57 protein-coding genes and 1 pseudogene (1 of these 58 cut by a window edge) are annotated in these 55,459 nt (G+C 58.4%); 28 read left to right on the forward strand and 30 right to left on the reverse strand.

Going from position 1 to position 55,459, the window contains the following annotated elements:
- Positions 1–157: 157 nt before the first annotated feature.
- Both ABFT80_RS22385 and ABFT80_RS22390 read right to left on the reverse strand, forming a co-directional pair.
- On the reverse strand, positions 158–904 hold the full coding sequence (locus ABFT80_RS22385; protein WP_347974174.1) for a class I SAM-dependent methyltransferase: 747 nt from the start codon (positions 902–904) through the stop codon (positions 158–160).
- Between the two features lie 12 nt (positions 905–916).
- The gene (locus ABFT80_RS22390; protein WP_347974175.1) at positions 917–1,777 is read right to left on the reverse strand and encodes a LysR family transcriptional regulator; all 861 of its coding nucleotides are present in this window, start codon (positions 1,775–1,777) and stop codon (positions 917–919) included.
- On the opposite strand from ABFT80_RS22390, the gene ABFT80_RS22395 reads away from it, so the two are divergent.
- The 7 genes from ABFT80_RS22395 (at position 1,776) to ABFT80_RS22425 (ending at position 6,534) form a co-directional block, all read left to right on the forward strand.
- A complete protein-coding gene (locus tag ABFT80_RS22395) occupies positions 1,776–2,099 on the forward strand; it encodes a hypothetical protein (protein WP_347974176.1) in 324 nt (107 codons plus the stop codon). The two genes, ABFT80_RS22390 and ABFT80_RS22395, sit on opposite strands and share 2 nt — an antisense overlap.
- 278 nt (positions 2,100–2,377) lie before the next feature.
- Positions 2,378–3,037, forward strand: a complete 660-nt coding sequence (locus ABFT80_RS22400) for a 50S ribosomal protein L25/general stress protein Ctc (protein ID WP_347974177.1) — start codon at positions 2,378–2,380, stop codon at positions 3,035–3,037.
- Positions 3,038–3,063: 26 nt separating this feature from the next.
- Entirely contained in the window at positions 3,064–3,777 is a 714-nt protein-coding gene (gene pth, locus ABFT80_RS22405; protein ID WP_347974178.1) for an aminoacyl-tRNA hydrolase, read from the forward strand.
- Positions 3,778–3,782: 5 nt separating this feature from the next.
- Positions 3,783–4,328, forward strand: coding sequence for a dihydrofolate reductase family protein (locus ABFT80_RS22410; RefSeq protein WP_347974179.1), 546 nt, complete (start codon positions 3,783–3,785; stop codon positions 4,326–4,328).
- Between the two features lie 76 nt (positions 4,329–4,404).
- Positions 4,405–5,508, forward strand: a complete 1,104-nt coding sequence (gene ychF / locus ABFT80_RS22415) for a redox-regulated ATPase YchF (RefSeq protein WP_347974180.1) — start codon at positions 4,405–4,407, stop codon at positions 5,506–5,508.
- A gap of 100 nt (positions 5,509–5,608) precedes the next feature.
- On the forward strand, positions 5,609–6,076 hold the full coding sequence (locus ABFT80_RS22420; RefSeq protein WP_347974181.1) for a MaoC family dehydratase: 468 nt from the start codon (positions 5,609–5,611) through the stop codon (positions 6,074–6,076).
- Positions 6,073–6,534: a MaoC family dehydratase gene (locus ABFT80_RS22425; protein WP_347974182.1), complete on the forward strand. Its 462-nt coding sequence runs from the start codon at positions 6,073–6,075 to the stop codon at positions 6,532–6,534. The genes ABFT80_RS22420 and ABFT80_RS22425 overlap by 4 nt, the downstream gene beginning before the upstream one ends.
- Before the next feature lie 257 nt (positions 6,535–6,791).
- Here ABFT80_RS22425 and ABFT80_RS22430 read toward each other — a convergent pair whose 3' ends face one another.
- From ABFT80_RS22430 to ABFT80_RS22465, 8 genes are all read right to left on the reverse strand, one after another.
- Entirely contained in the window at positions 6,792–7,337 is a 546-nt protein-coding gene (locus ABFT80_RS22430) for an adenine phosphoribosyltransferase (RefSeq protein ID WP_347974183.1), read from the reverse strand.
- Between the two features lie 97 nt (positions 7,338–7,434).
- Positions 7,435–8,295 carry a cytochrome c1 gene (locus tag ABFT80_RS22435; protein WP_347974184.1) on the reverse strand — a complete coding sequence of 287 codons (861 nt, stop codon included), beginning with the start codon at positions 8,293–8,295 and terminating at the stop codon, positions 7,435–7,437.
- A 27-nt stretch (positions 8,296–8,322) separates the two neighbouring features.
- A complete protein-coding gene (locus tag ABFT80_RS22440; RefSeq protein WP_347974185.1) occupies positions 8,323–9,627 on the reverse strand; it encodes a cytochrome b in 1,305 nt (434 codons plus the stop codon).
- Positions 9,628–9,648: 21 nt separating this feature from the next.
- Positions 9,649–10,212 (reverse strand): ubiquinol-cytochrome c reductase iron-sulfur subunit, encoded by a 564-nt coding sequence (petA, locus tag ABFT80_RS22445; RefSeq protein ID WP_347974186.1) that lies wholly within the window; start codon positions 10,210–10,212, stop codon positions 9,649–9,651.
- Between the two features lie 215 nt (positions 10,213–10,427).
- Entirely contained in the window at positions 10,428–10,721 is a 294-nt protein-coding gene (locus ABFT80_RS22450) for a DUF6665 family protein (protein ID WP_347974187.1), read from the reverse strand.
- A 4-nt stretch (positions 10,722–10,725) separates the two neighbouring features.
- Positions 10,726–12,597, reverse strand: a complete 1,872-nt coding sequence (locus tag ABFT80_RS22455) for an ABC transporter ATP-binding protein (RefSeq protein WP_347974188.1) — start codon at positions 12,595–12,597, stop codon at positions 10,726–10,728.
- On the reverse strand, positions 12,594–14,453 hold the full coding sequence (locus tag ABFT80_RS22460; protein ID WP_347974189.1) for an ABC transporter ATP-binding protein: 1,860 nt from the start codon (positions 14,451–14,453) through the stop codon (positions 12,594–12,596). Before ABFT80_RS22460 ends, ABFT80_RS22455 begins: the two co-directional genes overlap by 4 nt.
- A gap of 30 nt (positions 14,454–14,483) precedes the next feature.
- Complete coding sequence (locus tag ABFT80_RS22465; protein WP_347974190.1) at positions 14,484–14,912, reverse strand: hypothetical protein; 429 nt, start codon at positions 14,910–14,912, stop codon at positions 14,484–14,486.
- Positions 14,913–15,211: 299 nt separating this feature from the next.
- Between ABFT80_RS22465 and ABFT80_RS22470 the strand changes: the two genes are divergently transcribed.
- Positions 15,212–15,661, forward strand: coding sequence for a tRNA (cytidine(34)-2'-O)-methyltransferase (locus ABFT80_RS22470; protein WP_455189984.1), 450 nt, complete (start codon positions 15,212–15,214; stop codon positions 15,659–15,661).
- 240 nt (positions 15,662–15,901) lie between these two features.
- Here the strand turns inward: ABFT80_RS22470 and ABFT80_RS22475 are convergent, their stop codons facing one another.
- Positions 15,902–16,159, reverse strand: a complete 258-nt coding sequence (locus ABFT80_RS22475; protein ID WP_347974192.1) for a hypothetical protein — start codon at positions 16,157–16,159, stop codon at positions 15,902–15,904.
- Between the two features lie 116 nt (positions 16,160–16,275).
- Here ABFT80_RS22475 and hemF point away from each other — a divergent pair, with 116 nt between their 5' ends.
- Both hemF and ABFT80_RS22485 read left to right on the forward strand, forming a co-directional pair.
- Positions 16,276–17,190, forward strand: coding sequence for an oxygen-dependent coproporphyrinogen oxidase (hemF, locus tag ABFT80_RS22480; protein WP_347974193.1), 915 nt, complete (start codon positions 16,276–16,278; stop codon positions 17,188–17,190).
- A gap of 70 nt (positions 17,191–17,260) precedes the next feature.
- A complete protein-coding gene (locus tag ABFT80_RS22485; RefSeq protein ID WP_347974194.1) occupies positions 17,261–17,452 on the forward strand; it encodes a DUF1059 domain-containing protein in 192 nt (63 codons plus the stop codon).
- Here ABFT80_RS22485 and ABFT80_RS22490 read toward each other — a convergent pair.
- From ABFT80_RS22490 to ABFT80_RS22500, 3 genes are read right to left on the reverse strand one after another with little or no spacing between them, the layout of a single operon-like run.
- Positions 17,449–18,714: a CCA tRNA nucleotidyltransferase gene (locus ABFT80_RS22490; protein WP_347974195.1), complete on the reverse strand. Its 1,266-nt coding sequence runs from the start codon at positions 18,712–18,714 to the stop codon at positions 17,449–17,451. The genes ABFT80_RS22485 and ABFT80_RS22490 overlap by 4 nt on opposite strands.
- The gene (locus ABFT80_RS22495; protein WP_347974196.1) at positions 18,711–19,343 is read right to left on the reverse strand and encodes a CoA pyrophosphatase; all 633 of its coding nucleotides are present in this window, start codon (positions 19,341–19,343) and stop codon (positions 18,711–18,713) included. The genes ABFT80_RS22490 and ABFT80_RS22495 overlap by 4 nt, the downstream gene beginning before the upstream one ends.
- Before the next feature lies 1 nt (position 19,344).
- Positions 19,345–19,989, reverse strand: coding sequence for a DUF1285 domain-containing protein (locus ABFT80_RS22500; RefSeq protein ID WP_347974197.1), 645 nt, complete (start codon positions 19,987–19,989; stop codon positions 19,345–19,347).
- A gap of 122 nt (positions 19,990–20,111) precedes the next feature.
- Between ABFT80_RS22500 and ABFT80_RS22505 the strand changes: the two genes are divergently transcribed.
- From ABFT80_RS22505 to ABFT80_RS22520, 4 genes are read left to right on the forward strand one after another with little or no spacing between them, the layout of a single operon-like run.
- The gene (locus tag ABFT80_RS22505) at positions 20,112–21,116 is read left to right on the forward strand and encodes an AAA family ATPase (protein ID WP_347974198.1); all 1,005 of its coding nucleotides are present in this window, start codon (positions 20,112–20,114) and stop codon (positions 21,114–21,116) included.
- On the forward strand, positions 21,116–22,030 hold the full coding sequence (locus tag ABFT80_RS22510) for a DUF58 domain-containing protein (RefSeq protein ID WP_347974199.1): 915 nt from the start codon (positions 21,116–21,118) through the stop codon (positions 22,028–22,030). Before ABFT80_RS22505 ends, ABFT80_RS22510 begins: the two co-directional genes overlap by 1 nt.
- Complete coding sequence (locus tag ABFT80_RS22515; RefSeq protein ID WP_347974200.1) at positions 22,027–24,855, forward strand: DUF4159 domain-containing protein; 2,829 nt, start codon at positions 22,027–22,029, stop codon at positions 24,853–24,855. The genes ABFT80_RS22510 and ABFT80_RS22515 overlap by 4 nt, the downstream gene beginning before the upstream one ends.
- A gap of 1 nt (position 24,856) precedes the next feature.
- Complete coding sequence (locus ABFT80_RS22520; protein ID WP_347974201.1) at positions 24,857–26,920, forward strand: hypothetical protein; 2,064 nt, start codon at positions 24,857–24,859, stop codon at positions 26,918–26,920.
- A 107-nt stretch (positions 26,921–27,027) separates the two neighbouring features.
- On the opposite strand, the gene ABFT80_RS22525 is transcribed toward ABFT80_RS22520, so the two are convergent.
- From ABFT80_RS22525 to ABFT80_RS22545, 5 genes are all read right to left on the reverse strand, one after another.
- Complete coding sequence (locus ABFT80_RS22525) at positions 27,028–27,513, reverse strand: hypothetical protein (protein ID WP_347974202.1); 486 nt, start codon at positions 27,511–27,513, stop codon at positions 27,028–27,030.
- 59 nt (positions 27,514–27,572) lie between these two features.
- On the reverse strand, positions 27,573–27,878 hold the full coding sequence (gene clpS / locus ABFT80_RS22530) for an ATP-dependent Clp protease adapter ClpS (RefSeq protein ID WP_347974203.1): 306 nt from the start codon (positions 27,876–27,878) through the stop codon (positions 27,573–27,575).
- Between the two features lie 147 nt (positions 27,879–28,025).
- Complete coding sequence (choV, locus tag ABFT80_RS22535; protein ID WP_347974204.1) at positions 28,026–29,207, reverse strand: choline ABC transporter ATP-binding protein; 1,182 nt, start codon at positions 29,205–29,207, stop codon at positions 28,026–28,028.
- A complete protein-coding gene (gene choW, locus ABFT80_RS22540; RefSeq protein WP_347974205.1) occupies positions 29,204–30,061 on the reverse strand; it encodes a choline ABC transporter permease subunit in 858 nt (285 codons plus the stop codon). Before choW ends, choV begins: the two co-directional genes overlap by 4 nt.
- Positions 30,062–30,139: 78 nt before the next feature.
- Positions 30,140–31,087 (reverse strand): choline ABC transporter substrate-binding protein, encoded by a 948-nt coding sequence (locus tag ABFT80_RS22545; protein ID WP_347974206.1) that lies wholly within the window; start codon positions 31,085–31,087, stop codon positions 30,140–30,142.
- 215 nt (positions 31,088–31,302) lie between these two features.
- Here ABFT80_RS22545 and ABFT80_RS22550 point away from each other — a divergent pair, with 215 nt between their 5' ends.
- From ABFT80_RS22550 to ABFT80_RS22590, 9 genes are all read left to right on the forward strand, one after another.
- Positions 31,303–31,914: a thymidine kinase gene (locus tag ABFT80_RS22550; RefSeq protein WP_347974207.1), complete on the forward strand. Its 612-nt coding sequence runs from the start codon at positions 31,303–31,305 to the stop codon at positions 31,912–31,914.
- A 117-nt stretch (positions 31,915–32,031) separates the two neighbouring features.
- The gene (locus ABFT80_RS22555; RefSeq protein ID WP_347974208.1) at positions 32,032–33,120 is read left to right on the forward strand and encodes a hypothetical protein; all 1,089 of its coding nucleotides are present in this window, start codon (positions 32,032–32,034) and stop codon (positions 33,118–33,120) included.
- Between the two features lie 22 nt (positions 33,121–33,142).
- Positions 33,143–34,291, forward strand: coding sequence for a hypothetical protein (locus ABFT80_RS22560; RefSeq protein ID WP_347974209.1), 1,149 nt, complete (start codon positions 33,143–33,145; stop codon positions 34,289–34,291).
- On the forward strand, positions 34,284–34,742 hold the full coding sequence (locus ABFT80_RS22565) for a hypothetical protein (RefSeq protein WP_347974210.1): 459 nt from the start codon (positions 34,284–34,286) through the stop codon (positions 34,740–34,742). Before ABFT80_RS22560 ends, ABFT80_RS22565 begins: the two co-directional genes overlap by 8 nt.
- 3 nt (positions 34,743–34,745) lie before the next feature.
- On the forward strand, positions 34,746–36,656 hold the full coding sequence (locus tag ABFT80_RS22570; protein WP_347974211.1) for an AAA family ATPase: 1,911 nt from the start codon (positions 34,746–34,748) through the stop codon (positions 36,654–36,656).
- Positions 36,657–36,795: 139 nt separating this feature from the next.
- A complete protein-coding gene (locus ABFT80_RS22575) occupies positions 36,796–37,212 on the forward strand; it encodes an endonuclease domain-containing protein (RefSeq protein ID WP_347974212.1) in 417 nt (138 codons plus the stop codon).
- A gap of 127 nt (positions 37,213–37,339) precedes the next feature.
- Entirely contained in the window at positions 37,340–38,626 is a 1,287-nt protein-coding gene (locus tag ABFT80_RS22580) for a DUF6638 family protein (RefSeq protein ID WP_347974213.1), read from the forward strand.
- Between the two features lie 13 nt (positions 38,627–38,639).
- On the forward strand, positions 38,640–39,773 hold the full coding sequence (locus tag ABFT80_RS22585; protein ID WP_347974214.1) for a DUF2333 family protein: 1,134 nt from the start codon (positions 38,640–38,642) through the stop codon (positions 39,771–39,773).
- A gap of 144 nt (positions 39,774–39,917) precedes the next feature.
- Positions 39,918–41,597, forward strand: a complete 1,680-nt coding sequence (locus tag ABFT80_RS22590) for a formate--tetrahydrofolate ligase (protein WP_347974215.1) — start codon at positions 39,918–39,920, stop codon at positions 41,595–41,597.
- A 298-nt stretch (positions 41,598–41,895) separates the two neighbouring features.
- Here ABFT80_RS22590 and ABFT80_RS22595 read toward each other — a convergent pair whose 3' ends face one another.
- The 5 genes from ABFT80_RS22595 to ABFT80_RS22615 all read right to left on the reverse strand — a co-directional run bounded on the left by ABFT80_RS22595 (position 41,896) and on the right by ABFT80_RS22615 (position 47,967).
- Positions 41,896–42,660 (reverse strand): L,D-transpeptidase, encoded by a 765-nt coding sequence (locus tag ABFT80_RS22595; RefSeq protein ID WP_347974216.1) that lies wholly within the window; start codon positions 42,658–42,660, stop codon positions 41,896–41,898.
- A 209-nt stretch (positions 42,661–42,869) separates the two neighbouring features.
- Positions 42,870–43,280 carry a VOC family protein gene (locus ABFT80_RS22600; RefSeq protein ID WP_347974277.1) on the reverse strand — a complete coding sequence of 137 codons (411 nt, stop codon included), beginning with the start codon at positions 43,278–43,280 and terminating at the stop codon, positions 42,870–42,872.
- A gap of 55 nt (positions 43,281–43,335) precedes the next feature.
- A complete protein-coding gene (locus ABFT80_RS22605; protein ID WP_347974217.1) occupies positions 43,336–44,244 on the reverse strand; it encodes a cation diffusion facilitator family transporter in 909 nt (302 codons plus the stop codon).
- Positions 44,245–44,382: 138 nt separating this feature from the next.
- Entirely contained in the window at positions 44,383–46,572 is a 2,190-nt protein-coding gene (locus ABFT80_RS22610; protein WP_347974218.1) for an anthranilate synthase, read from the reverse strand.
- 222 nt (positions 46,573–46,794) lie between these two features.
- The gene (locus tag ABFT80_RS22615; protein WP_347974219.1) at positions 46,795–47,967 is read right to left on the reverse strand and encodes an MFS transporter; all 1,173 of its coding nucleotides are present in this window, start codon (positions 47,965–47,967) and stop codon (positions 46,795–46,797) included.
- 154 nt (positions 47,968–48,121) lie between these two features.
- Between ABFT80_RS22615 and ABFT80_RS22620 the strand changes: the two genes are divergently transcribed.
- From ABFT80_RS22620 to ABFT80_RS22630, 3 genes are all read left to right on the forward strand, one after another.
- Positions 48,122–49,210 carry an AbrB family transcriptional regulator gene (locus ABFT80_RS22620; RefSeq protein ID WP_347974220.1) on the forward strand — a complete coding sequence of 363 codons (1,089 nt, stop codon included), beginning with the start codon at positions 48,122–48,124 and terminating at the stop codon, positions 49,208–49,210.
- Positions 49,211–49,361: 151 nt separating this feature from the next.
- Positions 49,362–49,658 (forward strand): ArsR/SmtB family transcription factor, encoded by a 297-nt coding sequence (locus tag ABFT80_RS22625; protein WP_347974221.1) that lies wholly within the window; start codon positions 49,362–49,364, stop codon positions 49,656–49,658.
- 60 nt (positions 49,659–49,718) lie between these two features.
- A complete protein-coding gene (locus tag ABFT80_RS22630; protein WP_347974222.1) occupies positions 49,719–50,513 on the forward strand; it encodes a TrmH family RNA methyltransferase in 795 nt (264 codons plus the stop codon).
- 89 nt (positions 50,514–50,602) lie between these two features.
- Here ABFT80_RS22630 and ABFT80_RS22635 read toward each other — a convergent pair whose 3' ends face one another.
- From ABFT80_RS22635 to ABFT80_RS22650, 5 genes and pseudogenes are all read right to left on the reverse strand, one after another.
- Positions 50,603–50,962 (reverse strand): IS1 family transposase, encoded by a 360-nt coding sequence (locus tag ABFT80_RS22635; protein ID WP_347973226.1) that lies wholly within the window; start codon positions 50,960–50,962, stop codon positions 50,603–50,605.
- A complete protein-coding gene (locus ABFT80_RS22640) occupies positions 50,959–51,162 on the reverse strand; it encodes a hypothetical protein (RefSeq protein ID WP_347974223.1) in 204 nt (67 codons plus the stop codon). The genes ABFT80_RS22635 and ABFT80_RS22640 overlap by 4 nt, the downstream gene beginning before the upstream one ends.
- Before the next feature lie 57 nt (positions 51,163–51,219).
- Positions 51,220–51,309, reverse strand: a pseudogene (locus ABFT80_RS28130) (transposase-like zinc-binding domain-containing protein); the annotation flags it as partial.
- Between the two features lie 230 nt (positions 51,310–51,539).
- Entirely contained in the window at positions 51,540–52,631 is a 1,092-nt protein-coding gene (locus ABFT80_RS22645) for a coiled-coil domain-containing protein (protein WP_347974224.1), read from the reverse strand.
- 136 nt (positions 52,632–52,767) lie between these two features.
- Positions 52,768–53,274: a DUF1134 domain-containing protein gene (locus ABFT80_RS22650; protein WP_455189987.1), complete on the reverse strand. Its 507-nt coding sequence runs from the start codon at positions 53,272–53,274 to the stop codon at positions 52,768–52,770.
- Between the two features lie 396 nt (positions 53,275–53,670).
- Here ABFT80_RS22650 and chpT point away from each other — a divergent pair, with 396 nt between their 5' ends.
- Together chpT and ABFT80_RS22660 are read left to right on the forward strand one after the other, a co-directional pair.
- A complete protein-coding gene (chpT, locus tag ABFT80_RS22655) occupies positions 53,671–54,312 on the forward strand; it encodes a histidine phosphotransferase ChpT (RefSeq protein ID WP_347974226.1) in 642 nt (213 codons plus the stop codon).
- Between the two features lie 137 nt (positions 54,313–54,449).
- Complete coding sequence (locus ABFT80_RS22660) at positions 54,450–54,818, forward strand: response regulator (protein ID WP_347974278.1); 369 nt, start codon at positions 54,450–54,452, stop codon at positions 54,816–54,818.
- Between the two features lie 159 nt (positions 54,819–54,977).
- Here the strand turns inward: ABFT80_RS22660 and ctrA are convergent, their stop codons facing one another.
- Positions 54,978–55,459: the 3' portion of a response regulator transcription factor CtrA gene (gene ctrA, locus ABFT80_RS22665; protein WP_347974227.1), read on the reverse strand. 214 nt of this gene lie beyond the right edge of the window; only the last 482 of its 696 coding nucleotides appear in the window; the start codon falls outside the window, past its right edge; the stop codon is at positions 54,978–54,980.

Here is a 55,459-nt window from a genome sequence, read left to right on the forward strand (position 1 = left end):
ACAGGTGGGGAGATTACCTTTTCATTAAACGCAGTATCAATTGCAGCGTTGCAGAATGAAGGCCGAGAGTTGTGTCAGCCAATCTCCCCACCCGTGGGGGAGATGTCCGGCAGGACAGAGGGGGGCGCCTCGTGATTCCATCAAAGTAGGAACCGCTCTAGCTCAATCGGCCTATCGGGATCATTTCCGGCGAAGTCGCCTCACAGGCACCGCCTTGCCAATCACCCAGCCATTTATCGACCGTCAGCCCTGACGCGGACAACATCCGCTCGATGTCTGCTTTGGCTGGAAACGCTATGCGCGAACTGGCGGACCATACTTTTCCGTCGGCCAAACTCTCGTAATGCGTTTCATATGTCGCGATGTGAGTTTCGAAATCATACGCGATATCATTCCAGGATTTCACTTTGCCAAGCTCTGGATGATCCAGAAAGTGAAGCGAATGCTCCGGCGTCCATTCGCGCCATTCCTCGACAAGAGGATTGCGGGAATCGAAGATAAACCTGCCGCCCGGTGTCAGATGACGCGCAACAGTGTTGAGGGCCTGCCTGCGATCTTCATCGGTCAGAAAGACCTGAAAAGCGTGGCCGGTTAAAATCACGAGGTCGAATGTCTGCTCCAACCGAAGTGATCTTGCATCGCCCTCGACCCATTTGACCTTGCCGCCTCCCGGTCTTTTTTTGCCGGCATTAAGCATCGCCGATGCAGGATCGACGCCCACCACGAGCCTGTCGCCAGCCAAAGCAGCCGCCAATTGTCCGGTCCCGCAGCCGAGATCGAGAACGGACTGCGCATCCTTGGCCAGGCCGATGCAATATTCGAAATCGTCGCGCCACCCATTGTCCAGATCGTAGAATTGGACAATTTGCGGATCGCAATAAAGCTGGTCGGTGTCATCCGGCATGAATGAGCCTCCTCACGACACCGCGGAGAATGCATCGCGGATCGCGCGGGCCATTCCGTCGCTGACGTCGCCTTGAGACCGGGCATTGCGATGCATGACGACATTCGATGCGTCGATGTTGCCGAACCCTTCGTCTGCGGTCAGTTCACGGCATCCTTCCGGGATATTGCTTCGCGAAATCGGCGCGATGGCAAGACCCGAGGCGACGGCGATCTTCAGCCCGCCGCTCGTATCGCTGCGATAAGCCACACGATAAGGCAGCTCGCGGGTGTCGAGCGACTTCAAAGCGAAATCCATGCACCAGCCGGAATTTTCATAAAGCGCAATCGGCAGCGGGCGCTGCTCGTGCAGCACATGCGCATCGGACGTTACCCATACTGTCGGGTCTGTCATCAGGATTTCGCCATCCGAAAAATCCTGCCATTCGAAGACGACCGCAATGTCCAGATCGTCCGCCCGCAACTCGTTCATATGCTGGGTGGAGCATCCATAACGCGCCGAGATTTCGACATCGGGATGCGCTTTCGCAAACGTGCCAAGCGCGCGCGACAGCATCGCATATCCCCACTCCTCGGGAATGCCGATGCGCACTCGACCGGTTAGCGGCGGCGAAGACATGGACGCGGCAGTTTCATCCAGCAGGGAAACGATGCGCCGTGCATTGTCCAGGAGCTGCTCGCCCTTGCGCGTCAGTTCCACGCCGCGCGACCCGCGCATGAACAAGGCAGCGCCGATCCCTTCCTCGAGACGTTTGATCTGCATGCTGACGGCAGACTGCGTGCGATAGACCGACGTCGCCGCCTTGGTGAAATTACCGGTTTCCGCGACCGCCAGAAAGGTCCGCAAAAGCTCGCTGTCGAGTGGAGTGTTCATGAGCAATGCCATCAGATTTACGAATGGCTATCATGATTACAATTCGATGGTCGAATGTCAAACCTGTGCGTTAGGATTATCCAAGAGGCAACATCAACGCGTGACCGCCATGACATACACATCCAGCCCGGCGATCGGACTTTCGTTCTCGCCGCAGAAAAAAGCTCCGCAGCAAAGCGTCCCGCATGATTATGCGGATATTTTGCGCAAACATGACGATCGTCTGATTACCGATATCGGCATGACGCGCGAGGATATTGCGGGGCCGGAAGAGCATTTCTGGAGTGAATGGCAGAAGATCAAACAGCCGTGGCAGCTTTGATCATACGTGCCCGCTTGCCAAACCAAGTTTGGACGAGGCATTTCCTTCTCAACCGCTTGCAAAACTTGCACTGCGGCCAACCTTCCGCTATAGAGCCGCCACCCGCGTAGACACCCTTGGAGGCAACGCGGCTGATGGCGGCTTCCGCCGTATGATCCCGAAGAGTGGCTTGCCGGTTTTTGGAAACGATCATGCGTCATGGATTGCCGCTTTCGACGTTTACGGTCGAGGCTTGGTCTTCTCCGTAGGCGGCTCCATACAACTCGAAAGGAAATGCCATGAGCCACGATACTTATGAGCTCACGGCCGAAGCGCGCGAAAAGGTCGGTAAGGGGTCCGCCCGTGAAATTCGCCGCAACGGTAAAGTGCCTGCAGTCATTTATGGCGACAAGCAAACCCCAATTGCTATCACCTTGTCCTACAAGGACATTTACTACAAGATTCATGGCGGCGGTTTCAAAACCACCATTGCCACGATCATCCTTGACGGCAAGAAGATTCAGGTCCTCCCGAAGGACTATCAGCTTGACCCGATCCGCGACTTCCCGATGCATGTCGACTTCCTGCGCGTCAGCAAGAATTCGGTCGTCACCGTGAACGTGCCTGTCCACTTCCTGAACGACGAACTCGCTCCCGGCATCAAGCGCGGCGGCGTGCTCAACATCGTTCGCCACGACATCGAAGTCAGCTCGCCTGCCAATGCGATTCCAGAAGCGATCGAAGTCGATCTGACCGGTCTCGAAATCGGCGATTCGGTGCACATCTCGGCCATCACCCTGCCAAAGGGCGTGACGCCGACGATCACCGACCGTGACTTCACTATCGCAACCGTTGCAGCGCCCGCAAGCCTCAAGAGCGAGGAAAGCGAAGCCGCCGCTGACGGCGAAGAGACCGCGGCTGAAGAAGCAGCGGAAGAGACTGAAGAAAAGGAAGGCTGAGCCTTTCTGCCAGGAGAACCGTTTCCATGCTGATCATCGCAGGGCTCGGCAATCCAGGCGCAAAATATGCGAACAACCGGCACAATGTCGGTTTCATGGCGGCGGACGCGATAGCCCGCCGCCATTCGTTTTCGGGCTGGTCGAAGAAATTCCACGCCGAGATCGCCACCGGCACGCTGGATGGCGAAAAGATCCTGCTCATCAAGCCGCAGACCTTCATGAACCTTTCCGGTCAGTCGATCGGCGAGGCGATGCGCTTTCACAAGCTGACGCCTGCCGATCTGATCGTGCTGTACGACGAACTCGATCTGGCGCCCGGCAAGGTGCGCATCAAGACCGGCGGCGGCCATGGCGGGCACAATGGCATCAAATCGCTCGACGCCCATTGCGGCAAGGAATATCGCCGCGTGCGCATCGGCATCGGGCATCCCGGCGCGAAAGAACTGGTCCACAATTACGTGCTGGGTGATTTCGCGAAATCCGAGCACAACTGGCTGGAACCGCTTCTGGATGCCATCGGCGAGAATGCCGGTCTGCTGGCCAAGGGCGACGACAACAGCTTCATGAACAAGACGAGCCTTGCCATATCCGGCGGCAAGGCAGAGCCGGAGCAAAGCCGCGCGCAGCCCAAGCCACAGAGCCATATCAGGCAGGCGCGCCAGCAAAAACCGGCGATAAACGCTCCTGACACAGGTCCGATGGCCGCCATGTTACGAAAGCTCTTTGGCAACAAGGAGTGATTCCGATGGCGGACAAAGACGTAATCTACATGTTCGCGATGAGCCTCGACGGTTTCATCGCGAGACCGGACGGCCGGGTTGACTGGCTCGACAACTACCCCGCGGACGCAGACTACGACTTCGACACCTTTCTGAATTCGTTGAGCGGGATCGTTATGGGCCGAGGTTCATACGAAGCCGCCCGCCGGGCCAGCGATTGGCATTATGGCCGATGGCCCTGCACGGTCGCGACCCGCAGGCCCATCGCCGATGCACCGCAAGGGGTCGAGACGGTCGCGGGTGGGCCGCGCGAACTGCTCGACAATCTGCGCAGCCGGGGTGCGACGGGCCGGATATGGATGTTCGGCGGCGGCGACCTCGCCCGCCAGTTCATCGACGCAGGCGTGCTCGACGCGGTCGAGATCGGCACGATACCCGTCATCCTGGGAGAAGGCATTCCCGCCTTCGGCCGCAATGGCGAGGACGCATGGCTCAAGCTGGAATTCGCGAAACCGCTGGCGAACGGCGTGATCCATTCAAGATACAGCGTTGGCGCAGCCGAGCGAAGATAGCCCGAGGGCTTGACGATGGTCTGCCCTATCGCCCATAGCCCTCTCTAATAATCGAATTCACGACAGGATCGGACATATGGGTTTCAAATGCGGCATCGTTGGGCTGCCAAACGTCGGCAAGTCCACGCTCTTCAACGCCCTGACCAGAACGGCGGCGGCGCAGGCGGCGAACTATCCCTTCTGCACGATCGAGCCGAACACAGGCGAAGTGGCCGTGCCGGACCCGCGCCTGCGCAAGATCGCCGACATCGCAAAGTCCAAGGAAATCATCCCCACCCGCATTTCCTTCGTGGACATTGCAGGCCTCGTGCGTGGGGCTTCCAAGGGCGAAGGCCTGGGCAACCAGTTCCTCGCCAATATCCGTGAAGTTGACGCGATCGTGCATGTGCTGCGTTGCTTCGAAGATGACGACATCACCCATGTCGAAGGCCGCATCGATCCTGTGGCCGACGCCGAGACTGTCGAAACCGAATTGATGCTCTCCGATCTGGAAAGCCTCGAGCGTCGCATCGTGCAGTTCCGCAAGCGTGCCTCCAGCAAGGACAAGGAAGCGACGACCGTTCTTCCGATGATGGAAAGCTCGCTGGAGCTTTTGCAGGCCGGCAAGCCGGTGCGCCTGCTTCTGGACGGCATCGCCGCTGAAGACCTCGTAATCCTTCAGGAACTGAACCTGCTGACCTCGAAGCCCGTTCTTTACGTTTGCAACGTAGCCGAGGCGGATGCTGCCAAGGGCAACGAGCACACGCAGGCCGTCGAGAAGATGGCAAAGGCCCAGGGTGCGCGTACTGTCGTCATCTCGGCCGCCATCGAAGCCGAAGTCGCGCAGCTTCCCGATGAAGAAGCGACCGAATTTCTGGCCGATCTCGGCCTCGAAGAACCCGGCCTCGACCGTCTCATTCGCGAGGGCTACGAGCTGCTCGACCTGATCACCTATTTCACTGCAGGACCGAAGGAAACACGCGCCTGGACCGTGGAAAAGGGTTCCAAGGCACCGCAGGCGGCTGGCGTCATCCACACGGATTTCGAGCGCGGCTTCATTCGCGCGCAGACTATCGCCTTCAACGATTTTGTGACGCTGGGCGGCGAAGTCGCGGCCAAGGAAGCGGGCAAGGCACGCGACGAAGGCAAGGAATATGTGGTGCAGGACGGCGACGTCATGCTCTTCAAATTCAATACATAGGACCAACCGGCATTCATCGATCGGTCCTGGCCTCACTTCGCCTTGCGACATCTCGCAAGGCGCTCCATCCTAGCCCGCAAGGAATGGACAGGATTCAGGCATGAACGATTTGACGTGGGCTTACGAGGATTTTGCCGAAGGCGGAACGATCGACCTCGGTTCGAAAGTCGTGACCGCAGCAGAAATCATCGATTTCGCGGGACAATTCGACCCGCAGCCCATGCATCTCGACGAAGAAGCCGGAAAGGCCAGCATCCTCGGCGGGCTTTCCGCCTCGGGCTGGCACACAAGCGCGATGTTCATGCGGATGCTCTGTGACAGCCTGCTGCTCGATTCCACCTCGCAAGGCTCACCGGGCATCGACTACGTGAAATGGAAAAAGCCGGTGCTTGCCGGCGACGAATTGCGTGCGGAGGCCGTGATACTTTCCAAACGCGTCTCGAAATCCCGGCCCAATCTGGGCTTCGTGACGATGCGCTCGGAACTGTTCAACCAGAATGGCGACAGCGTATTCGAGCTTCAGAACACAGGCATGTTCCTGACCCGCGAAATGGCAGGTGCAAAATGACGCTCGACGAATTTTTCGGGATTGGCGAGACGGTTACGCTCGGATCGCACCTTTTCACGCCGGAAGAGATCGTGGCTTTCGCGACGAAATATGACCCGCAACCGTTCCACATAGATGCGGAAAAGGCGAAGAACAGCGTGTTCGGCAGCCTCTGTGCTTCCGGTTGGCATACCGCCGCGATGTGGATGCGCTACAATCTTCAAAAGCCCAGCCCGAATGGCTGGCAAAGCGAAACGCCGGAACCCGAATTCGGCCCCTCGCCCGGCTTCAAGAACCTCAAATGGCTGAAGCCTGTCTATGCGGGCGAAACGATCACCTTCAAGCGCACTGGCCTTGCCCATCGCCCGATTGCCAGCCGACCCGGCTGGCGGCTTTTGAGCATCATCGCGGAAGCCTTCGATTCGACGGGTGATAAGGTGCTGGAATTCGAGAGCGCGGTGTTGGTTAAGGCTGGTTGAGAGCGGTCCATTCTGGCTACTAACGCCCTTCATTTTTTAATAAAATCGCTGGCGGGACAGCACCCCCCTCTGCCCTGCCGGGCATCTCCCCCTCAAGGGGGGAGATTGGCTGACATCGATATCCGCCTTCATTCTACAACGTCGGCAATTGATGCTCCGCGCTGATGACAAGATAATCTCCCCCCTTGAGGGGGAGATGCCCGGCAGGGCAGAGGGGGGAGATGTCCCGCCTGCGTTTTATTAAAAAATGAAGGGCGTTAGTGCCCGTCGAAACCAATCAGCGTCCGCACCGGCACGTCCAGCGCCTCCAGCTTGGCACGACCGCCGAGGTCCGGCAGATCGATCACAAAGCAGGCCGCGACGATCTCCGCTCCCATCTGACGCAGAAGCTTCACAGCGCCCTCTGCGGTGCCGCCAGTGGCAATCAGATCGTCGATCAGGATCACCTTCTCGCCGGGGCTGACCGCGTCCTTGTGCATCTCCATCTCGTCCAGACCATATTCCAGACTGTAGGCAACGCGCACTGTCTCGTGCGGCAGCTTGCCCTTCTTGCGGATAGGCACGAAGCCGGCCGAAAGCTGATGCGCTATCGCGCCGCCGAGGATGAAGCCGCGGGCTTCGATGCCCGCGATCTTGTCGATCTTCGCACCGGCGTATGGGTGGACGAGTTCGTCTATGGCGCGGCGAAAGGCACGCGCATTGCCGAGCAAGGTCGTGATGTCCCGGAACAGGATGCCGGGTTTCGGATAATCGGGAATGGTACGGATCGCCGCGAGCAGCGTTTCTTCCACCGATTGATTCATGGTTCAGCCGATCCTGTTGCAATCTATTGATGACGCGCATGCGCAAAAAAGAAAAGGGCGCATGATGCGCCCTTTTTATGGAGTTTAGCTTTGCCGCTTAGTGAGCGACGTTCGCCCAGACCTTGCGCTTGGTCGCATAAACGAGGCCGATGAAGAGCAGCAGGAAGACGATAACCCGGAAGCCGGTCTGCTTGCGCGCTTCAAGATGCGGCTCTGCAGCCCACATCAGGAATGCCGAAACGTCGCGCGAATACTGATCGACGGTTTCGGGCGTGCCGTCTTCGTAGGTCACCTGACCATCGTTGATCGGCTTGGCCATCGCCAGCGACTTGCCCGCGATGAAGTACGGGTTGTAGTGCGTGCCTTCCGCAACTTCCATGCCTTCCGGCGGCGTCTCGTCATAGCCGGTCAGAAGTGCGTGGATGTAGTCCGGGCCATTTTCCGCATACTGCGTGAAGATGTCGAACACGAAGGTCGGGAAACCACGCTCGACGCCCCGCGCCTTTGCAATGAGCGAGAAGTCCGGGGGTGCAGCACCGTTGTTGGATGCCGCAGCCGCTTCATGGTTCGCATATGGCGACGGGAAGTGATCCGAAGGAAGTGCGGGGCGCTGGAACATTTCGCCATCCGCATCCGGCCCGTCCGTCACTTCATACTCAGCCGCAAGCGCCTTGATCTGCGCTTCCGAGTAGCCGAGATCGGAAAGTGTGCGGAACGCCACCAGATTCATGGAGTGGCAAGCCGAGCAGACTTCCTTGTAGATCTTCAGGCCGCGCTGGAGCTGGCCCTTGTCATAGGTGCCGAAAGGACCTGCGAAGGACCATTTCATCTCTTCGGGCTTGTGGATCGGATAGTGCGTCGGCTCCGCCTCGCTGTGCTCCTCCTGCGCGAACGCGCTTCCGGATGCACCGACGATGAGAAGGCCGATAACCGCCAATCCGCTGAGAATCTTTTTCATGTGAATTCCTTCCAGATTCCCTGCAACTCAGCCTTTGGTTTCGGGCGATGCGGCAGCGCCTGCCGGTTGCACCGAAGCCTTGCCTTTGTTCTTTTCCAACACTGCTTCCGTAATCGAATTCGGAAGGCGTCGCGGCGTCTCTATCAGGCCCAGAACAGGCATGATGACGATGAAGAAGCCGAAATAGTAGAGCGTGCCGATCTGCGAAAGGATGACGTAGACACCTTCCGCCGGGCGCGAGCCAAGCCAGCCCAGGAAGATCGCGTTGATCACGAACAGCCAGAAGAACAGCTTGTACCAGGGACGGTAGACCGCCGAGCGAACCTTCGACGTGTCGAGCCACGGCACGAAGAACAGCACTGCGATTGCGCCGAACATTGCAAGCACGCCGCCGAGCTTCGAGTCGATCGGGCCGATGTTGAAGGTGATGGCGCGCAGGATCGCGTAGAATGGCAGATAGTACCATTCAGGAACGATGTGCGCAGGCGTCTTCAACGCGTCCGCTTCGATGTAGTTGTCGGGGTGGCCGAGGAAGTTCGGCAGATAGAACACGAAGTAGGCGAACAGCAGCAGGAACACCAGCATGCCGAGCGCGTCCTTGACGGTAGCGTAAGGCGTGAAGGCGACCGTATCCGTCTTCGACTTGACTTCGATGCCGGTCGGGTTCGACTGGCCAGTCACATGCAGCGCCCAGACGTGCAGAACGACGACGCCTGCAATCATGAACGGCAACAGATAGTGAAGGGCGAAGAAGCGGTTCAGCGTCGGATTGTCGACCGCGAAGCCGCCGAGCAGAAGCTGCTGCACCCAATCGCCGACAAGCGGGATAGCCGTGAAGAAGCCGGTGATGACGGTCGCACCCCAGAAGCTCATCTGGCCCCAAGGCAGAACGTAACCCATGAAACCCGTGGCCATCATGAGGAGATAGATGATGCAGCCAAGGATCCACAAAAGCTCGCGTGGAGCCTTGTACGAGCCGTAATAAAGGCCGCGCATGATGTGAACGTATACGGCGATGAAGAACATCGACGCACCGTTCGAGTGCATATAGCGCAGAAGCCAGCCCGAATTCACGTCGCGCATGATCTTCTCGACGGACTTGAAGGCAAGCCCGGTATCGGCCGCATAATGCATGGCCAGCACGACGCCGGTCAGGATCTGGGCGACCAGCATGATCGAGAGAATGCCGCCGAACGTGTAGGCGTAATTCAGATTGCGCGGAACCGGGTAGGACACGAATGAATCGTGCACCAGACGCGGCAATGGCAAGCGCGCGTCGAACCAGCGTTCAATGCCCGTCTTGGGCGTATAGGTAGAGTGTCCACCGCTCATGGAAAAATTCCCCCTCTGACCTTAGCCGATCCGGATTTTAGTGTCGGAAATGAATTCAAATGCTGGAATGTGCAGGTTTTCCGGTGCCGGACCTTTACGGATACGGCCTGCCGTATCGTAATGCGAACCGTGGCACGGGCAGAACCAGCCACCGAAATCGCCCTGCTGACCGAGTGGCACGCAACCAAGATGCGTGCACGAGCCGATCATGACGATCCAGTTTTCCTTGCCCTCGCCTGCCGTACGATCAATGTCGGTGGCGGGAGCAGCAGCGTCGAGATTTGCATTGCGCGCCACAGGGTCCTTGAGATCGGCCAGCGCAACAGCGTTGGCTTCCTCGATTTCCTTGGGCGTGCGGTTGCGAATGAAAATAGGCTTGCCGCGCCATTTGGCAGTCAGGGACATGCCGGCCTGCAGCGAAGAAACATCGACCTCGATCGTGGCCATAGCCAGCGTCGACGCGTCTGGACGCATCTGGTCGATGAACGGCCAGGCAACGCCTGCCGCACCAACAACGCCTGCCATACCTGTGGCGACGTAGAGAAAATCGCGGCGCGTAGGCTCGCTTGTATCGGTTGCGCTCACGGGACTCTGATCCTTTCGTCACATGATCGCCGAAGGTAGAGCCATCCCCGCTCTTGCACGCCGCCCGACAGCGCATGGCAACAGGCTAGCGAATTCCTTCGGCATTTGGGGTTTGGTTTATGCGCGAAGCAGGCTCTTGTCCAGACGCCACAAGAGCCAAGGGCAGATTGTCGCGGGGGTATTCCAGAGCCTTTTTCACAGGCCCGCGAAAAGATTCAGCGCGCTCCGAGACGCGCAAGCACCTGCCGCGGAATATCGTATTCGCGAATGATGTCGTCGTGCCGGCGCATCCCGCAAAGCTCACGCTGTATGAAATAGGCGTAAACAGCGTCGGCCGCATCCTTCAAAAGCCTGGCCTGCCTGCCTTCCCGCGTGTTTTCGCGCAGCACTTTCAGCGCATCGCGCATCCGATGTTCAGTCCTGCCGAGCGACGACGCCTTTTCGGCGAGCATTTCATATTCGAGAACGTCGAAACCATTATCGGGCAGGCCGGGCAGGCGAAACGACATCGTATTACTCCGCAGCCAGCCTGTCCGGCAGGAAGCCGCCGGACTGACGTTTCCACAGATGCGCGTAGAGGCCGTCGCTGGCGATGAGATCGTCATGCGTGCCCTCCTCTACGATTCTGCCCGCATCCACGACGATCAGCCGGTCGAGTGCCGCGATGGTCGAGAGCCGGTGCGCGATGGCAATCACCGTCTTGCCTTCCATGAGGCGGTAGAGATTGTCCTGGATCGCGGCTTCGACTTCCGAATCGAGCGCCGATGTCGCCTCGTCCAGAATGAGGATCGGCGCGTCCTTCAGCATCATGCGCGCGATTGCCAGACGCTGGCGTTGACCGCCAGAAAGCTTGACGCCGCGCTCGCCGACAAACGCGTCATAAGCCTTGCGGCCGCGCGAATCTTCCACATCCATAATGAAGTCGTGCGCCGAAGCACGCTTGGCCGCAGCGATGATCTCGTCTTCTGTCGCGCCCGGCTTCGCATAGGCGATGTTGTCGCGAATGGAGCGATGCATGAGCATCGGGTCCTGGCTGACGACACCGAACTGCGCGCGCAAAGATGCCTGCGTGACTTTACTTATATCCTGTCCGTCGAGCCGGATCGTACCTCCCTGAACGTCGAAAAGGCGCAGTGCGAGATTGACGATCGTCGTCTTACCGGCACCCGAAGGGCCGATGATGGCAACCCGCTCGCCCGGCTTTATATGCAGGTTCAGATTGTCGATGATGCCGCCTTCCCTGCCATAGTGGAAGGTGACGTTTTCAAAGCGCAGATCGCCCTTCACCCGCGGCAGCAAAACGGCGTTCGGCGCGTCTTTCAGATTGGGCTCGACGGAAACCGTTCCGGTTGCATCCTGCACGGTCGCATAGGAGCGGATCAGGCCGTTGATGTTGAACATCACATAGCCGGACATCTGGTTGAGACGGAATACCAGGCCGATAGCCGCGGCGATCTCACCGGTCGTGGCAATTCCGTTCATCCAGCTCTTGATGGCGAGCATGACGACCGCCGCCATCATGAAGCCATTGAGAATGGCGACGGCCGCCCGAACGCTGGTGACGGCGCGCGTCATCTTGGTCAGCGCTTCGAGGAAGCGCTCCATGCCTTCGCGCACATAGGCATGCTCGCGCCGCCCGCTGTCGAACAGTTTGACGGCGAGAATATTGGTGAAGGCATCGACCATACGCCCGTTGAGAACGGAGCGCTCGTCGGCAGTGCGGCGCCCGGCTGCGCGCAAGGGTGGCAGGAGGAACCACGCCGCCGCGAAATAGCTCGCCAGCCAGATGATAAGTACCAGGCCAAGCATTGGGTCGAGCGTGGAAAGAATCGTTCCCGCCAGAATGACGAAGGTCAAAAAGCTCCACATGGTCTGGAGCGTCGAGGTCACGAAATCGCCGGTCGCCTCACCGCCCTGCAGGATTTTCGTCGCGATACGTCCGGCGAAATCGTTCTGATAGAAGTCGTAGGGCTGCTCCATAACGCGGCGAAACGCCTGCCAGCGTACGAGTTGATAGAAATGCGGAGTGACCATCTGCTGCTCGACCACCGCATTGGCGATCATGACCAGGGCGCGTATGACGAGGATCAGCAGCAAAAACACCGTCAGATGCGGCCAGTAATCCTGCAAAAGCGTTGTTGGCGAAGATTTGTCGAGAATGTCGATCAGCCAGCCGACCGACCAATAGAGCGCGGCCTCGACTGCGCCCGAAAGGCCGCCGACAATCAACAGAAGAAAGAATGGCCATTTGGCCTGCCGCGCGAAGAACAGGATGAATTCGAGAGCGTCTTTGGGCAGCACCTCGCGTTCCGTATCCGCGAACGGATCGATTACGCCTTCGGCGCGACGCCAAAGGCGCTCGCGAATTCCTGTTTCTTCACTCATTCCGCGGCAATTTCCTCCGGGTTTGGCTCATCATGCAGGAGGAAGCCGCCGGACTGACGATTCCAGAGCTGCGCATAGAGCCCGCCACGCGCGACGAGTTCGTCATGCGTGCCTTCCTCTATGATATTGCCCTTGTCCATGACGACCAGCCTGTCCATCGCCGCGATGGTCGAAAGCCTGTGCGCGATTGCAATCACGGTCTTTCCTTCCATCAACTGATAGAGGTTCTCCTGAATTGCCGCCTCGACTTCCGAATCGAGTGCCGACGTGGCCTCGTCCAGAATGAGAATCGGTGCATCCTTCAGCATAACGCGCGCAATCGCGATGCGCTGCCTCTGCCCGCCGGAAAGCTTTACGCCACGCTCGCCGACATGCGCATCGAACCCTTTGCGGCCCTTCGGATCGGACAGGGAGCCGATGAAATCATGCGTTCTGGCGCGCTGCGCAGAATCGATCATCATCTCCTCGCCCGCATCCGGACGACCGTAAAGAATGTTCTCGCGGACCGACCGGTGCAGCAGGGACGTGTCCTGCGTAACCACACCGATCTGCGCGCGCAGACTGTCCTGCGTGACATCGGCGACATTCTGTCCGTCGATGAGCAAACGACCCTGCTCCAGATCGTAAAAACGAAGCAGGAGATTGACCAGCGTCGACTTGCCCGCACCTGAGCGCCCGACTACGCCGACCTTTTCACCCGCACGGATGGTCAGCGACAGATCGTTGATAACGCCTTTGCCCTTGCCATAGTGGAAGCCCACCTTGTCGAAGCGGATTTCGCCCTTGTCGATTACGATGTCTTTTGCATCTGGCTTATCCTCGACCAGATGCGGCAGCGAAATCGACTTGATGCCGTCCTGAACCGTTCCGATGTTTTCGAACAGGGCCGAGACTTCCCACATGATCCACTGCGACATGCCCCAGAGACGAAGCACCAGGCCGAGCACCACAGCCACCGCGCCGATGGAAACGGTCGCGCCGAGCCACAAATAAATCGAGAGTGCGCCGACCGAGAACAGAAGCAGCGAGTTCAACACATAGAGCGCGCCGTAAAGTTCGGTCACAAGCCGCATCGAACGGTAAACCGTATCCAGAAAGCTGCTCATGCCTTCACGCGCAAAAGACGCTTCGCGACGTGCATGCGAGAACATTTTCACGGTCTGAATGTTGGCGTAGCTGTCGACCACGCGGCCCGTCATCAATGAGCGCGCATCCGCCTGCTGCTCGGCCACCCGTCCAAGACGCGGAATGAAGTAGCGAAGCAGGCCGATATAGCAGATGATCCAGACGACGAGCGGCATGGCCAGCCGCCAATCGGCAGAGCCGACAAGAAACAGCACGCCCAGAAAATAGACGATGACGTAATTCAGGACGTCGATCAGCTTGATCACGCATTCGCGCACGGCAAGTGCGGTCTGCATCAGCTTGGTGGCGATGCGGCCCGCGAACTCGTCCTGATAGAATGTCATCGACTGTTTGAGCAGATAGCGATGCACCTGCCAGCGGATGCGCATGGGGTAATTCCCCATCAGCGTTTGCTGGGATAGCAAGGAATGGACAAATACCATTGCCGGAAGCGCAACCAGCACGATGAACGCCATTCCGGCCAGTTTCCAGCCTTCATTCTGAAGAAAGGTCTCGCGGTTCTGCGCCGAAAGCCAATCGACAATGTTGCCGAGGAACGAGAACATCCAGACTTCGGCAATCGCGATGGCCGACATCAGGATCGCGGCCATAATAATGTACGGCCACGATCCCCGCGTATAATGGAGACAGAAGGCGACGAGCGTGCGTGGCGGCTCCACGGGCTCGGCGGCCGGAAATGGGTTCAGTCTGTTTTCAAACCAGCGAAACATCGTTTTTCTCAATTCATTATCAAAGTTCGGTCACGCCACGCGCTTCACTGGGCGCGCGGCGGTGCGTTTTTGCTTGTCGACGCTCGCTGAACCTTGGCCGGAATCTCCGGTCGAAACAGGTTCTATATAGGAACGAGGCGGCGTTTCAGCCAACTCATGCCCGAGCGCTCCTGACACGGCTCTGTCAGGATTTGTCTTCATTTGCCTCCCGATCCACTGAAAGACGTCTCGGAACAGCGATTTCCGACTCCGCATCGGCAAAGCGCCGGAAAAATCCACATCCGGAAGCTCGCCCCGGTGGCTGCGGAAATGCCCATGCGTTTGGGACAAGGGAAGACGAATACCGGCAGCGAGAGCCCAGGCGGACAGTTTCTGGTCCTGCAGGCTGGGTGCTTCGCCTTGCGGCAGTTTATTTTTAGGGTCGGGTGGCGGCTTTACGCCCGAAATATTGGCAAACATCGAACGATTCCTTGGAAGACCGGGAATAAATCCGGCGGGAATCGAGACGAGTTAGCTTCAGATTTTCAGAGAAAGCGTCGAACCGATACCGCCGTCAGGCCTTACGGCCACAGGCTGGGAGCAAGCGGTGCATATTCATCATGACTTCCTCCGTCGGTTCGGATTGACAATGAAGGCTCTATAGCCGCATTCGGCTCGCAAGACCATAAGTCTGCCGACAGATTCAGACGCTGAACCTTATCTCGACCAAAAACTGTGACCGTGAGGCCACATATCAGCAAGGCATAAAATTGGCTGGAATGATCCGAATCGCGCTCTACCAACCCGATATTGCGGGCAATACGGGAACGATTTTGCGTATGGCCGCCTGTCTGGGCATCGGCGTCGACATTATCGAGCCTGCCGGTTTCGACCTCTCCGACCGCAATCTCCGGCGCGCCGGAATGGATTATCTCGAAATGGCCGCCCTCACCCGCCACATCGATTTTGCGCGCTTCGAGGAATGGCGGCTCAGCGAAGGCCTCAGGCTGGTGCTGTTTTCCACCAAAGCCGCCGCGCCCTATACCGAATTCGCCTTTGCGGATGGAGACGTTCTCCTGTTCGGCCGTGAATCCGCTGGCGTCCCAGACAATGTGCAGGAAAGCGCCGATGCGCGCTTGCTGATTCCCATGAAGGGCGGCGGCCGAAGCCTGAACGTCGCGCTCTCCGCTGCCATGGCGACCGGCGAAGCGATGCGCCAGCTCGGCTAGGATATCCTTTCCGCCGCGGATCAATGTCAATTTTGGCATCTGTTGTCTCCTTCTAAAGTCTTGGAAGGAGAGCTTGATAAAACCTCAACTTAACTTGAGGTCAACACGATGCACCCAGAAATTTGAACAAAGTGATTCGCGGGCGCCATGCGAACGGTTCCGTTTCCCGTAAGGAGCGGTATGTGCTTTTGCGCAAACTGTCGCAGGGGAAGCCGTAAAACTACGTTCGATAAGCTGATGTCAGTCCGAGGTAGGAAGCCGCCTGATCGTGAATTCGATGACGTCGCCCGGACGTTCAAACCAGCTCTCTATCGTGGTCCAATAGGCCTGTTTCGGCCAGCGCTCGAACCATTCCTTGGCTTTTTCGCGCGCATCGCTCCTTGGAAGCACGAATGTTTCGCGCAGGAAGCCATCGCGAGGCTGGCGCGCGCGCTCTGCCCGCCCTTCCTTGAGCCTCTTCTTCAAACCGTCCAGCGGCGGTCTTGCGGGAGTACGCATGAGGAACTCCTTGACCCTGATCAATTACAGATTAGGGATCGCGCACGAAAAGACGAGTCATTTTGTGCGACCTCCAGCCGGCCGCAGAGAAATTAGTAAAGCAGCGGAGAAGGCTCATGGAGCGCCCCGAAATACCAGTCGGCCTGCCTGCCGATATCGAAGACCGTAAACTGGCGGCCAAAGCCTGGTTCGAAGAATTGCGCGATCGCATCTGCGCGTCCTTCGAACAATTGGAAAACGAACTGACCGGACCGCTCTCCTCACGCGCGCCGGGCCGCTTCGAACAGACACCGTGGCTGCGCGATGGCGGGCAAGGCGGTGGCGGCACCATGTCGATGATGAGCGGCAGGGTCTTCGAGAAGGTCGGCGTGCACACATCGACCGTCTATGGCGAATTCTCGCCGGAATTTCGCAAGCAGATGCCGGGCGGCGATGAGGACCCCCGCTTCTGGGCAAGCGGCATTTCGTTGATTGCACATCCGCAAAACCCGAATGTGCCTGCAGTCCACATGAACACGCGCATGGTCGTCACCTCGCGCTGGTGGTTTGGCGGCGGTGCGGATCTGACGCCGGTGCTCGATGTACGCCGAAGCCAAGACGATGCCGACACGCAGGCATTCCACAAGACGATGCAATTCGCCTGCGCGAAACATCCCAATGTCGCGGATTATCCGCGCTTCAAGGAATGGTGCGACGAATATTTCTTCCTGCCTCATCGCAACGAGCCGCGCGGCACCGGCGGCATTTTCTTCGACTGGCAGCATTCGCCGGAAGAAAAAGGCGGCTGGGACGCCGATTTCCGCTTCGTGCAGGATGTAGGCCGCTCGTTTCAGGTGGTCTATCCGCATCTCGTAAAGCGCAATTTCAACCAGAACTGGACCGATGCCGAACGCGAGGAGCAGTTGATCCGCCGCGGACGCTACGTCGAGTTCAACCTGCTTTACGACCGCGGCACGATCTTCGGCCTGAAGACCGGCGGTAACGTCAATTCGATCCTGTCGAGCATGCCGCCAGAGGTGAAATGGCCGTAATCACGGCAACCAATCGGGCTTTGATGTGTTAAGCTTATCCATCTCAACGAGATAAGAGGAGGATGGACCAATGAAAGAATTTCAATGCGGATCGCTGGTTCCAGGCTGCGAATGGCATACGCGACATGAGGAAGAAGCCGAAGTCATGCGCCGCGCGGTAGAGCATATGCGCCAAACGCATGGCGAGACGATCATCCGTGAATCGATGGTCGAAGCCATTCGCTCGCGCATCGAAAAAGTGCGCGACCGGGACGCGGCCTAGTTTCCTGCCGCTTGCGCGGCGCGCGCCAGAAGCGCGTCGCGATCGAGCGAAAAGCCCGATTCCACCCACTCATTTTCGAGTTTTTTGAGCGTTTCGCCGAAAACTTTGCCCGGTTCGATGCCAAATTCCGCAATATCGGCGCCATTCAACGGAAAGACAGGCCGTTGCCAGCGCTTCATGAAAGCAAGCAATCGGCTGTAGCCGCCTGCTTCTATCATCGCTGCATCGCTTTCCGCCGCCTTGGCGCGCGCCGATGCCAGCAACAGATGCAGCCGGTCCTTCAACCCCTGCTCGTTTTCACGATACAGAATTTTCGCCAGTTCGCTTTCAATCATCGTCGGTGAAGGCGAGCGGGCAAGCGCCCAGTTCTCAAGCCGGGCGGCTTCCGCTTTCGACAGCCTGAGACGATCCGCCAGAGTGCGCATGCGCTGCGGATCGGGTGGCACCATCGAGGCCAGCCGCAACAGCGGATCGGACGGCCAGCCGAGGTCCTGCTCGGATTTTACCAGACCATGGATCGCATCAATGCCCCATTTTTCGCTTTCGGGAAGTGCGGCAGTCAGCACACCGGATTGGCGCATCCACAGCAGCGCGCGGCTGGGGTCAGGCGCGGATAGGAGCTTCTTCAATTCCACCCATACGCGTTCCACAGAGAGCGTTTCCACACCGGATTTCAGGCGAGCACAGGCTTTCAGCCCTTCGGAATCCGGCCTTCCCGACCCGTACCAGGCAAAAAACCGGAAAAAACGCAGGATACGCAGGTAATCCTCCCGGATACGTGCCTCCGCATCCCCAATGAAACGCAAGGTGCGGCTTTCGAGATCAGCCAGACCGCCGACGAAATCGATCACGGTGCCGTCTGCTTCGGCGTAAAGCGCGTTGATGGTGAAGTCGCGCCGCTCGGCGTCCTGCTTCCAATCCCGTCCGAATGCCACCTTGGCGTGACGGCCATTGGTCTCAACGTCGGCCCGCAGCGTTGTGACCTCATAGGCCTGCCCCTTGGCAACCACCGTGACGGTGCCGTGGTCGAAACCGGTCGGGATTGCCTTGAAACCGGCAGCCTTCGCGCGCTCCATCGTCTGGTCGGGCGTATTCGTCGTCGCGATGTCGATGTCGGAAACCGCTTCGCCAAGCAGAGCATTGCGAACCGCGCCGCCCGCTATGCGCGCTTCCTCGCCGCCTTCGGTCAGAGCTGCGAGAAGGCCTTTCAGGCCGCTGTCGCGCAGCCATTCGGCACCCGCTATGGAACTTGTTTTGCTCACGCATAGAGCCTTTCATAAAGCGTACGGATAATACCCGCAGTGACACCCCAGATGCGCTGGTCGCCATAGGGCATGTCGTAGAAGAGCCATTCCTTGCCCTGCCACTCACGGCTGCCTTGCGCATGGTTTGCAGGGTCCATCAGAAAGCGCAGCGGCACTTCGAACACCGCATCTACTTCATCGGGGTTGATGGTCAGCTTGAAACCGGGCTGGACGATGCCGAGTACCGGCGCGATGCGATAGCCGCTGCCCGCAACATAGTCGGGAAGACGCGCAACGACATCGATATGATCTTCATAAAGGCCGATTTCTTCTGCCGTTTCGCGCAATGCGGTGAATTCCGGCGTCGGATCGGTCGCGTCGATGCGCCCGCCCGGAAAGGCAACCTGCCCCGAATGATTGCGCAGGCTTTCGGCGCGCTTGGTCAGGATTACGGTCGCGTCGTCGCCGTGATCGACCACGGGAACCAGAACCGCTGCATCGCGCAAGGCATTCCCAATGATGCGGTCGCGCACATCCGGGTTCCAGCGATGGTCGCCATATTCAGAACCATTGTAAGGGCCGCGCTCGCGCGCCGCCCGAATGCGAAAATCCTGTGCCGAAAATGAACCGTGCGAAAGCGCATCCATATCAGGCGCTCAGGCGTTTCAGCGTGTCGGACGCCATGATCGGATAGATTTCGCCATTCGAACGAACCGCAAAGGTGGACTTTCCGTCGATGTCGATTTCCTCGCCATATTCGACCAGTTCGTACATGACAGGCCGCGCCACAAGTGCTTCCAGCCGCCCGCGCACCAGAACATAGGGCTTCAGCCCGCCGGTCTCGTCCTCATCGACGAATCGAAGCGGATTTTCCGGGCCGACCTCGACAACGTCGCCGACATTGGTGCGGAATGTGATTTTCCGATCATCGTCACTGCCGATCGTATTCATCTCGACGGCAAGGAATGGCGCGTCCTCGACGCGTATCTCGACCTTTTCCACAGGCGTAACGAGATAGGTCTTACCGTCCTCATCCTTGCGCAGGACGCTGGAAAAAAGCTGCACGAGTGCCGGACGGCCAATCGGCGTTCCAAGGTAGAACCACGTTCCGTCCGCCTTGATTTCCATATCGAGCGCGCCGCAGAATTCAGGATTCCAGCGCTCTACGGGTGCCGGGCCTTTACCGGCGCGCGCGGCGCGACCGATCAGCGCTTCGAGCCCGGCTGCGTCGCCCGCAGCCGTCAGACTGTCATTGCCGGTTGTGCCCGATTGATCGTTGCTATCTTTGGCCATAGTCACGAAATAGTCACTGTTGTTGCGCTTGTCAGCCTAGGACAGTGATTTAAGTTCAAACGACGATTAAGAACAGGTGCGACAGCGGCAAACCTGCCACCGGACGAGAGGATCGAAGCCGAATGAGCGTGATTGTCAAGGAAGCGCCTGTGAACGAAAAAGAAATGGTGGCGATGGCCGAACAGGCGCTGGCCGACATTTCAAAAATTCGCGACGGTGTCGGCCGGGTGATCTTCGGTCAGGAAAGCGTGGTCGAAAGAACGCTGGTTGCACTTCTGGCAGGCGGCCATGCGCTGCTCGTCGGCGTTCCGGGCCTCGCGAAAACGAAGCTGGTTGAGACGCTCGGCATCGTGCTTGGCCTCGACACGAACCGCATCCAGTTCACGCCCGATCTCATGCCTTCCGACATTCTGGGCTCCGAAGTGATGGAGCAGGACGAAAAGGGTAAGCGCTCCTTCCGTTTCATTTCCGGCCCGATTTTCGCGCAGCTTCTGATGGCCGACGAAATCAACCGCGCCAGCCCGCGCACGCAGTCTGCACTGCTGCAATCCATGCAGGAGTACCACGTGACTATTGCCGGCGCGCGGCATGATCTGCCTGCGCCATTCCACGTTCTGGCGACACAGAACCCGCTGGAACAGGAAGGCACCTACCCTCTGCCGGAAGCACAGCTCGACCGCTTCCTGATGCAGATCGACATTCTCTACCCAGAACTCGAGGCCGAGCGCCGCATTCTTCTGGAAACCACCGGCACGCACGATGCCAAGGCCGAAAACGCGCTCGATCCGGCACGGCTTCGCGAAATTCAGCATCTGATCCGCCGAATGCCTGTTCCCGAAAGCGTGGTCGATGCGATTTTGAAGCTCGTGCGCTCGGCTCGCCCGGGTCAGGGCAATGAAGACACCGACAAGCATGTCGCATGGGGTCCCGGCCCGCGCGCTAGCCAGGCGCTCACGCTCTGCGCTCGCGCCCGCGCGCTTTACGATGGTCGGCTGGCACCTTCCATCGACGACGTGAAAGCGCTTGCCGAGCCGGTGCTTCAGCATCGCATGGCGCTTACCTTTACCGCCCGTGCGGAAGGCACAACCGTACGCGATGTCGTTGCGCGACTGGTGAAAGGCATCTGATGAGCCAAATCGGCGCGGCGCAAGCTCCAGCCGTAACCGGCGATGCACTCGCAAGGGCAAGGATGCGCGCCTCGCTTGTGCCGGATTTGCTTATCGAAGCGCGCCGTCTCGTCAACACGGTGATCAGCGGCTGGCATGGCCGCCGCAAGCGCGGCATCGGCGAAAATTTCTGGCAGTTCCGTCCCTATGTCGAGGGCGAGTCGCAATCGGCCATCGATTGGCGGCGTTCCGCCCGCGACGATCATGTCTATGTGCGCGACCGCGAATGGGAAGCCGCACACACCGTATGGCTCTGGGCCGACCCTTCGCCTTCCATGCTCTACAAATCGAACGCCGCATCGGTTTCCAAGGAATCGCGCGCGCTGGTCCTGACGCTGGCACTGGCCGAACTGCTTTCGCGCAGTGGCGAACGCATTGCGTGGCCGGGCCTGACCGATCCCTTCACAGCCCGCAATGGCGCGGAACGGCTTGCAGCGCGCCTTACCCACGCATCCGGCCTTGTCCATCGGCCCGACTTCAACGTCATCCGGCGCTTTTCCGATATTGTCATCGCCAGCGATTTTCTCGATCCGGTCGAGGAAACCATGGAATGGCTCGACCTTCTCGCGCGCCATGGCGTACGGGCGCATCTGATCGAGATTGCTGACCCCGCCGAGGAAAATTTCCCCTTTGGCGGACGCACCGAATTCACCGACCCGGAAACCGGCGAAAAGCTGACTGCCGGCCGCGCCGAACTGCTCGGCGATGAATACCGCAGGCTCTACACCGCGCGGCGAGCCGAGCTTTCCGCCTGGGCGAAAAGGCTGGGCTGGAGCTACACTGTCAACCACACCGACCGCCTTGCATCCGACGCGCTGGTGCGTGTTCACATGGCAATGACGGTCGATAGCGGCCATGTCGGGGGCCGCGCATGAGCTGGCTTCCGCTGTCCTTCGGCTTTCCGGCAATCCTTTGGGGTCTGCTGGCACTGCCCGTCATTTGGTGGCTGCTGCGGCTGACACCGCCGAAGCCCCAGCAGGAAGTATTTCCGCCGCTCAGGATTCTCGCGAACGTTCTGAAGCGCGAGGAAACGCCGCATCAAAGCCCTTGGTGGCTGACATTGCTACGGCTTCTGATGGCTGCACTCGTGGTAATGGCGCTGGCCGAACCCGTATTCAACCCGCGCGAACGTACTCCGACCGGCGGCGGCGCGCTGGCACTGGTGATCGACAATGGCTGGGCAAGTGCAGCGGACTGGGATCGCCGCAGCGCCACCGCAGAACGCCTGATTTCGGATGCGGCATCGACCGGCATTCCGGTGCTTCTCGCCTTTACGGCTGAAAAGCCGAATGCCGAGATCGGTCCCTTCGATGCTGAAGAAGCGCGCAACAGGCTGCATGCGGCTGAGCCTCGCCCGATACCGGTAGACCGCCCCGCCGTTTATGCCCGCGTGGCCGAGGCGATAGGCGCGCTGCCTTCGACTTCGGTTGCCGTTCTGGCGGACGGGCTGGCGCAGGATGGCGACGAAGCCGCTTTCAACGATCTTCTTGGCCGAACCGCCGAAAACGTCATCTGGATTTCGCCCGAAAACCTTTCGATGATCGGCCTGACCGCCACGGAAAACGATGTCGACGGTTTCGAACTGACGGCCATCCGCGCGCCCGGTGAAACTGCTCCGAGGCAAGCCACAGTGGGCGCATTCGATGATCGCGGACGGCGCATTGCCGACACGTCGCTTTCCTTTGCAGCAGGCGAAGCGCAGACGACAGCGCGGCTGACCGTGCCTTTCGAACTGCGCAATGATTTCTCCTCGATCACCGTGGACGGGCAAAATCAGGCGGCCGCAGTGCGTGTGCTGGACGACAATTCCAAGCGCCGCCGCATCGGGCTTCTGTCGCAAAGCGAGGCGGATCAGGCGCAGCCTCTGCTTTCGCCGCTCTACTACATAAGGCGGGCGCTGGAGCCTTTTGCCGATCTGATTTCGCCATCGAGTGCGGATCTCGCACAGGCAATCCCGCAAATTCTCGAACAGAAACCGGCAATGATCGTCATGTCCGATGTCGGCACCATTCCCGACGCGGCACGCGCACAGCTTGTCGAATGGGTTCGCGAGGGCGGAACGCTCGTGCGCTTCGCTGGCTCGCGGCTGGCTGCTGCCGGAAACGACGACGATCTGCTGCCGGTGCGCCTCAGAATTGGCGAGCGCTCCATGGGCGGTGCGCTTTCATGGGCGAACCCGCAGGCCGTGACCGAGTTTCCGCAGAACGGCCCTTTCGCCGGGCTCAATCCGCCAATGGAAGTGACCGTGACGCGCCAGATTCTGGCTGAGCCATCGTCCGACATCGTCGAGCGCACTTGGGCCAGCCTTGCAGACGGCACACCGTTGGTGACAGGCGCCAAGCGTGAAAAAGGCACCATCGCGCTGTTCCATGTGACGCCGGAAGCGACGTGGTCGAACCTGCCGATTTCGGGCAGCTTCGTCGAGATGCTGCGCCGTATCGTCCAGCTTTCCCGCAATCAAGGCACCGCGACCGACGGCAACGATCAGGCAGGCGCCAGCCTTGCGCCCTATCGCATGATCGCCGCCGATGGAACGCTCGTGCCACCGACGCCGGATGCACGGCCGCTGATCGCCGGACCCGGCCCGCATTCGATCACCATCGAAAACCCGCCCGGCCTCTATGGCACCGAAGAGGGCGTGCAGGCACTGAACCTTCTGCCCGCCGATGCTGCCTTCACGCCGCTTGCTCGTCCGCAGATTTCAGCGCCGGTCACCGAAATGAGCTATGCTTTCGACGAATCGCGCAACCTGAAAGGCTCGCTCATGGCAGCGGCGCTACTTCTGATGGTTCTCGACACGCTTGCTGTGTTCTGGATGGGCGGTCTGTTCTCGCGTCGCCGAAAGCAAAAACGCACCGCTTCCGCAGTCGCCAATGTGGCGCTGCTCGCGCTTGTGACAGGCGCTGTCCTGTTCGCCGCACCATCATTCGCGCAGGACGCCAAGCCGGGCGACGAGGAGGCGATAGCTGCCATCACCACGACGCGCCTCGCCTATGTCGTGACGGGCGACAATTCGGTCGATTCCATAAGTCTGGCGGGGCTGGAAGGGCTGACGCGTTTTCTGGTCGACAAGACCGCGCTTGAACCCGGCGAACCGGCAGGCGTCGATATTTCCACCGACGAGCTTTCATTCTACCCGCTGATTTACTGGCCGGTCGATCCGAATGCTGCAATGCCGAGCGAGGACGCTATCGCCCGCATCGACGCCTATATGCAGCAGGGCGGCACCGTGCTTTTTGACACGCGCGACCAATATGCGAACGGCATCGATGCTGGTTCAGCCAGCCCCTCGACAGAACGTCTGCGCGACATTCTGGGCAGCCTCAACGTGCCGCCGCTGGAGCCCGTGCCGGAAGACCACGTGCTGACCAAATCCTTCTTCATCATGCCGGAGTTTTCGGGGCGCTTTAATGGCAGCCCGCTCTGGGTCGAGGCTTCGCCGGAAGCGAGCAACAGCGACAACCGTCCGGTGCGCACCGGCGACGGCGTCTCGCCGATCATGATCACCGCGAATGATTTCGCAGGCGCATGGGCCATGAACCAGAATGGCGAGCCGCTTCTGCCGACCGTGCCGTCCGATCCGATGCAGCGCATCTACGCGCTCCGTTCGGGCGTCAACATCGTCATGTATATGCTGACCGGTAATTACAAATCCGATCAGGTTCACGTGCCCGCCCTCCTCGAACGGCTGGGGCAATGACATGAACTGGTCCGTCGCTTTCGAACCGCTGCTTTCATGGCCATGGCTTGCCGCCGTGTTCATTCCCATCGCGCTTATGGTACTGGCCGGGCTGTTCATGCGTCAGCGCGGCGCGCTCCTGCGCCTTGCAGCACTTGCGGCACTCGCGCTGGCACTCATCAATCCGGTGCTACTGGATGAAGAGCGCGAACCGCTGAAAAGCGTCGTGGCGCTGGTGGTTGACCGCAGCCAAAGCCAGGAAATCGGCGACCGTACGGCGCAAACCGATGCTGCAGTTGCAGGGCTGAAAGAACGGCTCGAACGCTTTAATCAGTTCGAAGTGCGCGAGATCGAGGCCGGACAGGCCGACGCCGCAGACGACCGCACGCAGACACGGCTTTTCACGGCGCTGAACGGCGCATTCCGTGATGTTCCGCCCTCGCGCATCGGCGGCGCGATCATGGTGACGGACGGTCAGGTGCATGACGTTCCGCAGAACCCGAATGGCTTCACTGCACCGCTTCATGCGCTGATTACCGGCGAAGAAAACGAGCGCGACCGCCGCATCCGGTTCGAACAGGCACCGCGTTTCGGTATTGTCGGCAAGCCGCTCGACATGAGTTACCGCGTGCTTGAAACCAATGGCAATGGCGGCCTCGTCAATGTCCGCGTCTCGATCAACGGTCAGCAGGTCGCGGTCGAGCAGGCCGAAGTCGGCCAGGAGACGCCGCTGCAAATCACGGTTCCGACCGCCGGTCGCAACATCGTGGAACTCTCCATCGAGCCCATGGAAGGCGAACTGACCGACACCAACAATCGCGCCATTGCGATGGTCGATGGCATTCGCGAAAACTTGCGCGTACTGCTGGTTTCCGGCGAGCCGCATGCGGGTGAGCGGACATGGCGAAACCTTTTGAAATCAGACGCTTCGGTAGATCTGGTGCATTTCACCATTCTGCGTCCGCCGGAAAAGCAGGATGGTACGCCGATCAACGAATTGTCGCTGATCGCCTTCCCGACCCGTGAGCTTTTCGTCGAAAAGATCAACGATTTCGACCTGATCATCTTCGACCGCTACCAGCACCGCGACGTGCTGCCGATCCTCTATTACGATTACATCGCCGAATATGTCGAAAAGGGCGGCGCGCTGCTGATTGCGGCTGGCCCCGAATATGCAGGCGAAAGCTCGGTGGCGCGCACACCGCTTATGTCCGCCCTGCCCGGTCTGCCGAATGGCGAAGTGGTCGAGCAGGCATTCTTTCCGCGCCTGACGACACTCGGCGAGCGCCATCCGGTCACGCGTGGTCTGGAAGGGTCCGGCAGCGAGCCACCGCATTGGAGCCGCTGGTTCCGGCTTGTCGGAATCGACAGCCCCGAAGGCGAAGTCGTCATGAAGGGGCCGGACGAGCGCCCTCTCCTGCTGCTCGACCGCAAAGGCGAAGGCCGCGTCGGCATGCTGCTTTCCGATCAGGGTTGGCTCTGGGCGCGCGGTTTCGAAGGCGGTGGTCCGCATGTGGCGCTTTATCGCCGCATCGCGCATTGGCTGATGAAGGAGCCGGAGCTGGAGGAAGAACGCCTGACCGCCGATGGACGCGGCATGGTTCTGGAAGTGCGCCGTCAGACGATGAGCGACGATCCGGGCGCAGCGCAAATCATCACGCCGTCGGGCAAGACAATGAGCATCCCGCTCAACCAGTCCGAACCCGGAATATTCACCGGCAGCACCGAAACCGACGAGATCGGCCTCTATCAGATCGCGAATGGCGACCTGACAACGCTCGCCCATATCGGCCCGATAAATGCGCCGGAATTCGCCGATGTGGTCTCGACGGAAGATGTGCTTCGCCCGATCGCGGAATCGAGCGGCGGCAGCATCCACAGGCTGGCGAGCATGACGGGCGTCAGCCTGCCCAACATCGTGCCTGCGCGCGCAGGAAGCACGGCCGGAAACGACTGGATCGGCCTGCGCACGACCAATGACAGCGTGCTGAAATCGGTCGGTCGCGTTCCACTGTTCGGCGGCTTCCTCGGCCTCGGCCTGTTGCTGCTGGCGCTCGGCTCGATGTGGTATCGCGAGGGGCGTTAGAGCGCCGTGCGTCCTATTGGACGCACAAAGGACGTTCTAACACTTTAAATCTGCTGCATCGTGTTTCCCTCAACCGATTCCGGTTTTCGGGCCGATGCAGTAGAGCCTCATTGGCTCGGTCCGATCGTGACGCCGGCGTACGAGCCTACCTGAGTGAAGGAGTATTCGATCGCCCCTCGCTTCCAGAAAGCAGATATGGTTTCTATCGTGTCATTTTTCTCAAGACTGTCGGGCGCTCCAAGACTTTCCGATAGTGCATCCAGCAATCCGTCAGGTTTCTTCGTCGAATATGCGCATGCTTTGTGTCCGTTTGGACCGACAGCAATCCAAAACGACAGCGACTCGGCTCCTCCAGCATTGTCGCGACGCCAGCCCACAACATCCACGGAGCCACCATTGTAGGCGACGAAATGAGTACGCCACTTCTCCAGTTCTGCATCGGCCTGTCGCGGCCAGCCAAGTTCGTTGCCGCTCGCTATTGCCGCCTGCACAGTGGGCGCTTTGCAGATATTGAGAAGGCGATCTACCGTCATATCCACTGGCATCGCCGCGGCCGCTCCAATATTTAAAAAAGCAGCGAAAATGCCGCTCATAACCATTATGCGCATGCAAATTGCACCTTTCTTCCCCTCGACACAGGAACGGCTCTAACTCAAGTCTCAGGCTCGGTCGTGAACATGAGCGGATAGCCCTTGGCCTTGCCTGCATCGGTGGCGCGCGTGGCCTTCGTTTCGGCGACGTCTTTCGTGAACACTGCCACGACGCAAACGCCGCGCCGATGCGCGGTGATCATGACGCGGCTCGCCTGATCTTCGGTGAGCCGGAACTCACCCTTCAAGACAGTGACGACGAACTCACGCGGCGTGAAATCGTCATTTATCAGAATGACCTTGTATAGCTTCGGTCGCTCGGTCTTGAGTTCGGGCTTGATGCGGGGTGTTGTGATTGGATCTGCCATGGATAAGCAATCTTTGCTGCGGGCTTAAACCTCTCACATATGATCCAGCCGGTCCATTCACAAACAGGCGCGCAGCTCGCATGCCCGGATGCGTTTCAAAACAACGACTTGGCGCTTATTTTAGAATCAACTCATTTACGAGTTGATTCAACGCCTCAAGACCGCCTGAAGCACGTCGCGGATGCCGATTGCGCCAACAAATCGCGATTGGTCATCGAGTAGCGCCACCGGCGAGGTCTGCGAACGATGCATGGCGAGCATGACCGTCTTGAGCGGCGTGCCGGGGTTCGCCCAGAACACACGCGGCGTATCCTCCGGCAATTGCTCGACATCATCGCAGGACGACCAGACCGCAGGGCGTCCGTTGCGTTCGGCAGCAGCAATCAGCCCGTCCGTGTCGATCTTGAAACGCGTGGTCTGACGACGATCCAGCCACAGCCAGCCCTCGCCCGCCTCTTCCAGATCGCGCCGGTCGCGCATGACGTTCCATGCGGTCAGCACGCTCAGCGGATTCACGTTGGCGATAAAATCGCGAACGTAGTCATTGGCGGGTTTCAGCACTATGTCCTCCGGTGGACCCGACTGAACGATGCGCCCGCCTTCCATGATCGTGATCGTGTTGCCTATCTTCAGCGCCTCTTCCAGATCGTGGCTGACGAAGATGATCGTTTTTTTGAGCTTTTCCTGAAGCTGCAGAAGTTCATCCTGAAGCTTGGTGCGGATGAGCGGATCGAGGGCGGAGAACGGTTCGTCCATGAGAAGGATCGGCGCTTCGGTGGCAAAGGCGCGGGCCAGACCCACACGCTGCTGCATGCCGCCGGAAAGTTCATGGGCGTATTTCTTTGCCCATTGTTCCAGGCCGACGAGCTTCAATTGCTGGGCGACGCGCTCCTTCCGCTCAGCTTCCGGCACGCCCGCAAGTTCGAGGCCGAAGCCGACATTTTCCTCTACCGTGCGCCATGGCAGCAATGCGAATTGCTGAAACACCATCGCGACCCGCGTCTGTCTTATGTGGCGCAGGGTTGCCTTGTCGCAATTCGCGACATCGACTGTGCGGTCGCCATCCTTGACGAAAACCTGCCCGCGCGCTGGAACATTCAACAGATTGACCGCGCGGAGAAGCGTGGATTTCCCGGAGCCGGACAAGCCCATGAGAACGGAAATCTCGCCCTCGTTGACTGTCAGATTTGCGCCCGCGCAGCCAAGCACCGATCCGGTCTGCGCCAGAATCTCAGAGCGAGTTGCGCCCTTGTCGAGAAGTTCCAGCGTGCGCTTACGCTCCTCACCGAAGATGATATCGACATTCCTGAAATCGACCGCGGCGTTCATTTCGCACCTCCCGAAGTGCCTATACGGCTGATGCGGTCGAGGATGATCGCGAGTATGACAATGGCGAGGCCGGCTTCAAGGCCGAGCGGAATGTTGACAGAGTTCAGCGCCCGCACCACCGGCTTGCCGAGGCCGTTCGCGCCGATAAGCGCTGCGATGACGACCATTGAAAGCGACAGCATGATGCACTGCGTTAGCCCTGCCATGATGGTCGGCAAGGCTGCGGGCAATTCGACTTTCCACAACAATTGACGCTTGGTCGCGCCGAAAGCCTCGCCCGCTTCGATAAGCGGCGTCGGAACGGATGTTATGCCGAGATAAGTCAACCGGATCGGCGCGGGAGACGCAAAGATCACCGTCACGATCAGCCCCGGCGCGATGCCAAGCCCGAACAGGATCAGCACCGGAATGAGATATACGAAGGTCGGCATCGTCTGCATGAGATCAAGCACCGGCTGGAGATAGCGATAGGCGCGCTCATTATGCGCAGCCCATATGCCGATCGGCACGCCGATTGCCATGGATGCACCGGCGGCGGCAACAACCAGAACCAGCGTTTCGACGGTCTCTTTCCAGAGCCCCTGATTGATGATGAAGAACAGGCCGACCACCACGCCGATGGCAAGTTTCCAGGACCGCTGCAGCCACCAGGCAAGCAGCGCGATAGCCGCCACAACGACGACCGCTGGCAACCAAAGCATGAAATTCACGAGACTGGTGAGGACGAAGGTCAGCCCATCGGCAATCGAATCGAACAGCCATTCGAAATTCGTCGTCAGAAAATCGAAGAACTGCTTGCCCCATCGACCGATGGGTATCTTGAAACTCGATATGACCGACGAAATGGGGTCCATGACACTTCCTTTTTATAGCAAAACGGCGGCGATCCTGTTCGGATTGCCGCCGCCTCGTTCAGACGACCGGATTGTCGATTACGTGCCCAGCGCCGTTTTGACGGCAGCGCTCGCATCGCCGCCATCGAAAGTCGTGACCCCGTTCAGCCATGGCGTAACCGCATCGGGATTGGCCTTCAGCCATTCGGTCGCGGCAGCCTTCGGGTCGGCACCGTCATTCAGGATCGATCCCATGATCTCGTTTTCCATTTGCAGCGAGAAAACGAGGTTGCCGAGGAATTTGCCGAGGTTCGGACATTCCGTGGTGTAACCGGCGCGCACATTGGTAGCCACGGTCGCGCCGCCGAAATTCGGACCGAAAACATCGTCACCGCCCGACAGATATTCCATCTCGATGTTGGAATTCATCGGATGCGGCTCCCAGCCGAGAAACACGACATCCTGCTTGGAATTGGCAGCCTTCGTGACGGCCGAAAGCATGCCGGCCTCCGAGCTTTCCACCAGTTCGAAACCCTTGAGGCTGAATTTGTCGCCTTCGATCATATCGAGGATGAGGCGGTTGCCGTCATTGCCTGCTTCGATGCCGTAGATCTTGTTGCCGATCTTATCCTTGAACTTGGCGATGTCTTCGAAGCTTTTCAGCCCTGCATCATAGGTGTGTTTCGGCACGGCCAGCGTGTATTTTGCGCCTTCCAGATTGGTAACGACCGTCTCCACCGTCTTGTTTTCGGCGTAGGGCTTGATGTCGGCTTCCATCGTCGGCATCCAATTGCCGAGGAAAACGTCGATATCCTTGCTGGCCAGCGATGCGTAGGTGACAGGAACGGAAAGAACCTGAATATCCGGCGTGTAGCCCAGTGCCTCCAGAACCACCGAAGCGGTTGCGGTCGTAGCGGTGATGTCGGTCCAGCCGACATCGGAAAAGCGGACGGCCTTGCAGCTATCGGGCTCCGCGGCAAACACCGCGCCGGAACCGAGAATTGCCGTCAGTCCGAACGTTGCGGCAAATAATGTCATGCGCGACATAGGGCAGTCTCCCATTTTGAAAAAGCGGTCTTTGGCAAGGCGGCGTCTTGTGCAACGCCTGTTCTCTTGAGCCAAACACCATTTTGATATGGTTTCAAGGCCTTGCCATCGTAAAGAGCGGCGTCAACTATGCTGTTGACGACAATCGAGCCGTTTCCGGTGGAAGATATGTTCAGCAGGCTTTGCCGCACTTGCCCGCACGGATATTAGGAGCAATGGCCAAGCTCTATTTCCATTACGCAACGATGAATGCCGGCAAGACCACAATGCTGCTTCAGGCGTCGTACAACTACCGCGAACGCGGTATGCAGACCATGCTTTTTGTGGCCGGGCATTATCGAAAGGATGATGGCGGCTACATCTCGTCGCGCATCGGGCTTGAAGCCGAAGCGGAAATGTTTCGCGACGGCGACGATCTTTTCGCCCGCATCGAGGAACATCACAGGTCGAGCACCGTTCATTGTATCTTCGTCGATGAAGCACAGTTTCTGGAAGACGATCAGGTCTGGCAATTGGCGCGCGTTGCCGACCGCCTGAACGTGCCGGTCATGTGCTACGGTCTGCGTACGGATTTTCAGGGCAAGCTCTTTCCCGGCTCACGCGCCCTTCTGGCGATTGCTGACGAATTGCGCGAAGTGCGCACCATCTGCCGATGCGGGCGAAAGGCGACGATGGTCGTGCGCCTCGGTGCAGATGGAAAAGTCGCAAAGAAAGGCGATCAGGTCGCCATCGGCAAGGACGTCTACGTATCGCTATGCCGCCGCCATTGGGAAGAAGAAATGGGCCGCGTCGAGCCGGAGGATTTCATCGGTTTCGTGAAATCCTGACGTGTATTCGATGGCCAGACTATAAAACACCGGTTGCAGAGACGCGCCGACTTTCAATTTCTATGAGTGCCACATATATCTTTATCACCCGCCGAGGGCGGAAAACCGGAGGACAGCATGGCGACCCTACAGAATTTCGACACCGAAATCGCCAGGACCAAACAGGTCGTCGATGACATGCGCTCCAAGATCGAGCAGTCCGGCATCGTGCTCGAACAGTTCGCGCAGACCGACCGCAAGATCGGCGCCGAAGATTTCGACATCGAGAATGCCCGCATTCAGGACGTGCTTCGCCAGCAGAAGGTGATGGAAGGCAATATCGCCGACCTCATCATCGGGCTTGAAGACGCGACCAATGTGTTCGGCTCCGAATTCGAAAGCATGAAGAATTATACCGGCTGGGAAACCTTCGTCGGGTTTTTCTCCGCTCAGAAAAAGCAGCGCATGCGCACCGACCGCGTGCGCAACATGTCACTCGCCGGAAACCTTCAGGAGCTTCTTTCCAAGTCCGACACGATCGTCGGTATCCTGAAAGAGCAGAAGAACATTCTCGACCAGCGCTACAAGACCTCGGAAACCAGCCTTGCGCAGGTGATCGAGCGCCGCAAGACCGCGATGCTGGCGCTCGAAGCCACGCAGAAGCGCATCGAGGAACTCAACCCGCTGCTGCTCGACATCGAAAACAAGATCGCTGCATCGACCAGCCAGAAAGAGCGCACCAATCTTGAGGGCGAGCGTTCGAAACTGGCGACCGAGTACAATGAAAAACAGGCTAAGGAGCAGGAACTGCTCGCTGAAAGCCAGACGCTGGAACGCTACAGCTCGATGTTCCAGACCTTCGTGGACTCTCTGAACAACCAGATCGCCGCGCAAAACACGCTGATCAACAAGCTGACCATCGATACAGAGCAGCGCATCGTGCTCTACAAGGCACTGGAAGATTCGTTGAAGACCGCCGCCCAGCAGGACGTCGCCCACAAGATCAACACGCTGGGCAGCCAGGTCGACAACACGGCCGAGGAAACGATGGCAGGCATTGGTGCGGCTGCGCAGAAGCACATCGGCGATCTCCTGGAAATGCATGAAAAGAACATGGTCGCCACCGGCGACATCCAGCGCCGCAAGAAGCTTGCCGACGATGCCTTTGCACGCCGCTTCGACGATGTGATGAAGAAGCACAACGCCGCCAACTACGTGCAGCAGTAGGTTTGCAAGGCGGATAGCCCGGATGACATCCCAGAACGAAGCAGCGGCCGCCCGATACTTCGACACGATCGCGTCGGCGCTGCATGGGCTTGAGATTTTCATGCGCAACGACCAGTCCGCGCTTTATAGGCACGATCTGGTCGCGGGCGTGGTCGCAGAATATATCGGCCGGCTGGAGAAATCCTTCTCCTGCTGGCGAAACCGGCTGGGCTTCATGGAAAGCTTCCGGATTTCACGCGCCGAAAGCGGATTTCCGGTTTTCCAGAACGTTCTGGAACTCGAAAACGATTCCCGTCAGGCAGCACAAAGGCTGGCCAATATCCCGCAAGCCGCCGAGCTTCGCGAGGAAATGGCCGACTTCATCCTGCGCCATAAGAGCTTTCCCGACGCGCTTCAGCGCATGATGGCCGAACGGCTTTATCTGGAAGATCTGGATGATGGCGCGGTCTTCGCGCCCTTCATCCTGTCGCAGACCGCCAAGGTTTCGGTGAACCCGAAGACGCAGCGCCCCTACTATCTCGTCCATTGGGCGAGTTTCGACGGCACGGCCAATCTGCCGCTCGTCTATATGGCGACGGTCGAGGATTCATCTCCAGCGATGGTCCGCCAGCTCGTTCGCGACAATGGGCGGCTGAACGACGATCTGGAAATCCCCCTGCCCGTCGATGGTCTGCTCAACCCCGAACTTGCGCATCGCTTCGACGATTTCACCGAGCGCAACTCGGCCTATACGCTTTCGCCCGCGACGATTGCCGGAAATCTGGACAAGGATTTCGACCAGTTGCACCCAAAGCAACTACGCCGCGTCGTCCTCGGCCCGTTCTATTCTGCAGGCATCACCGAAAACAATTCCGTCGTGACCAATGTCCTGTCGCGCGTCGGCAAGCCGGAAAATGCCTGGCTACTGACCTGGACCATTCAGGAAGTCTACTCGAAAGGCGAAAAGCCCGGACGCAAGGGCCTTTGGTCGAGCGAACCTGCCTCGGAAGAATTCTACATTAACACCGACGATCTGGAGGCCGCCCGGCAAGGCGTTTCCAGTTATGAAAAACACGCGCTGATTCCGCACGAAGCCTATCAAGCGCTCTACGCCGCTGGCGAAGCGCAGAAGATTTTCAGCGGGTACAAGGTCCACATCCTGTCCAAGGGCCAGGTGATCAGCGATGTCTGATCCAAAGCCTGTCTATTATCTAGAACAAGAACCCAGAACGGCATGGGTTTATCGTCACCCTCATCGCAGCATCGTTCTTGTAAACATAGTGACGTGGTCATTTACAATGTTAGCGGATTGGTGGATTGCCGGCCCGAATATTAGTTTTGGATCCATCGCCATGTGTCTTGCGACCGTCGTTTCCACCAACATCATGCCCAAATGGCCAAGTTCGCCTCGCAAACTTTCGGCAATGATGTTGACCGGAATGAGTTCAACGGCCGTTTTGACATTCGCGTACTTAAGCGCTGCCGAGCATCCAGAAGGGACATTCACCTCTTACAAAGACATCCTTGAGATGGCTTTAGTGTATGGAGCTGGCTACGCCATCCTTGTATCAACTTTATACTTCGCGGGGCCAATTTGCTACGCGTTGGAACGACGCTTTAAAGATCGCTCAAACCGGGATTGAACTATGGACACCGGCCTGACAACCATCCCCGAAGCCGACATCGAAAAGCATCGCAACACCGCGCAAAGCATGATCACGCGCATGGTGGTGCTTGAGGATTCTTCGGGCCAGTCCGGCACAGCACTTGCCGGAACGGGACGTCGCTTTGTCTCGACCGTTTCCACCGGCTCCGTGCGCAAGACTCGCGAGATCGAGCTTTCGAAAACGGTCGGTGCCGTTCGCCCCGGCGACCAGTTGCTTTCCATCGGCCAGCATACGCTGCTTTACCGGACCCGCCGCGGCATTGCGGTTGCGCTCGCAGTGGCCGAAATATTCTCGCGCGGTAACGACCTTGAAGCCTTGCAGGCCAAGAATGCACGCGCGCCGCTGGAAGGCGATGAGGCGACCCATTTCAAGAAGCTGCTCTCGGCATCGGCCTATGTCTCGGCCTTCACGCTTGCCAGCTATCTCGTGCAATTGATCGATGGCGACAGCGAACCGCCGAACGATATTACCGAACCGGATTTTCTGTTCGACACGCCGCAGGATGCCTTGAAATCTCTGGTGGCGGGCCTTGATCGCGCAATCACCGGAGCGACGGACGAGGCCGATCTCACCACGCGCGCCAAGGCGTTCGCGCGGATAACGATCGACGGGCTTCTCGCCCGCAAATCGCGTTTCGACGGGCTGGGTGCGTTCGAAAACACGCATATCCGCATCGATGCAGACGATTTCACGCTGGACGGTTTCGACGTTGCGCCGGGCAAGAAATCCAAGCCGCTGGTGATGACCTTCAAGAAGGTCGAAGAAGTCGTCGGCAACCACATCGCCAAATATCAGTCCATGAAGCTCGCCAAGATGCTGATGGCTTATGATTTCGACCGGGAGCTGAATCCGTTTGTCGATCTCGGCGGTTTCCTGTTCACCTTCATCGGCGACGGCTCACCTGGCACCGGCAAGACGACGCTGATCCAGATGATCGCCGGTCTTCTGAACGATTACTGCCAGATTGCAGGCTACCAGTTCGTCTATGAGAATTTCGGCGTTGACCAGATTTCCTCCTATCAGGGCAAATCCGGCCAAAACTGCAAGCAGTTCATCACCAATGTCCTGAACCCGCGCGCCATCGGATTTGGCACGGTCGATGACATCGATCAGGTTGCCGCAAAACGCTCAGACGACCGCGCTTCCGCCGGTCAGCAGGAAATAACCGGCGTTCTGATGGAGGCGTTTTCCGGCGCGTCGACCGTGGTGCGCGGCAATTGCTCCTTCGGCATGTTTTCCAACTATCCCGAAAATGTCGATGACGCGCTGCGCCAGCGCGCAGGCGCGCGGTGGCTGGTGGATGGCCCGCAGACACGCGACGACTATATCGACATTTTCACGCTTCTCGCCGGCAAGAACCACAAAATCCCGCTCGGCGATCATGAACTATACGCAGCGCAGGAAATCCAGCGCGCCATCGAAACCGCCTATGAGGACCACGCAAAGCCGCAGGAAGACGGGCTTCTGAAGGTCTATGATCGTTTCATGAAGGAAAACGGCGCGCCGAAGACGCTTTCCGACATCGGCACCTATCTGCATCTGATCAAGGAAGCCGAACCGCGCTTCACCGGCCGCGCCATCAAGAACGTCACCGACGCGATCAAGATGCGCGCCATGGACATCGAACTGCCCGACGAATGGTTCGAGAAGCCGGAAGCCTTCATGCACAAGGATTATGACGCGAAACGTGCGATGATCGAGGAATTGCGCGGGCCGTTCTCGATGGAGATGGTCATGCAAGAGGTCAACCGCTACGCCGACAGCGAATTCCGCTATTCCGACCGCTCCGACGATGCGGATGTGACACGCATAATCCGCGAAGCCCGCCTCCGCGAACGCGCCGTTCGCGAGATCGAAGGGCTGAAGGCGAAGGGCATGTGGAATGCTTGAGGTTGTGTTGCCCCTCATCCGCCTGCCGGCACCTTCTCCCCGCTTACGGGGAGAAGGGATAAGCGGAAACGTTGCGGACATTTTCCTTCTCCCCGTTTACGGGGAGAAGGTGCCGGCAGGCGGATGAGGGGCGTCCTTAATGCGTGGACCAAAGCAAGCCACCACCAATCGAGCAAGAAATCTTCGTAACGTCGAGAACGATGCGGAGACCATTCTTTGGTCCGAGCTTCGCAATCGTCGCCTCAACGGTCATAAGTTCGTTCGTCAACTGCCCATAGGGCGATACTTCGCTGATTTTGCATGTCGGGAAGCGAGGCTGGTCGTCGAAGTGGACGGTAGCCAACATGCCGAAAACAAGCGAGACAGGATTCGTGACCAGTTTATGGTATCTGAAGGTTGGTCGGTGCTGCGGGTCTGGAATGTTGATGTGTTGAGAGAACGCAATTCAGTGCTTGAAAGCATTCTTGCTGCAATCGACGGACGGCTAGATCGAAACATCGAAGCATATGATCTTCGATTCACCTCGGCTGATGACTACGAAGAGAGAACCTCTTGAACGCTTTCGCTGCCCCTCATCCCCTGCCGGACCTTCTCCCCGTAACAACGGGGAGAAGGATGGTGGCTGCAACGTTGATACCCTCCTCTCCCCGTTATTTACGCGAAGAAAGTGAGGGGTAATTTTAATGGACCTCCTGCGCGACAATGAACTCATCTACGGGCGCTTGCTGACTGTAAGCGAGCCGCATCTGATCGAGCGCTATAACAAGGCGCTGAAGGCGTTCGGGTTCAAGCCGACGAAACTTGCCAAATTCGACATCGACCGCACGGGTTTTTCGCCGCAGATCGCTGAGGAGCTGGGCGATTATCAGTATCTCGACCCCAACCAGATCGACCGTCGTTTCATATTGCTGACGCCTGCGCAGGCCGAACTGCCGGTCGTCCACACCGCCTTTTCGAACACGTCCCAATTGATGTTCGAGTTCTTTTCGAAGAATGCACGCGCCATTGATGCGCTGACCATCAAGGACGTGATCTACGGCGAGATCGACGATTCCGTATCGCATATCGAGGATATCGAAGACCTGCTCTCGATTAATCAGGTCGAGTTCAAGGTTCTGTCTGCCGAAGACGTTCTGGGCAAGGCTGCCGAACTTGGAACGCTGGCCGACCGACTGCGGCAGGAGCCCAATGCATGGCGCGACAATGCCATGCTCGAACGCATGGTCGAGCTTGCGAAAGTCTGCGGTGATATCCGCGAGAATGCGCTGGTGCCGGACCAGGTGATTTTCCGGCACAACGCCTATTGGACGAGCCATTTCGGCGGGCTTTATGTCTTTGTCGATTCCGACATCACGACCGTCATCAGCAATCCGACTGCGCCGGGCTTTCGCCGTTCGCGGCCATGGCAGGTCAGCTATCTTTCGATCAACGATGCGGAGCGCGTTTTCAGTTTTCTGGCTGAAAGCGGACGGATCGAGCTGCCCCGCGCCTCATGGGTCGAGAATTCGGGCTATCTCGAACACCGCGCCGATATGGCGATCCGCAATCTCATCCGCGAAAGCGAGCCGAAACGTGATCTGCGCGGCGTGGACAAAGTCTGGCTCCAGACCTGGATTCATCGCAACGCCGACCTGATCAACCGCGACGGCACTTTCCCGTTCCTCAATGCCGCGAAGCGTGAAATCGCCCAGTCCGGCAGGCTGCGGCTCGAAGAGGTTTCACCGCTGAACCGTTTTCTGGTGGTGCGGGCAAAGCCCGATCACCCGGATGCGTGGCTTACCAACCGGCTGATCTCCGATTTCGTGCCGTCGGATTTCATGTCGCGCTACGTCTTCAACAAGCAGGGCTTCTACGCCGATTATCAAGGTTTCGACGAACCTTGGCGCAGCCATGTTGTCGAGACGCTGAAAACCACATATCTGAAAGATAAAGCGGGCTTCAGAGCGCGTCTTTACGGCTTGGCCGATTGAGGGGAACTACGACATGCTCGATCCCATCGTGAGCTTTTTCATCAAGATATTCCAGGCGATCGGCAAGGGCATCGGCCTTCTGGTCGGCGTGCTGCTTTGGCCCTTCATGTGGCTCGGACGCTGGTACAAAAGCCGCGGCTGGATTCTTCGCGCTGTCCTGGCCGCCTGCTTGCTCGTCCTGTTCGGCCTCTACGCCAATTTTTTCTACGCCACGCAATGGTGGAACGGTTTCGATCCCGACTATCCGAAGTCGTTCAACGTTTCGGCCAGCAACGCCGCAGCGGGCGACCCGATCGGCACAGGTGCGGAGGGATCGACCGCGACGACCACACAGCCAACCAGTTGCAAACAGTCGGCTATTGCCGATGTGTCGGCGGATCTCGTTGATTTCAACGTCAACCGGAACGCCTGGATTTCTTCGATGGTTGTCTCGAAGCTTGGGTTTTTCGGGATCGATTGGCGCAATACGCCATATTTCGACAACAAGGCGGCGTTTCAGCTCGGCATCAATCAGGTCATCCGTCGCACAACAACGGAACTCGTCGATACGCTGGGCCGCGTGCGCGGCACCTCTCAGATCGACCAGAATCTTCAGGACGCCAGAACCGCCATGGCGTGGAACGAAAACGCCTGGTACATCGGATGGCGTGGTCCGACCCGCCCGACTCCAAGCGTCTACCGCGAGGGCATCACCAAGCTGCGCGCCTTCAATGAAAGTCTGGCAAAATGCGATGCGACCTTCGATGCGCGCGCCGACAATCTGATGCTTTTCCTCGACCGCATTGCAGGCGACATCGGGTCGACTTCCGACATCTTGCGGCAGCGTATCGCCGCCTCTGACGCAGGCTGGCTGGATTTCAGAGCCGACGACCGGTTCTGGTTCGCCTACGGGCAGCTTTACGCTTATTACGGTATCCTCACCGCCACCCGCTCCGATTTCGCTGCCATCATCGCCGAGCGCAACCTGACCGCGCTCTGGACCCGCATGGAGCAGCAGCTTCGCGCATCTCTCGATGTCCGGCCGTGGATCATCTCGAATGGCAGCGAGTCGAGCGCCTTCTTCCCCTCGCATCTGGCAACGATGGGCTTCAACCTCCTGCAGGTTCGCTCCAACATCGTTGAACTCCGATCAGTTCTTGATCGTTAAACGACCAACTCCCTGCCGTTTCTGTCGCAAATTTTCCATTGCGCGGCTGATTTGAGACGGCAGGGCAAAGCCTTGTCAGGCTGTTATTGCGCCCAAGAACGACATTGAAGCGTTCTGTCGATCCACAAAATTCCGGGGAAATGCATGGCCCAAGTAAAAAGCGACATCGAAATTGCGCGCGCAGCGCAGAAAAAGCCGATTCAGGAAATCGGCGCGAAAATAGGAATACCCTCGGAACATCTCCTGCCCTACGGGCATGACAAGGCCAAGATTTCGGCTGCCTTCATCGCGGAGGCCCGCCAAAAGAAGGATGGCAGGCTCATTCTGGTGACGGCCATCAATCCGACGCCCGCCGGCGAAGGCAAGACCACGACCACGGTCGGGCTGGGCGACGGCCTGAACCGCATCGGCAAAAAGGCGATCATCTGCATCCGCGAAGCCTCGCTCGGGCCCTGCTTCGGCGTGAAGGGCGGAGCCGCTGGCGGCGGTTATGCGCAGGTCGTGCCGATGGAGGACATGAACCTCCATTTCACCGGCGATTTCCACGCCATCACCGCCGCGCACAATCTGCTCTCCGCACTCATCGACAACCACATCTATTGGGGCAATGAGCAGAACATCGATACGCGCCGCGTTGCGTGGCGTCGTGTGATGGACATGAACGACCGCGCGCTGCGCGAGATCATCTGCTCGCTGGGCGGCGTCGCCAACGGCTATCCGCGCGAAGCAGGCTTCGACATCACCGTTGCCTCGGAAGTCATGGCGATCCTCTGCCTTTCGAAGGATTTGAAAGACCTCGAAGAGCGTCTCGGCAACATCATCATCGCCTATCGCCGCGACAAGACGCCGGTCTTTGCGCGCGACATCAAGGCCGATGGTGCGATGACCGTTCTGCTCAAGGATGCGATGCAGCCCAACCTCGTGCAGACGCTGGAGAACAATCCGGCCTTCGTGCATGGCGGGCCGTTCGCAAACATCGCGCATGGTTGCAACTCGGTCGTCGCAACAACGACGGCGCTAAAGCTTGCCGATTATGTGGTGACGGAAGCAGGCTTCGGTGCCGATCTCGGTGCCGAAAAATTCTTCGACATCAAATGCCGTAAAGCGGGCCTCAAGCCTGCGGCGGCGGTTATCGTCGCAACCGTGCGCGCCATGAAAATGAATGGCGGCGTCAAGAAGGACGATCTCGGCACGGAGAACGTCGAGGCTGTCAAGAAGGGCTGCGCCAATCTCGGCAGGCATATCGAGAATGTGAAGCAGTTCGGGGTGCCCGCTGTCGTTGCCATCAATCACTTCCATTCCGACACCGAGGCCGAAATTCAAGCCATGAAGGACTATGTAGCCTCGATGGGCGAGGATGCGATCCTCTGCAAGCATTGGGCAAAGGGTTCGGAAGGCATCGAAGAACTGGCGCACAAGGTTGTCGCTCTGGCCGAGTCCGGTGCATCGCAATTCGCACCGCTTTACGCCGACGAGATGCCGCTGTTCGAAAAAATGGACACGATCGTCAAGCGCATCTATCGCGGCTCGGAGGCGATTGCCGACAAAAGCGTGCGCGACCAGCTTCATGCCTGGGAAGCTCAGGGCTACGGCAAGCTGCCGGTCTGCATGGCCAAGACGCAATATTCCTTCTCGACCGATCCGAATCTGCGCGGTGCGCCGACCGGCCACACCGTCCCTATTCGAGAGGTGCGCCTTTCGGCAGGTGCTGGCTTCGTCGTGGCGATCTGCGGAGAGATCATGACCATGCCCGGCCTGCCAAGATCGCCCTCTTCCGAGCGGATATTCCTCAACGAACTGGGACAGATCGAGGGGCTGTTCTAAAAGCCTCTGAACCACAAAGAAAAAGCGGCGCTTCGGGCGCCGCTTTTTTGTTTCGATCCAATGTCGATCCTAAAGCGATTCCTGTTTTGATGGAATCGCGAAGCGCCCCCCTCTGTCCTGCCGGACATCTCCCCCACAGGTGGGGAGATTGGATTTCATTTCTGATTTCGCCAATCCTGAACGCCGAAATTCGAGCGACATAGTTGAAGCTGCTGATCTCCCCACCTGTGGGGGAGATGTCCGGCAGGACAGAGGGGGGCGCTGTCCCGCCAGCATTTCTATTTAAAGATGAAAGGCCCTAGATATTGGCCTGCGGGCGAAGAACGCTGCTGTCCGAAACCATAGGAGCCTGTTCGAAATTGTCCTGCTGCGGCTGTGGCAATGGCTGACCGTTCTGGAGAACCACAACCTCCGAGTCCACGGGAACACGATCGTAGAGATCGACGATATCCTGGTTGAACAGACGGATGCAGCCGCTGGAAACCGCCTTGCCGATCGACCAAGGCTCGGACGTACCGTGGATGCGGTACAGTGTGTCGCGGTTGCCCTGGAAAAGGTAAAGCGCGCGCGGTCCAAGCGGATTGGTCAGGCCCGGCTCCATGCCGTTTGCCCACTGCGCATTGCGCTCAGGCTCACGCTCGATCATCGACTGCGTAGGCGTCCAACGCGGCCAATGGGCTTTGCGAGCAATACGCGCCTTGCCTTCAAATTCAAGCCCCGCCTTGCCAACGCCGATGCCGTAGCGCATCGCCATGCCGTTTTCCTGAACGAGATAGAGGAAGCGGGCTTCCGTATCGACCACGATCGTACCCGGACGCTCATAAGTGTCGTAGCGCACCTGCTGGCGGAGGAACTGCGGGTCGACATTCGTAATGTCCGTTGCAGGCATAGGGAACTGCTCATTCGGCAGCGGGCCATACATCGCCACATAGAAAGGGTCCGGCCCTTTCTTGACGGGCTGCTGCAACATGCCGCCAGAGGACATGCACCCCGCGAGCAGGAAAGGAACGAAAAGCAGAGCAAAAACCCTGAAGGCGGCAAGCGCCGAGCGATGTACGCACATAAAGCAGACCCGTGACAGATTGTTCTTATTAGGCGAAGAAGTTCGCCCTCTTTGCACTTTGTAAATGCTGCTCAATCATGTCCTCGCTTTGGGTAAACAAGAGCTAAAAGATGGCAAGCCAATTGTGTAACCATTTTGCAACAGCACTTGAACGGTGACTTCTTGGGATATGCCACAAATACTCAACAACATGAAATGATTGAGTATTTTTACCCGTCAGGCTGAATGACGACGGATTCGACATTCTGGATCACAGGACCGTGATAAACCGCCTCGATATTGTTACCGTCCGGATCGAGCACGAAGGCGGCATAATAGCCGGGATGATAATGACGTTCGCCGGGCTCGCCATTGCCTTTTCCGCCCGCTTCAAGTGCCGCCTCGTAAAAGCGATGAACCGCTGCGTGGTCAATCGCCTGAAAGGCCAGATGCGCGCGTGATGTCTCGCCGTCAGCCGCGTCGATCCAAAGTTCGTCGGCGTTGAAGTAATCCAGCCCCTCGCGAATGCCTGAATCTTTTCCGAGAGCGGTCAGGATGGCGCGGTAGAATTTGGCGCTTACCTCGACATTCGCGACCCGGAGGTGAAGGTGATCGATCAGCCGTCCACGATGAAATTCCATCATTCAACCCTCTCTCTTTTGTTGAGCATTGAATGCGCGACGGACCGCAAAAGTTTCACGCAAAAGGTACGGCGGCTGTTCCCTTGGGAAGTTTCGCCTCGTGATCCGGCTCGACATGGATGATGACGCGCACGCTCGGTATCTCGGCGCGCAGCGCATCCTCGATCCGGTCGCAGATCACATGGCTGTCGCCGACGCTCATATCGGCATCCACGACGAGATGGAATTCGATGAAGGTCGCGCGGCCTGCAATGCGCGTCTTCAGATCGTGAACTTCAAGCGCACCGCCGGAATTCGTCGAAATGATATCGCGAATGCGAACCCGCTCTTCCGGCTCGACGGCCATGTCCATCAAGCCGCTCAGCGACGAGCGGATGACGTTCCAGCCCTGATAGAGAATGTTGAGCGCAACGATGACGGCCAGAAGCGGATCGAGGATCTGCCATCCGGTCAGCACAGCTCCGATCAGGCCCGCGATGACACCGACCGACGTCACCACGTCGGTCATGATGTGTTTGCCGTCCGCAATGAGTGCGGGCGAACGTTCCGCACGTCCGGCACGGATGAGGATCATCGCCCAGCCTGCATTGATCGCGGATGCCAGGCCATTTACCGCAAGACCCGACCAGGGCTGCTCAATCGGCGCGGGCATCTGCCACGCACGCCACACTTCGACGAGGATGAGCAGCGCAGCGACGACGATCAGGACGCCTTCGAGAACCGCCGAAAAATATTCGGCCTTGTGATGACCATGCTGATGATCGCTGTCGGCAGGCTTGTAGCTGACCTGAATGGCCCAGAAAGCGGCACCCGCCGCGATCACATTGACGATGGATTCTAGCGCGTCCGAATACAGCGCGACCGAACCGGTGATGCGCCAAGCGAGCACTTTGAGACCGAGCACGCCGAACGCGATAACGATCGACCATGCTGCGAGTCGCGCAACCTTATTCTTGGAATCCATGATCGCAGTGCCTCGTACTGGATTGAAAAAGGCGGCTAGATCGCCGTGCGTCCTATTGGACGCACAAAGGACGATCTAGCACTTTGAGTGAGCATCGGAATAATCCGAAAACCGGTAACCACTTTTCGGTCCGATGCTCTAGGCGGCCTTTTCCTTCGATTTGCGCGGCAAATGCGCGACGACATTTTCTATCATGCGCATTCCGGCATCGTGGCCGAGCGTCATGATCGATTCAGGGTGAAACTGCACTGCGGCGACCGGCTCATGCTTGTGCTCGAACGCCATGATGATGCCGTCCTCGGTTTCCGCTGTCACCTCGAAATCGTCCGGCAGACGCACCGGATCGGCAAAGATCGAGTGGTAGCGGCCAACCGTGACTTCCGAAGGCAGGCCGGAGAAAATCACGCCTGGACGCGAAACGCGGATACGTGACGGCTTTCCGTGCATTGGAATGTGAAGCTGGCGCAACTCGCCGCCATAGGCTTCCGCCAATGCCTGCAGGCCGAGGCATACACCGAAGATCGGTAGCTTGCGCTTGCGTGCCTTTGAAATGGTCGCGGCACAATCGAAATCCTTCGGCGTGCCGGGACCGGGAGAAAGCACGACGAGATCCGGCTTGAACTGATCGAAGACCTCTTCCGAGACAGGCGAGCGCACCGTCGAGACGACCGCACCTGTCTGCCGGAAATAATTCGCCAGCGTATGCACGAAGGAATCTTCGTGATCGACCAGCAGAATGTTCACGCCCTCCCCGACCCGCGCGGATTCGCGCTTCGAAGCGGTGGCATTTCCGGCTTTGGCATCGCGTATGGCAGAAAGCATGGCAGAGGCCTTCAGTTCGGTTTCGGCTTCTTCTTCCTCGGGAACGGAATCGAACAGCAGCGTCGCGCCCGCCCTCACCTCGGCCAGACCGTCCTTGATGCGGATGGTTCTGAGCGTCAGACCGGTGTTCAAATCGCCGTTGAAATGAACCATGCCAACCGCCCCGCCATACCAGGCGCGCGGGCTTTTCTCGTTTTCCTCGATGAAGCGCATGGCCCACAATTTTGGCGCGCCGGTCACCGTCACGGCCCAGGCGTGGCTGAGAAACGCGTCGAAAGCATCCATGCCTTCGCGCAGACGGCCCTCGATATGATCGACCGTATGGATCAGGCGCGAATACATCTCGATCTGGCGACGCCCGATGACGCGCACCGAACCCGGATCGCACACCCGGCTCTTGTCGTTACGGTCGACATCCGAGCACATGGTCAGCTCGGACTCATCCTTCTTGGAATTCAGAAGCTTGATGATCTGCTCGCTGTCGGAGATCGCATCTTCGCCGCGCTTGATCGTGCCTGAAATCGGGCAGGTTTCCACCCGACGGCCATTGACCCGCACGAACATTTCCGGCGATGCGCCGATCAGATATTCGCCCTCGCCCAGATTGATGAAGAACGAATAGGGCGACGGGTTGATGGCCTTGAGACGGCGCGAGATTTCCGAAGGTGCCGTTTCGCAGCGCTCGTAAAACATCTGGCCCGGAACGACCTCGAACAGATCGCCGCGCTGGAAGCTTACCTTGGCCTTATCGACGATTTTGGCATATTCGCCGGGCGTATGATCGCCGCGCGGCGGAATGGTGTCGGACTGCTTGAACGGCACTTCCGCACCGCCGCGCGCCAGACCTTCCGTCGATGCACCCTCAAAAGCGTATTCATAGCGGTCGTGCCACGCCTTGGCCGAATAGTGATCGACGACCAGAATTTCATCGGGCAGGTAAAGCACCAGATCGCGCTGGCTTTCAGCGCGCTTCAGCTTGTAATCGACCGGATCGAACTGGAACGCCAGATCGTAGCCGAACGCGCCATAGAGTCCGAGATTGCTGTCTTCGCTCGTTTTGAACAGCGAGGTAATCGCCCGCAAAACGGTGAAAACCGAAGGAACGCGGGAGCGCTCTTCCTCGGTGAAAACACGTGTCGGCAAAGATATTTCGATGCGGATCAGTTTGTCCGTATCCTCGACAATCGTCACTTCTGACAGCGCTGCAACCGCCTTACGCACGAAGGGCAGAAGAATTTCGCCGCGCCCATTGAGCGCTTCGATGCGCATCGAGCGGCCCCGCGCGCTGACGACCAGCGGCGGATCGATGATTGCCGTGTCCCATCGCGTATAACGGCCGGGATATTCGTAATTGGAAGAAAAAACCGCGCCGCGGCGCGAATTCAGCGCATCGATATAGGTTTCGATGGCGCTGTCATATGGCGTTTCATGACGTTGGCGCGTGATAGCGACCCCGCCTTCGGTGAAAAAACGCTCTGCACCGTTTTCAAGCACTTCAATCGTCATTCCCGTCTCCAATCATCTCTAAAAGTCGTCCGGGAAACCTTGCTCGAATAAGAAATGGCCGCCCGGAAATCCGTTGCGGCCACTTGGTTACACGCGCACGCGCTTGCAGTAGGCCGCCGTCAGCAGGCCCACCACCAAAGCTTCGTGTTCGAAATCGTGTTCATATTTTCTCCATAGCCGTGAAGGCGACCGGAAGCAACCGGATTCCGGTCAGGACACGCTTTAGGCTTCCTGCGGCGTCTCGATCAGATTGTTGCGGTCGAGCGATTGCGAGGCGAATGCCACGGCAAGCGCCAGAAGCGCGATGCCCACGCCGACCAGCGGCAATTGCTGATAGCCAAGCCCGAAAGACAGGGCCGCGCCGCCTATCCATGCGCCCGCGGCATTGCCCGCATTGAACGCGCCCTGATTGAGGGTCGCCGCGAGATTTGGCGCTTCGGACGCGGCTTCCACGACGCGCATCTGCATCGGTGGAACGATGACGAAGGTGAGCACGCCCCATATGAAAATCAGCGCGATCGCAGCGAATGCCGACGTTCCGAACTCTGCAAGGCCGAGATGGACAAGCGCGAGCAGCATCAGCGTGCCGATAACCGTTGGCATGAGCTTCCAGTCCGCCAGCTTGCCGCCGAGAATATTGCCGATCGTCATGCCGCCGCCGAATAGAAGCAGAACCCATGTCACCGATTCAGTCGAAAGCCCCGTCACTTCCATCAACAAAGGCTTGATGTAGGTGAAGACGGCGAACAGGCTGCCCGATGCAAGCGCGGAGATGATCATGGCGAGCCACACCTGCAATTTGCCGAGCACCTTCACTTCGCCCATCAGCCCGCCGCCGCTGGGTGCCGCGACATTTGAAGGAACGAACCACGCGATTGCGGCAACCGACAGCAGTCCGATCACCACAACCGCGAAGAATGTCGAGCGCCAGCCATAGGCTTCGCCCAGTGCCGTACCGCCCGGCACGCCGAGAATATTGGCAAGCGTCAGACCGGCAAACATCAGCGCGATTGCACTGGCGCGCTGGTTTTTGGGAACGAGGCTGGCGGCAACCACCGAGCCGATGCCGAAGAATGCACCGTGGCCGAATGCGGTCACGACACGCGCCGCCATCAGCGTCCAATAGGTCGGCGCGATGGCGCAGAGAAGATTGCCGACGACGAAAAGTGAGGCAAGCGCCAGCAAAACGCCTTTTCGCGGCATGTTCGCCGTGGCAATCGCAATCACCGGCGCTCCGAAAACCACGCCGAGCGCGTAGCCCGTAACGAGAAGGCCCGCAGCAGGGATGGAAACACCAAGATCGCCGGCAACTTCGGGAAGCAGCCCCATGATGACAAATTCGGTCGTGCCAATGCAGAACGAGGCAACCGCCAGCGCCAGAATAGGAAGGGGCATGAGACTCACATGATTGTAGAGAGATAAAGGAGGACTATCCCGAATTCGTCCTTATCCCGCAAATGCTATTGCTGCAACGCAGCATTGCGCGGCACGCGTAGCCGATCTCCCAATTCGGGTCGCAATCGGGCGAAGTTGCCGTTAAGAGCATCACATGCAGACTGAGCAATCATCGCCCGATTCCGGGGTTTTAAGCGGAAAGCCCCGGCTGATCCAATGGGCCGTCCTGCTTCTGCTCTCAATTTTGTTTTCCGGAATTCTCGAATTTGCACGCCTTCCGGCAGCCTTGCTGGTCGGGCCGATGCTGGCCGCGATTCTGTGTGGAACGAATGGTGCAACGATCCGTGTGTTCAAACCCGGTTTTGCAGGCGCGCAGGCAATCGTCGGTTGCCTGATCGCGGCCTCGATCTCGTCGGATATTTTCACCGCGCTCTCGTCGAGCTGGCCTCTTATTCTGGGCGTCGTGCTGGCAACGGTTTGTGCCAGCAGCTTTCTGGGCTGGATAATCAGCCGCTGGCGCATCCTTCCCGGAACAACTGCCGTATGGGGTTCGGCACCGGGGGCGGCTACGGCGATGGTTCTCATGGCCGGTGCATTCGGCGCCGATGCCCGGCTTGTGGCCTTCATGCAATATCTGCGCGTCATCATCGTCTCGCTGGCCGCAGCACTCGTCGCCAGAATATGGGTCGACACCGGCAGCGTAGCACCGCCGCAAATCGTCTGGTTTCCTGAAATCGAAATTCCGGCATTCGCTGCAACGCTCTTCATCGCTGTTGCCGGTGGGGTCGTAGGGCGGTTGCTGCGGCTACCATCGCCTTATTTTCTCGGCGCGATGATTGTCGGGATCGTGCTGCATATCGGTCTCGACCTGCCCATGCAGATACCCGAATGGCTGCTTGCTATCAGCTATGCGCTTGTCGGCTGGTCGATCGGGCTGAATTTCACACGGCCCATATTGCGGCACGCCAGCAAAGCGCTCCCGCAAGTTATCGCGTCCATTCTGATTCTGGTGGCATTTTGCGGCGGGTTGGCATGGTTGCTGGTCCACCTGCTCGGTATCGATCCCCTCACCGCCTATCTCGCCACCAGTCCCGGCGGCATGGATTCCGTCGCGATTATCGCGGCGGCTTCGAACAATGTGGACATCTCGTTCGTCATGGCTCTGCAAAGCGCACGCTTTTTGCTGGTTCTGCTGCTTGGGCCACCGCTTGCGCGTTATGTGGCGCGTCGCGTTAAACCGTGATTCTCAAAATTCATTGAACGCTTGAGATTTGGTGCGAATAGGCTAATTTGCATCGGCTCGCTGCCTGCAAAATGCGGCTGCGAAGCCATAATCCGCTTCTGACCTTATCGCCCCCATAAAGTCGGACGCCCTCTATTTGTGTGGGGAAAAAATGATTTTGGGGCATCTCGACGAGAATGCGGAACAGGCAGCCGCGTTGTTGGCTGTAATGGGCAACGAGAAGCGGCTGAAGATCATCTCCCATCTGGTCGATGACGAATTGTCCGTCGGCGTCATCGCAGACAAGGTTTCGCTCAGCCAATCCGCTCTTTCGCAACATCTGGCGAAGCTACGCAGCCTCGATCTCGTCCAGACGCGCCGCGACCGCCAGACGATCTACTATTCATGCAACAGTGAAGCAGTTCATCGACTGCTCGAGACACTCTCCGACATTTTCAGGAAGCAGTAACTGGCGCGGGCTTTGCCGACGCGGTAAGCCGTGCACAAAGCCCGTTCGGAACAGCTTCTCATGCCGACCATCCGCATCGACGACCGCGACGATCCTCGCGTCACCCATTACATGAATATTCGCGAGCGCGAGCTCGTCGGCCGTGAGAACCGCTTCATTGCTGAAGGCAAGGTGGTCCTCAACGTGCTTTTTTCGGCAAAGCGCTTCGAGGCACAATCCGTTCTCGTGCTGGAAAGCCGCCTGCCCGGCCTGCAGGAAACGCTGAAACATGCACCTGAAGACATGCCGGTCTATGTCGCCTCGCAGGACGTTCTGGATTCGATTGCCGGTTTTCATATTCATCGGGGTATTCTGGCGACAGGAAAACGCCGAGGCTCTGAAACGGCGGAAAGCCTGCTCGAAAACCTCCCTGAAAATGCGCTGGTAGTTGCCCTGGTGGGAATTTCAAACCACGACAATATGGGCTCCATCTTCCGAAACGCCGCCGCCTTCGGTGCGGATCTGGTGTTGATGGATGAAACGTCCTGCGATCCGCTTTATCGCAAAGCCATCCGCGTCTCCGTCGGCGCAACGCTCAAAGTGCCGTTCGCCTTCGCGGGCAACGCCATGTCACTGGCGCAATCGCTGGATCGTCACGGATTTCAACAATTGGCCCTATCACCCAGCGGTGCTGCCGATATTCGCGACATCAAGAGGCCCAAGCGCCTGGCGCTTTATCTGGGAACCGAAGGCGAAGGACTGCCGGCGGATTTGCTTTCGCGACTGAACACGGCGCGCATTTCCATCGCCAGCGATTTCGACAGCCTCAACGTGGCGGCCGCATCTGCAATCGCCTTGCACCAGTTTTCTAAATAATTAAAGCCGTTCATTTTTAGATAGAAACGCAGGCGGGACAACACCCCCCTCTGCCCTGCCGGGCATCTCCCCCTCAAGGGGGGCAGTGTTTACATTGGACTCGTAATTAGATGCCTGTTGAAGAACAGAGCGAGGGTTATGTCGAGCATCTGATGGGTTTTTGAAAAGCGCTTTGATCGACGGTTGAAGCGGGCGAGGTTGTCGCGGATCGATGAGTTGGATGCCTCGATCAGATGTGTCTGCGCCTTGGTCTGGGTATGAGGCTCGCCGATCCCCATGCGCTCGAAGGCCAGATGATAGCTGGAGTTGGCATCGGTATAGATCGCCTCGATCGTGCCCACGGCCTGTTTGACGAGCCGGTAGATGGTCATGGCGCTCGTCACGCCCTTGTCGCCGATATGATAGGCAACGACCCGGTTCTGACGGCGGCTGAAGGCGGTCCAGATCACCGCCCGCAGCTGTTTTTTTGAACGAAAGTATAGATCTCGTCCATCTCGATAATGTCGGCCTCAGTCACACAGGCTGGGCCAGACTTGGCCAGCCGCGCCTGCACGGCCTCATGCTCCTTGCGTATCCAGCGCAACACGCCGGCCGGCGAGGCGCCGACAAAGCGCGCGATTTTGCGGATGCCGACATTGTTGAGATACATGTCCACAGCCTGCGCTTTGGTTTGCGGGCTGAACCGGCGAGGCCTATCCGTACAGTAGCGTCCGCACGACCGGCAGCAATAGCGTTGCGCCCCGTCCTTGCGACCGGTCTTGCGCAAATCCTGGCTCTGGCAATTTGGACAGTCCATCCTTCTTCTCCCACCAAATCACATGACAGGCAGCAGAAGAATCCAAAAACAGTCAGATGTAAACAATGCCCTCAAGGGGGGAGATTGGCTGATACGACTCTCCGCCTGTGTTCTGCAACGTGGGTAGTTGATACCGCGCGTTCATGACAAAGTAATCTCCCCCCTTGAGGGGGAGATGCCCGGCAGGGCAGAGGGGGGTGCCTCGCGCTTCCATCAAAACAGGAGCCGCTCTAGCTCTTAGCCGCATCCTGAAGCGCGCGAACGCGGTCGGCGAGGCTCGGCGTTGCGTTCGTCTTCCCGTCCTTGTCGAGAATTGTCGAGATAGGGGAATTCGGCCCTTCGACAAGCAAAGTGAGGTTTACGACCTCGGCGGCAAGCTTGTGCATCTCCTCGCGAAGCGCACCGTCGCCATCTGAACTCTCAGACGCGCGGCCCCTCTTGCCGGAAGCCGTTTTGAGGCGCTTGTTTTCACGCATCAAAGTGGTGAGGCGCGCTTCGAGCCGTTTCACATCGCCTATTTTTTTACTTTCAGGCAAAGCGTCCTCATCATCCAATGTCGTTGCGGTGTTGCCCTTCAAGCGCTCCAGCTCTTTCTCGCGCCTGTCCAGCCGGTCTTCGCGATCTGCCAGATCAGCCAGCATACGCTCGGATTTCGCATCGAGCGTAGTCACCTTTTGGCTTTCTTCTTTCAGCTTTTCTTTTGCGAACCGGATTTCGACGGCCGCATCGCGAACCCGTTTTTCGGCGTCCTGCTTGTCGCGTTTGGCAGTCGCAAGACTTGCCCTCAGCGAATCGATCTCCCTGTCGCGCGACGCAAGTTCGATCTGGCGATTGCTGGAAGCAAAGCTCGCATCCTCGTAAAGGCGGCTGATCGACTTCAGCTCGGCGGCGAGATCCTTTGCCTTGCGCTTGGAGCTTTCGCTTTTTTCGGAAAGCTCTGCGATGCACGCGGTACTCTTTGCAATCTCCGCCTCGATTTCGGCATTGCGAAGCTCAAGCGCTTCGATCGCCTGCGTCTTGTCGCCATCAGTCAGGGAAAGGCGCTTGCAGAGCGCGTCGCTGCGGCTCATTTCCACCGTCTGCTCAGCGGTTTTCGTGCGCAAGGACTGGATGTTTTTTTCCAGTTTCCGGACGGTCATCGCATATTCAGCGCGTATCGCATCCTTTTCAGCACGGATTTCATCGCGACTGAGCGGCATGGACGCCTCGATGCGCTTGCGGGTCAGCGATACGGCACGCCGCCAGATCGCCGGCGCGATCATCATTGCGATGAACCCGGCGCACATGAAGCCAAGGATGAAAAACAGAAGTGGCTGGATCACATCCATCAATCCATTGCGAAAACGCGGCTAAATCGCCGCGTTTGTCTTGCCACGGCAAGCCTGCTCGAATCCAGTGAGCTTTTTTCGAAAGCCCCTGAATTTCCGCGTTTTCTGTACCTTGAAGCCATTCCGAAGATCAGAACGGATTCCAGGTAGGCCGCGCGGTGAGCTTCAAATAGCCGAGATTGACGCCCAGACGCGCTCCGACGCCGGTGCGAACCGGAACCAGAAGCATGTTGCCTGCGCGCATGACGTTGAAGCCGACACCGGCAATGACATAAGCCGAACCGGCAACACCACCGAAGCGATTGTAGAGGCTCGAAACGTCGTCGAGATTATAGACGAGCATCATGGTCCGAGACCCCTGCCCGCCAAAGTCCCAACCGAGCGAAGGGCCCTGCCAGAACAGCTTATGGTCGCCGGCATTCTTGGTGTAGAGCGTGCCTTCGCCATAGGTCAGGCCGCCAATGAGCGCGCCGGAACCTTCCTCTCCCAATATGTAACCATTGGGCAGGCCATAGGATGAGAAGACTTTCTCGATGACGCTGGCAAGGCCGCCAGATGCGGAACCGAAGAAATTGTGCCCGGAATCGACGATTTCCTGCATCGTGTATTCGTTCGCCCGCGAAGCGGTGGACGTCATGAGAATGATACCGGATATCGAGAATACCGCGGCGACGAGCCTGAAAAGGCTCAATTTGTACAGTCGGGAAAACATACTTCCAAATCTCCGTCCGGGGAGCAGCTCCGCCGACACCTCTGCAATTTCGCCACTCTTGCGATGGCTTTGTTGATTGCGGCAGACTAGGCCGTAATCCTTTTTCAACCATTAAATTTGCATGTGAACGTGGCTCTTCGAAGGCTGACAGACCCCTCCGAAACGCCGGAAATTCGGTTTTTTCTTGGCAAAACAGCCTTTTGAACGCGTTTGGATTTCGCGTCGCCCGATCGCAGGGTATGAAATCAGGCATACTGGATAGAGTGATTCGGCATGCCTGATTTGAAGCCGCTGCTGTCCCCCATTTCGTTAGGATTATAAATGGCCGACCTTTTCACCCTTTCTGCTCCCGATCTCGCAGCCCTGCTGTGCAGCCGCGTGTGCCACGACATCATTTCGCCGGTGGGCGCAATCAACAACGGGCTTGAACTTCTCGATGAAGGCGGCGCCGACGAAGACGCGATGAATTTGATCCGCGCCAGCGCCCGAAACGCATCCGCAAGGCTTCAGTTTGCACGTATCGCCTTTGGCGCGGCAGGCTCGGCCGGTATGCTGATCGACACTGGCGACGCTGAATCGGTTGCAAATGCCTTCCTGAAAAACGAAAAGCCGGAACTCGAATGGCAGGGAACTCGCGCGCTGCTGCCGAAAAACAAGGTGAAATTGCTGCTCAACCTGCTGTTGACGGCAAATGCGGCGATCCCGCGCGGTGGAAAACTCACCGTCAAACTCATCGATGTCGAGACCGACCCGAAATTCGTCATCACGTCCAGCGGCCCGATGCTGCGCGTTCCGGCAAAATTCCTGGAACTGCATTCCGGACACAAGCCGGAAGAAGCAATCGACGCACATGCCGTGCAGGCCTACTACACGCTGCTGCTTGCGCGTGAAGCCGGAATGGAAATCGGCATCCACGCAACGCCGGAAGAAATCCAGTTTACTGCCTCGCAAAAAGCTGCCTGATCGCGAAAATCCCGCTTGGCGTACGAAAAGTGGGATTTAGCGACAATTTTAGCTAAACGATTTTCCGGCCTTTTACGGAAAGCATGCATTATAGCCTGACCGGTGGCTTCGACAGCCTCCGGCTTTCGGGGGCGAAAATGAAGCGTTGCATGTTTGTCGAAGATTCCAGTGTGATCCGTAAGGTCGCGCGCCGTATTCTTGCCGGGCCTGATCTGATCTTCATCGATGCGGCGAGCGGACAAGAAGCGCTCGACATTTGTCACGCCGATATGCCGGACATCATTATCGTCGACACGACCTTGCCCGATATTTCCGCGCCGGATTTGATCCGCCGAATTCGCAGTATCCCGGCCGAGCAGGAACCGCGCATCGCCATCAGCCTGACCGAAATCGATGTCGGGATGATCATGCGCTCCAAGCGCGCCGGCGCTCACGGCTATATCCTAAAACCGTTCGACCGCCCGCAATTGACCGATAGTTTCGTCAATCTGGACATCGCCGCATAACAAAAAAGCCCGGAAAACCGGGCTTTTTCTCAAGACTGTTTATTCAGGTCAGGACGTGGCGAAAAAGATGGATTTCGAGAACCGGAGCGGAGCGTACATTGGTACGTGAGCACCGGAAGCGCAGAAATTTATCTTTTGCAGGCCGTCCTCACCTGAATATTAAGCGATTTCGCGAATTTCTTCCGGCTCGCGCAGCACATAACCACGACCCCAGACCGTTTCGATGAAATTCTGGCCGCCGGAGGCTGCGTCCAGCTTCTTGCGAAGCTTGCAGATGAAGACGTCGATGATCTTCAGTTCCGGCTCGTCCATGCCGCCATAAAGGTGGTTGAGGAACATTTCCTTGGTGAGCGTGGTGCCTTTGCGGAGCGAAAGCAGCTCCAGCATCTGGTATTCTTTGCCGGTGAGGTGAACGCGCTGACCGCCGACTTCAACCGTCTTGGCATCCAGATTGACGATGAGATCGCCAGTGGTGATGACCGACTGCGCATGACCCTTCGAACGACGCACGATTGCATGGATTCGGGCAACCAGTTCGTCCTTGTGGAAAGGCTTGGTCATGTAGTCGTCGGCGCCGAAGCCGAGACCGCGGACCTTGTCTTCGATGCCAGCCATGCCGGAAAGAATGAGAATTGGTGTCT

The sequence above is a fragment of the Foliimonas ilicis genome, assembly GCF_039939195.1.
Classification (GTDB): Bacteria; Pseudomonadota; Alphaproteobacteria; order Rhizobiales; family Rhizobiaceae; genus Foliimonas; species Foliimonas ilicis.

Excerpts from the sequence above, each read along its gene's own strand:
- ABFT80_RS22550 (WP_347974207.1), top strand. The coding sequence starts at position 31,303 with ATGGCCAAGCTCTATTTCCATTACGCAACGATGAATGCCGGCAAGACC.
- ABFT80_RS22585 (WP_347974214.1), top strand. The coding sequence starts at position 38,640 with ATGCTCGATCCCATCGTGAGCTTTTTCATCAAGATATTCCAGGCGATC.
- ABFT80_RS22625 (WP_347974221.1), top strand. The coding sequence starts at position 49,362 with ATGATTTTGGGGCATCTCGACGAGAATGCGGAACAGGCAGCCGCGTTG.
- ABFT80_RS22470 (WP_455189984.1), top strand. The coding sequence starts at position 15,212 with ATGATCCGAATCGCGCTCTACCAACCCGATATTGCGGGCAATACGGGA.
- ABFT80_RS22590 (WP_347974215.1), top strand. The coding sequence starts at position 39,918 with ATGGCCCAAGTAAAAAGCGACATCGAAATTGCGCGCGCAGCGCAGAAA.
- ABFT80_RS22580 (WP_347974213.1), top strand. The coding sequence starts at position 37,340 with ATGGACCTCCTGCGCGACAATGAACTCATCTACGGGCGCTTGCTGACT.
- ABFT80_RS22650 (WP_455189987.1), bottom strand. The coding sequence starts at position 53,274 with ATGACGTCCACCGCTTCGCGGGCGAACGAATACACGATGCAGGAAATC.
- ABFT80_RS22575 (WP_347974212.1), top strand. The coding sequence starts at position 36,796 with ATGCGTGGACCAAAGCAAGCCACCACCAATCGAGCAAGAAATCTTCGT.
- ABFT80_RS22630 (WP_347974222.1), top strand. The coding sequence starts at position 49,719 with ATGCCGACCATCCGCATCGACGACCGCGACGATCCTCGCGTCACCCAT.
- ABFT80_RS22420 (WP_347974181.1), top strand. The coding sequence starts at position 5,609 with ATGAACGATTTGACGTGGGCTTACGAGGATTTTGCCGAAGGCGGAACG.
- ABFT80_RS22570 (WP_347974211.1), top strand. The coding sequence starts at position 34,746 with ATGGACACCGGCCTGACAACCATCCCCGAAGCCGACATCGAAAAGCAT.
- ABFT80_RS22435 (WP_347974184.1), bottom strand. The coding sequence starts at position 8,295 with ATGAAAAAGATTCTCAGCGGATTGGCGGTTATCGGCCTTCTCATCGTC.
- ABFT80_RS22605 (WP_347974217.1), bottom strand. The coding sequence starts at position 44,244 with ATGGATTCCAAGAATAAGGTTGCGCGACTCGCAGCATGGTCGATCGTT.
- ABFT80_RS22560 (WP_347974209.1), top strand. The coding sequence starts at position 33,143 with ATGACATCCCAGAACGAAGCAGCGGCCGCCCGATACTTCGACACGATC.
- ABFT80_RS22475 (WP_347974192.1), bottom strand. The coding sequence starts at position 16,159 with ATGCGTACTCCCGCAAGACCGCCGCTGGACGGTTTGAAGAAGAGGCTC.
- ABFT80_RS22515 (WP_347974200.1), top strand. The coding sequence starts at position 22,027 with ATGAGCTGGCTTCCGCTGTCCTTCGGCTTTCCGGCAATCCTTTGGGGT.
- ABFT80_RS22465 (WP_347974190.1), bottom strand. The coding sequence starts at position 14,912 with ATGTTTGCCAATATTTCGGGCGTAAAGCCGCCACCCGACCCTAAAAAT.
- ABFT80_RS22410 (WP_347974179.1), top strand. The coding sequence starts at position 3,783 with ATGGCGGACAAAGACGTAATCTACATGTTCGCGATGAGCCTCGACGGT.
- ABFT80_RS22640 (WP_347974223.1), bottom strand. The coding sequence starts at position 51,162 with ATGTATCTCAACAATGTCGGCATCCGCAAAATCGCGCGCTTTGTCGGC.
- chpT (WP_347974226.1), top strand. The coding sequence starts at position 53,671 with ATGGCCGACCTTTTCACCCTTTCTGCTCCCGATCTCGCAGCCCTGCTG.
- ABFT80_RS22660 (WP_347974278.1), top strand. The coding sequence starts at position 54,450 with ATGAAGCGTTGCATGTTTGTCGAAGATTCCAGTGTGATCCGTAAGGTC.
- hemF (WP_347974193.1), top strand. The coding sequence starts at position 16,276 with ATGGAGCGCCCCGAAATACCAGTCGGCCTGCCTGCCGATATCGAAGAC.
- choW (WP_347974205.1), bottom strand. The coding sequence starts at position 30,061 with ATGGACCCCATTTCGTCGGTCATATCGAGTTTCAAGATACCCATCGGT.
- clpS (WP_347974203.1), bottom strand. The coding sequence starts at position 27,878 with ATGGCAGATCCAATCACAACACCCCGCATCAAGCCCGAACTCAAGACC.
- ABFT80_RS22425 (WP_347974182.1), top strand. The coding sequence starts at position 6,073 with ATGACGCTCGACGAATTTTTCGGGATTGGCGAGACGGTTACGCTCGGA.
- pth (WP_347974178.1), top strand. The coding sequence starts at position 3,064 with ATGCTGATCATCGCAGGGCTCGGCAATCCAGGCGCAAAATATGCGAAC.
- ABFT80_RS22525 (WP_347974202.1), bottom strand. The coding sequence starts at position 27,513 with ATGAGCGGCATTTTCGCTGCTTTTTTAAATATTGGAGCGGCCGCGGCG.
- ABFT80_RS22430 (WP_347974183.1), bottom strand. The coding sequence starts at position 7,337 with ATGAATCAATCGGTGGAAGAAACGCTGCTCGCGGCGATCCGTACCATT.
- ABFT80_RS22455 (WP_347974188.1), bottom strand. The coding sequence starts at position 12,597 with ATGAGTGAAGAAACAGGAATTCGCGAGCGCCTTTGGCGTCGCGCCGAA.
- ABFT80_RS22440 (WP_347974185.1), bottom strand. The coding sequence starts at position 9,627 with ATGAGCGGTGGACACTCTACCTATACGCCCAAGACGGGCATTGAACGC.
- ABFT80_RS22385 (WP_347974174.1), bottom strand. The coding sequence starts at position 904 with ATGCCGGATGACACCGACCAGCTTTATTGCGATCCGCAAATTGTCCAA.
- ABFT80_RS22510 (WP_347974199.1), top strand. The coding sequence starts at position 21,116 with ATGAGCCAAATCGGCGCGGCGCAAGCTCCAGCCGTAACCGGCGATGCA.
- ABFT80_RS22600 (WP_347974277.1), bottom strand. The coding sequence starts at position 43,280 with ATGGAATTTCATCGTGGACGGCTGATCGATCACCTTCACCTCCGGGTC.
- ABFT80_RS22450 (WP_347974187.1), bottom strand. The coding sequence starts at position 10,721 with ATGTCGTTTCGCCTGCCCGGCCTGCCCGATAATGGTTTCGACGTTCTC.
- ABFT80_RS22505 (WP_347974198.1), top strand. The coding sequence starts at position 20,112 with ATGAGCGTGATTGTCAAGGAAGCGCCTGTGAACGAAAAAGAAATGGTG.
- ABFT80_RS22555 (WP_347974208.1), top strand. The coding sequence starts at position 32,032 with ATGGCGACCCTACAGAATTTCGACACCGAAATCGCCAGGACCAAACAG.
- ABFT80_RS22545 (WP_347974206.1), bottom strand. The coding sequence starts at position 31,087 with ATGTCGCGCATGACATTATTTGCCGCAACGTTCGGACTGACGGCAATT.
- ABFT80_RS22520 (WP_347974201.1), top strand. The coding sequence starts at position 24,857 with ATGAACTGGTCCGTCGCTTTCGAACCGCTGCTTTCATGGCCATGGCTT.
- choV (WP_347974204.1), bottom strand. The coding sequence starts at position 29,207 with ATGAACGCCGCGGTCGATTTCAGGAATGTCGATATCATCTTCGGTGAG.
- ABFT80_RS22395 (WP_347974176.1), top strand. The coding sequence starts at position 1,776 with ATGAGCAATGCCATCAGATTTACGAATGGCTATCATGATTACAATTCG.
- ABFT80_RS22400 (WP_347974177.1), top strand. The coding sequence starts at position 2,378 with ATGAGCCACGATACTTATGAGCTCACGGCCGAAGCGCGCGAAAAGGTC.
- ychF (WP_347974180.1), top strand. The coding sequence starts at position 4,405 with ATGGGTTTCAAATGCGGCATCGTTGGGCTGCCAAACGTCGGCAAGTCC.
- ABFT80_RS22390 (WP_347974175.1), bottom strand. The coding sequence starts at position 1,777 with ATGAACACTCCACTCGACAGCGAGCTTTTGCGGACCTTTCTGGCGGTC.
- ABFT80_RS22565 (WP_347974210.1), top strand. The coding sequence starts at position 34,284 with ATGTCTGATCCAAAGCCTGTCTATTATCTAGAACAAGAACCCAGAACG.
- ABFT80_RS22460 (WP_347974189.1), bottom strand. The coding sequence starts at position 14,453 with ATGTTTCGCTGGTTTGAAAACAGACTGAACCCATTTCCGGCCGCCGAG.
- ABFT80_RS22610 (WP_347974218.1), bottom strand. The coding sequence starts at position 46,572 with ATGACGATTGAAGTGCTTGAAAACGGTGCAGAGCGTTTTTTCACCGAA.
- ABFT80_RS22620 (WP_347974220.1), top strand. The coding sequence starts at position 48,122 with ATGCAGACTGAGCAATCATCGCCCGATTCCGGGGTTTTAAGCGGAAAG.
- ABFT80_RS22485 (WP_347974194.1), top strand. The coding sequence starts at position 17,261 with ATGAAAGAATTTCAATGCGGATCGCTGGTTCCAGGCTGCGAATGGCAT.
- ABFT80_RS22495 (WP_347974196.1), bottom strand. The coding sequence starts at position 19,343 with ATGGATGCGCTTTCGCACGGTTCATTTTCGGCACAGGATTTTCGCATT.
- ABFT80_RS22615 (WP_347974219.1), bottom strand. The coding sequence starts at position 47,967 with ATGCCCCTTCCTATTCTGGCGCTGGCGGTTGCCTCGTTCTGCATTGGC.
- ABFT80_RS22595 (WP_347974216.1), bottom strand. The coding sequence starts at position 42,660 with ATGTGCGTACATCGCTCGGCGCTTGCCGCCTTCAGGGTTTTTGCTCTG.
- ABFT80_RS22500 (WP_347974197.1), bottom strand. The coding sequence starts at position 19,989 with ATGGCCAAAGATAGCAACGATCAATCGGGCACAACCGGCAATGACAGT.